Source organism: Terasakiella sp. SH-1, assembly GCF_004564135.1.
Taxonomy (GTDB): Bacteria; Pseudomonadota; Alphaproteobacteria; order Rhodospirillales; family Terasakiellaceae; genus Terasakiella.
In genome coordinates, this window is sequence record NZ_CP038255.1 from 2,306,516 (window position 1) to 2,364,186 (window position 57,671).

Annotated in this window: 54 protein-coding genes, 1 tRNA gene and 2 pseudogenes (2 of these 57 running past the window's edge); 26 read left to right on the plus strand and 31 right to left on the minus strand. The window is 47.5% G+C overall.

The window, feature by feature from the left end:
• A protein-coding gene (locus E4K71_RS10635; RefSeq protein ID WP_135079378.1) for a flagellar biosynthetic protein FliO crosses the window boundary here: on the plus strand, positions 1–314 show its 3' portion. The gene continues 16 nt to the left of window position 1, outside the view; 314 of the gene's 330 nt are visible here — the last part of the coding sequence; its start codon lies beyond the left edge, outside the window; its stop codon occupies positions 312–314.
• Positions 311–1,102, plus strand: coding sequence for a flagellar type III secretion system pore protein FliP (fliP, locus tag E4K71_RS10640; RefSeq protein ID WP_135079380.1), 792 nt, complete (start codon positions 311–313; stop codon positions 1,100–1,102). Before E4K71_RS10635 ends, fliP begins: the two co-directional genes overlap by 4 nt.
• Positions 1,103–1,153: 51 nt before the next feature.
• Here fliP and speE read toward each other — a convergent pair whose 3' ends face one another.
• The 11 genes from speE to E4K71_RS10695 all read right to left on the minus strand — a co-directional run bounded on the left by speE (position 1,154) and on the right by E4K71_RS10695 (position 11,969).
• Entirely contained in the window at positions 1,154–1,999 is an 846-nt protein-coding gene (gene speE, locus E4K71_RS10645; protein ID WP_135079382.1) for a polyamine aminopropyltransferase, read from the minus strand.
• Positions 1,996–2,478 carry an adenosylmethionine decarboxylase gene (speD, locus tag E4K71_RS10650; RefSeq protein ID WP_135082047.1) on the minus strand — a complete coding sequence of 161 codons (483 nt, stop codon included), beginning with the start codon at positions 2,476–2,478 and terminating at the stop codon, positions 1,996–1,998. Before speD ends, speE begins: the two co-directional genes overlap by 4 nt.
• A gap of 227 nt (positions 2,479–2,705) precedes the next feature.
• Positions 2,706–6,071, minus strand: a complete 3,366-nt coding sequence (locus E4K71_RS10655; protein WP_135079384.1) for a hypothetical protein — start codon at positions 6,069–6,071, stop codon at positions 2,706–2,708.
• Between the two features lie 21 nt (positions 6,072–6,092).
• On the minus strand, positions 6,093–6,827 hold the full coding sequence (locus E4K71_RS10660; protein ID WP_135079386.1) for a flagellar motor protein MotB: 735 nt from the start codon (positions 6,825–6,827) through the stop codon (positions 6,093–6,095).
• Positions 6,820–7,659 (minus strand): flagellar motor protein MotB, encoded by an 840-nt coding sequence (locus tag E4K71_RS10665; protein WP_135079388.1) that lies wholly within the window; start codon positions 7,657–7,659, stop codon positions 6,820–6,822. Before E4K71_RS10665 ends, E4K71_RS10660 begins: the two co-directional genes overlap by 8 nt.
• Positions 7,660–7,678: 19 nt before the next feature.
• Positions 7,679–8,338, minus strand: coding sequence for a protein phosphatase CheZ (locus E4K71_RS10670; RefSeq protein ID WP_135079390.1), 660 nt, complete (start codon positions 8,336–8,338; stop codon positions 7,679–7,681).
• A 43-nt stretch (positions 8,339–8,381) separates the two neighbouring features.
• Positions 8,382–8,768: a chemotaxis response regulator CheY gene (locus E4K71_RS10675; RefSeq protein WP_069189891.1), complete on the minus strand. Its 387-nt coding sequence runs from the start codon at positions 8,766–8,768 to the stop codon at positions 8,382–8,384.
• A 191-nt stretch (positions 8,769–8,959) separates the two neighbouring features.
• On the minus strand, positions 8,960–9,712 hold the full coding sequence (locus E4K71_RS10680; protein ID WP_135079392.1) for a hypothetical protein: 753 nt from the start codon (positions 9,710–9,712) through the stop codon (positions 8,960–8,962).
• A 19-nt stretch (positions 9,713–9,731) separates the two neighbouring features.
• On the minus strand, positions 9,732–10,241 hold the full coding sequence (locus E4K71_RS10685) for a DUF6468 domain-containing protein (protein WP_135079394.1): 510 nt from the start codon (positions 10,239–10,241) through the stop codon (positions 9,732–9,734).
• Between the two features lie 4 nt (positions 10,242–10,245).
• On the minus strand, positions 10,246–11,382 hold the full coding sequence (fliM, locus tag E4K71_RS10690; protein WP_135079396.1) for a flagellar motor switch protein FliM: 1,137 nt from the start codon (positions 11,380–11,382) through the stop codon (positions 10,246–10,248).
• Between the two features lie 50 nt (positions 11,383–11,432).
• Positions 11,433–11,969: a flagellar basal body-associated FliL family protein gene (locus E4K71_RS10695; protein WP_135079398.1), complete on the minus strand. Its 537-nt coding sequence runs from the start codon at positions 11,967–11,969 to the stop codon at positions 11,433–11,435.
• Positions 11,970–12,255: 286 nt separating this feature from the next.
• Here E4K71_RS10695 and E4K71_RS10700 point away from each other — a divergent pair, with 286 nt between their 5' ends.
• The 7 genes from E4K71_RS10700 to flgH all read left to right on the plus strand — a co-directional run bounded on the left by E4K71_RS10700 (position 12,256) and on the right by flgH (position 17,732).
• The gene (locus E4K71_RS10700) at positions 12,256–12,642 is read left to right on the plus strand and encodes a hypothetical protein (RefSeq protein WP_135079400.1); all 387 of its coding nucleotides are present in this window, start codon (positions 12,256–12,258) and stop codon (positions 12,640–12,642) included.
• Between the two features lie 44 nt (positions 12,643–12,686).
• Positions 12,687–13,412, plus strand: coding sequence for a HupE/UreJ family protein (locus tag E4K71_RS10705; protein WP_135079402.1), 726 nt, complete (start codon positions 12,687–12,689; stop codon positions 13,410–13,412).
• Positions 13,413–13,427: 15 nt separating this feature from the next.
• On the plus strand, positions 13,428–14,048 hold the full coding sequence (locus tag E4K71_RS10710; protein ID WP_135079404.1) for a transmembrane anchor protein: 621 nt from the start codon (positions 13,428–13,430) through the stop codon (positions 14,046–14,048).
• 278 nt (positions 14,049–14,326) lie between these two features.
• The gene (gene flgF, locus E4K71_RS10715) at positions 14,327–15,058 is read left to right on the plus strand and encodes a flagellar basal-body rod protein FlgF (RefSeq protein ID WP_135079406.1); all 732 of its coding nucleotides are present in this window, start codon (positions 14,327–14,329) and stop codon (positions 15,056–15,058) included.
• Between the two features lie 53 nt (positions 15,059–15,111).
• Positions 15,112–15,897, plus strand: a complete 786-nt coding sequence (gene flgG / locus E4K71_RS10720; RefSeq protein WP_135079408.1) for a flagellar basal-body rod protein FlgG — start codon at positions 15,112–15,114, stop codon at positions 15,895–15,897.
• A 14-nt stretch (positions 15,898–15,911) separates the two neighbouring features.
• Positions 15,912–16,925, plus strand: coding sequence for a flagellar basal body P-ring formation chaperone FlgA (gene flgA / locus E4K71_RS10725; RefSeq protein ID WP_135079410.1), 1,014 nt, complete (start codon positions 15,912–15,914; stop codon positions 16,923–16,925).
• 51 nt (positions 16,926–16,976) lie between these two features.
• Positions 16,977–17,732 carry a flagellar basal body L-ring protein FlgH gene (flgH, locus tag E4K71_RS10730; protein WP_206201898.1) on the plus strand — a complete coding sequence of 252 codons (756 nt, stop codon included), beginning with the start codon at positions 16,977–16,979 and terminating at the stop codon, positions 17,730–17,732.
• 95 nt (positions 17,733–17,827) lie between these two features.
• Here the strand turns inward: flgH and E4K71_RS10735 are convergent, their stop codons facing one another.
• From E4K71_RS10735 to E4K71_RS18455, 6 genes and pseudogenes are all read right to left on the minus strand, one after another.
• A complete protein-coding gene (locus tag E4K71_RS10735; RefSeq protein ID WP_135079414.1) occupies positions 17,828–19,168 on the minus strand; it encodes a TRAP transporter large permease subunit in 1,341 nt (446 codons plus the stop codon).
• Positions 19,169–19,180: 12 nt separating this feature from the next.
• Positions 19,181–19,828 carry a TRAP transporter small permease gene (locus tag E4K71_RS10740; protein ID WP_135079416.1) on the minus strand — a complete coding sequence of 216 codons (648 nt, stop codon included), beginning with the start codon at positions 19,826–19,828 and terminating at the stop codon, positions 19,181–19,183.
• 72 nt (positions 19,829–19,900) lie between these two features.
• Positions 19,901–20,917, minus strand: coding sequence for a TRAP transporter substrate-binding protein (locus tag E4K71_RS10745; protein WP_135079418.1), 1,017 nt, complete (start codon positions 20,915–20,917; stop codon positions 19,901–19,903).
• Positions 20,918–20,982: 65 nt separating this feature from the next.
• A complete protein-coding gene (locus tag E4K71_RS10750; protein ID WP_135079419.1) occupies positions 20,983–22,146 on the minus strand; it encodes a mandelate racemase/muconate lactonizing enzyme family protein in 1,164 nt (387 codons plus the stop codon).
• Between the two features lie 53 nt (positions 22,147–22,199).
• Positions 22,200–22,514, minus strand: a complete 315-nt coding sequence (locus E4K71_RS10755) for an FCD domain-containing protein (RefSeq protein ID WP_346504519.1) — start codon at positions 22,512–22,514, stop codon at positions 22,200–22,202.
• 10 nt (positions 22,515–22,524) lie between these two features.
• A pseudogene (locus tag E4K71_RS18455) lies at positions 22,525–22,626 on the minus strand (IS1595 family transposase); the annotation flags it as partial.
• A 255-nt stretch (positions 22,627–22,881) separates the two neighbouring features.
• Between E4K71_RS18455 and E4K71_RS10765 the strand changes: the two are divergent.
• Complete coding sequence (locus E4K71_RS10765) at positions 22,882–23,727, plus strand: Fic family protein (RefSeq protein WP_135079423.1); 846 nt, start codon at positions 22,882–22,884, stop codon at positions 23,725–23,727.
• 721 nt (positions 23,728–24,448) lie between these two features.
• Here E4K71_RS10765 and E4K71_RS10775 read toward each other — a convergent pair.
• From E4K71_RS10775 to E4K71_RS10790, 5 genes are all read right to left on the minus strand, one after another.
• Complete coding sequence (locus E4K71_RS10775) at positions 24,449–24,868, minus strand: hypothetical protein (protein ID WP_167730454.1); 420 nt, start codon at positions 24,866–24,868, stop codon at positions 24,449–24,451.
• A gap of 75 nt (positions 24,869–24,943) precedes the next feature.
• On the minus strand, positions 24,944–25,120 hold the full coding sequence (locus E4K71_RS18255) for a hypothetical protein (protein WP_167730456.1): 177 nt from the start codon (positions 25,118–25,120) through the stop codon (positions 24,944–24,946).
• Between the two features lie 423 nt (positions 25,121–25,543).
• The gene (locus tag E4K71_RS10780; RefSeq protein WP_135079429.1) at positions 25,544–26,032 is read right to left on the minus strand and encodes a hypothetical protein; all 489 of its coding nucleotides are present in this window, start codon (positions 26,030–26,032) and stop codon (positions 25,544–25,546) included.
• Positions 26,033–26,076: 44 nt separating this feature from the next.
• Complete coding sequence (locus tag E4K71_RS10785) at positions 26,077–26,964, minus strand: DUF6538 domain-containing protein (RefSeq protein WP_135079431.1); 888 nt, start codon at positions 26,962–26,964, stop codon at positions 26,077–26,079.
• Between the two features lie 345 nt (positions 26,965–27,309).
• On the minus strand, positions 27,310–27,702 hold the full coding sequence (locus E4K71_RS10790; RefSeq protein ID WP_135079433.1) for a hypothetical protein: 393 nt from the start codon (positions 27,700–27,702) through the stop codon (positions 27,310–27,312).
• A 323-nt stretch (positions 27,703–28,025) separates the two neighbouring features.
• Here E4K71_RS10790 and tnpA point away from each other — a divergent pair, with 323 nt between their 5' ends.
• The gene (gene tnpA, locus E4K71_RS10795) at positions 28,026–28,463 is read left to right on the plus strand and encodes an IS200/IS605 family transposase (protein ID WP_135079435.1); all 438 of its coding nucleotides are present in this window, start codon (positions 28,026–28,028) and stop codon (positions 28,461–28,463) included.
• A gap of 346 nt (positions 28,464–28,809) precedes the next feature.
• Here the strand turns inward: tnpA and E4K71_RS10800 are convergent, their stop codons facing one another.
• From E4K71_RS10800 to E4K71_RS10820, 5 genes are all read right to left on the minus strand, one after another.
• Positions 28,810–29,127 (minus strand): hypothetical protein, encoded by a 318-nt coding sequence (locus tag E4K71_RS10800; RefSeq protein WP_135079437.1) that lies wholly within the window; start codon positions 29,125–29,127, stop codon positions 28,810–28,812.
• The gene (locus tag E4K71_RS10805) at positions 29,124–37,181 is read right to left on the minus strand and encodes a hemagglutinin repeat-containing protein (protein ID WP_135079439.1); all 8,058 of its coding nucleotides are present in this window, start codon (positions 37,179–37,181) and stop codon (positions 29,124–29,126) included. The genes E4K71_RS10800 and E4K71_RS10805 overlap by 4 nt, the downstream gene beginning before the upstream one ends.
• Complete coding sequence (locus tag E4K71_RS10810; RefSeq protein WP_135079441.1) at positions 37,181–38,923, minus strand: ShlB/FhaC/HecB family hemolysin secretion/activation protein; 1,743 nt, start codon at positions 38,921–38,923, stop codon at positions 37,181–37,183. The genes E4K71_RS10805 and E4K71_RS10810 overlap by 1 nt, the downstream gene beginning before the upstream one ends.
• A 728-nt stretch (positions 38,924–39,651) precedes the next feature.
• Positions 39,652–40,488, minus strand: coding sequence for a hypothetical protein (locus E4K71_RS10815; protein WP_135079443.1), 837 nt, complete (start codon positions 40,486–40,488; stop codon positions 39,652–39,654).
• Positions 40,489–40,490: 2 nt separating this feature from the next.
• Positions 40,491–41,654: a hypothetical protein gene (locus E4K71_RS10820; protein WP_135079445.1), complete on the minus strand. Its 1,164-nt coding sequence runs from the start codon at positions 41,652–41,654 to the stop codon at positions 40,491–40,493.
• 536 nt (positions 41,655–42,190) lie between these two features.
• On the opposite strand from E4K71_RS10820, the gene E4K71_RS10825 reads away from it, so the two are divergent.
• The 10 genes from E4K71_RS10825 to E4K71_RS10870 all read left to right on the plus strand — a co-directional run bounded on the left by E4K71_RS10825 (position 42,191) and on the right by E4K71_RS10870 (position 52,191).
• Positions 42,191–42,541 (plus strand): hypothetical protein, encoded by a 351-nt coding sequence (locus E4K71_RS10825; RefSeq protein ID WP_135079447.1) that lies wholly within the window; start codon positions 42,191–42,193, stop codon positions 42,539–42,541.
• On the plus strand, positions 42,538–43,581 hold the full coding sequence (locus tag E4K71_RS10830) for a hypothetical protein (RefSeq protein WP_135079449.1): 1,044 nt from the start codon (positions 42,538–42,540) through the stop codon (positions 43,579–43,581). Before E4K71_RS10825 ends, E4K71_RS10830 begins: the two co-directional genes overlap by 4 nt.
• A 17-nt stretch (positions 43,582–43,598) precedes the next feature.
• On the plus strand, positions 43,599–44,927 hold the full coding sequence (locus tag E4K71_RS10835; RefSeq protein ID WP_135079451.1) for a type IV secretory system conjugative DNA transfer family protein: 1,329 nt from the start codon (positions 43,599–43,601) through the stop codon (positions 44,925–44,927).
• Between the two features lie 227 nt (positions 44,928–45,154).
• A complete protein-coding gene (locus E4K71_RS10840) occupies positions 45,155–46,078 on the plus strand; it encodes a hypothetical protein (protein ID WP_135079453.1) in 924 nt (307 codons plus the stop codon).
• Positions 46,079–46,212: 134 nt separating this feature from the next.
• Positions 46,213–46,854 (plus strand): ParA family protein, encoded by a 642-nt coding sequence (locus tag E4K71_RS10845; protein WP_135079455.1) that lies wholly within the window; start codon positions 46,213–46,215, stop codon positions 46,852–46,854.
• Positions 46,841–47,200: a hypothetical protein gene (locus E4K71_RS10850; protein ID WP_135079457.1), complete on the plus strand. Its 360-nt coding sequence runs from the start codon at positions 46,841–46,843 to the stop codon at positions 47,198–47,200. Before E4K71_RS10845 ends, E4K71_RS10850 begins: the two co-directional genes overlap by 14 nt.
• A 285-nt stretch (positions 47,201–47,485) precedes the next feature.
• A complete protein-coding gene (locus tag E4K71_RS10855) occupies positions 47,486–48,496 on the plus strand; it encodes a hypothetical protein (RefSeq protein WP_135079459.1) in 1,011 nt (336 codons plus the stop codon).
• A gap of 161 nt (positions 48,497–48,657) precedes the next feature.
• Entirely contained in the window at positions 48,658–50,133 is a 1,476-nt protein-coding gene (locus E4K71_RS10860) for a TraM recognition domain-containing protein (protein ID WP_135079461.1), read from the plus strand.
• A gap of 353 nt (positions 50,134–50,486) precedes the next feature.
• Complete coding sequence (locus E4K71_RS10865) at positions 50,487–50,714, plus strand: hypothetical protein (RefSeq protein WP_135079464.1); 228 nt, start codon at positions 50,487–50,489, stop codon at positions 50,712–50,714.
• Between the two features lie 67 nt (positions 50,715–50,781).
• Positions 50,782–52,191, plus strand: coding sequence for a replication initiation protein (locus tag E4K71_RS10870; protein WP_135079466.1), 1,410 nt, complete (start codon positions 50,782–50,784; stop codon positions 52,189–52,191).
• Positions 52,192–52,221: 30 nt separating this feature from the next.
• On the opposite strand, the gene E4K71_RS10875 is transcribed toward E4K71_RS10870, so the two are convergent.
• Both E4K71_RS10875 and E4K71_RS10880 read right to left on the minus strand, forming a co-directional pair.
• Positions 52,222–53,394, minus strand: a complete 1,173-nt coding sequence (locus E4K71_RS10875) for a phage integrase SAM-like domain-containing protein (protein WP_135079468.1) — start codon at positions 53,392–53,394, stop codon at positions 52,222–52,224.
• Positions 53,395–53,498: 104 nt separating this feature from the next.
• Positions 53,499–53,574 (minus strand) — tRNA-Phe (locus tag E4K71_RS10880).
• 278 nt (positions 53,575–53,852) lie between these two features.
• Here E4K71_RS10880 and E4K71_RS10885 point away from each other — a divergent pair.
• Both E4K71_RS10885 and E4K71_RS10890 read left to right on the plus strand, forming a co-directional pair.
• A complete protein-coding gene (locus tag E4K71_RS10885; RefSeq protein ID WP_135079470.1) occupies positions 53,853–54,035 on the plus strand; it encodes a hypothetical protein in 183 nt (60 codons plus the stop codon).
• A gap of 392 nt (positions 54,036–54,427) precedes the next feature.
• Positions 54,428–54,718, plus strand: coding sequence for a hypothetical protein (locus tag E4K71_RS10890; protein ID WP_135079472.1), 291 nt, complete (start codon positions 54,428–54,430; stop codon positions 54,716–54,718).
• Positions 54,719–55,300: 582 nt separating this feature from the next.
• Here the strand turns inward: E4K71_RS10890 and E4K71_RS10895 are convergent.
• Positions 55,301–55,504, minus strand: a complete 204-nt coding sequence (locus tag E4K71_RS10895) for a hypothetical protein (RefSeq protein WP_135079474.1) — start codon at positions 55,502–55,504, stop codon at positions 55,301–55,303.
• A 363-nt stretch (positions 55,505–55,867) separates the two neighbouring features.
• On the opposite strand from E4K71_RS10895, the gene E4K71_RS10900 reads away from it, so the two are divergent.
• The 3 genes and pseudogenes from E4K71_RS10900 to E4K71_RS10910 form a co-directional block, all read left to right on the plus strand.
• Positions 55,868–56,113, plus strand: coding sequence for a type II toxin-antitoxin system ParD family antitoxin (locus E4K71_RS10900; protein WP_167730458.1), 246 nt, complete (start codon positions 55,868–55,870; stop codon positions 56,111–56,113).
• A gap of 45 nt (positions 56,114–56,158) precedes the next feature.
• Positions 56,159–56,416, plus strand: coding sequence for a type II toxin-antitoxin system RelE/ParE family toxin (locus tag E4K71_RS10905; protein ID WP_167730460.1), 258 nt, complete (start codon positions 56,159–56,161; stop codon positions 56,414–56,416).
• Between the two features lie 718 nt (positions 56,417–57,134).
• Positions 57,135–57,506: pseudogene (locus E4K71_RS10910) on the plus strand (IS1595 family transposase); the annotation flags it as partial.
• Here the strand turns inward: E4K71_RS10910 and E4K71_RS10915 are convergent.
• A protein-coding gene (locus tag E4K71_RS10915; protein WP_135079482.1) for a hypothetical protein crosses the window boundary here: on the minus strand, positions 57,465–57,671 show its 3' portion. Its footprint extends 63 nt past the window's final position; only the last 207 of its 270 coding nucleotides appear in the window; its start codon lies beyond the right edge, outside the window; it ends in the stop codon at positions 57,465–57,467. The pseudogene E4K71_RS10910 and the gene E4K71_RS10915 sit on opposite strands and share 42 nt — an antisense overlap.

Below are 57,671 nucleotides of genomic sequence, written 5' to 3' on the forward strand. Positions count from 1 at the left end.
ACCTTCGGTTCGTGTTTGCACTGGCCTTTGTCGTTGCGTTGATCGGCCTCTTGGCTTTTGTCGCCAAACGCGCAGGTATGGGCTATCGCAATGTGGCCAGAGCTGGTAAAAGACGTCTCAGCATTTCCGAAGTCATGCCGCTGGACGGTAAAAGACGGCTGGTTCTGGTCAAACGGGACGATAAAGAACACCTTCTGGTCATTGGCGGGGAAAACGATCTGGTTGTGGAACAAAATATCAAAACCGTTGATAGTGACATGGATTTTTCAGAACATCTTTCAAACGTCAGTGACAGTGAGGGAAAAACCTCATGACCAAACGGCCGATTTTGAAACTTTCCCTCAGTGGCGGGCTGATTTCCGGTTTAACCTTTTTCGTACTGGCCCTGTTTAATTCCGAAGTTCTGGCCCAAAGCTTCACTCTTGATTTCGGCGACCCAAATGTTGGTGGCCCGGAAAGTACCACGTCTCGCATCATTCAATTGATTGCCCTGACCACAGTGCTTTCCCTGGCCCCCAGTATTCTCGTCATGGTGACCTCCTTTACCCGTTTGGTCATCGTCTTCAGCTTTTTGCGTACCGCCATGGGTACACAACAGGCCCCGCCCAACCAGGTGCTGGTCTCCCTTGCCCTGTTTCTCACCATGTTCATCATGATGCCAACCTTTGATCAAGCCTATCAACAAGGGATCAAACCCTATATGGATGGGGATTTGGCCGAAATTCCGGCATTTGAACAAACGGTACAGCCTTTTCAGCGTTTCATGATGCAACATGTGCGTGACAAGGATCTGGACCTGTTTTTGGGCATTGCCAAGGAAAGCCCCACCTTAAACCCCGATGAGATCCCCTTGCGCGCCCTGATCCCCGCATTCATGATCTCAGAATTGCGCCGGGCCTTTGAAATCGGCTTCCTGCTCTTCATCCCCTTTCTGGTCATTGACATGATCGTGGCCTCCGTCCTGATGGCCATGGGTATGATGATGCTGCCTCCTGTCATTATCGCGCTGCCCTTCAAGATCATTTTCTTCGTGCTTGTGGATGGCTGGTACATGCTCGTCGGCTCCATGGTCAAGAGTTTCGGACAAGGCATATTGGAATGAAAAAAGGCTCCCATCAGCGGGAGCCTTTTTAAATCAATATCACACAACTCATTACTTGATCAGTTTCTCAATATAGCGCGGCAGGGAAAAGGCCCCGACATGTACACCCGGTGTGTAATAGTTGGTATCAAAGCCAGCCGCCTTGAACCGTTCCTCAATCACCTCAATAGGCTGCTTGCGCGCCGCAGGATCATTTGAGGCCCAAGCCAGCGTCATAAATCCACCAACATAGGTAGGTACGGCCACCACATAGAAGTTCATGTCTGCAAAATGCGGGGACATACGTTCTTGTGTGGTTGTGACTTCATCGCCTTGGAAAAAAGGCACACCGTTTTGCGTCACAAGAATCCCTTTTTCCGTCAGACATCGCTGACAGTCTTTATAGAACTCTGAGGTAAAGAGAACTTCGCCCGGCCCGATCGGATCCGTTGAATCCACAATGATCACATCAAAACGGTCTTCAGTTTCTTTCACAAATTTCAAACCATCAGCAATCACCAGATGACAACGCGAGTCGTCAAAAGCCCCGGCACTGTGATCAGGGAAATATTTCTTCGACATTTCCACAACAGACGCATCAATTTCCACCATGGTGCACTGAACATCTTGATGGCGCAGCACTTCACGCAGCACACCGCCATCACCACCGCCGATGATCAACACGTTTTTCGCAGCCCCATGGGCGAGGATCGGCACGTGAGAAATCATCTCGTGATAGACAAACTCGTCACGATCTGTTGTCTGTGTCACCCCATCAAGCATCATGACACGACCGAAAAAGTCATTTTCAAAAATGATCAGGTCCTGATGTTCTGTCTTTTCTTCGAATAACACATCGCCTGCCTTGAAGCCCTGGCGGTAATCTTCATAGAGGCTTTCTGAAATCCAGCGGCTCATACGACGTCCTTCCCCCGAAGTTGCTCATCCACATCCACACGATCGGGGGTGAAGGCTTCTTCCAAAAACGGAACGGCTTTGTGAGGATCACAATCACCACACATAAACACATCCAATGCCGCGTAGGAATTTTCCGGCCATGTATGGATACTGATATGAGATTCGGCCAGAACCAAAACACCGGAGACCCCACCGTTTGGTTCAAAGTGATGCAGATGACAATGCAGGATTGTTGCCCCGGCAGCATCCGCGCCTGCACGCAAGGTGCGTTCAATCAGATCAATATCATCAAGCTTGCTTGCGCCCCACAGGTCAATCAGCAGGTGCGTTCCGGCATAACGAATGCCATTGCGTTCGATAAAATAATCTTTGGTATTTTCAACCACGGCAAAGCCGGATTGAGTCTCTTCATTTTCGCGGATCTGGGTTTCGCTCGGTTTCATGTCCGAGTCCATCCCCAGTTCGGCAAGAGCAGCCATCTTAGCCATTCCCAACCCTTTCCAAACCAGTAGATAGATAGTCCGCAAAACTTCATGCGGATAAGGCGACAGTCTTTGCCTGAGTTTAGAAACAAACACAAGATAATTTTTATGCTCGGTGCCGTTTTTTATCCGCCCTGTGGGCTAAAAACCATACCTGGATAGACATGTCATTTCCAACTTGATTGAAAACCTTCTTCCCAAAGCCCCTGCCCCTGACACAGGCTTTAATTGATTTCACTCAACTTACCATCTTTCAAGCGTTGTTTATATTCACCCATAAAGTTGGTGAAGTTCTCAGCTGGCTTGACCAGTTGGGTGATGGTGCGCGGGTCCAGCATACCTGCATTTTCCCGTGAGGCAATCAGGCGGAAGGCATCGCGCAGGGATGTATTTTCCATTGCCCCGCCATAATCAGCCCGGATACGGGCCACACCGCGTTCATTTGCCCCCAATGTGTAAGATACGGCCAAATTCAAAATCAACTTGGCCTGCTCTTCATTCAACGGCTTATGACGACGCGCCCCTTTTGCCAAGGCAATGCGTTTCAAGGTTGCTGCGGAATTGCGCCAGTCACTGGCATTCCAATGCACCTCAGAACGCAAGATATCTGCATCTACCGTTTCGTCTTCGGCATTTTCCAACATGGTCAAGGCTTTATCCGCCTGCCCCATGTCAATCAATGCACGGGCTTCAAGGTGGCGACGTTGAACAATTTCTTCCGGTGTCATATTACGCTGCGCACTTTTCTTCAAAGCACGAATGGCCTTTTTCGGTGCTCCCGCAGCCAAATAGACGACAGCCAGACGCGTACCGACCTGTGCCTTTTTCGCTCCGGACAGGCGGAACTGGACCTGATTTTCCAGAAGTTCAGCAGCTTCACGCAAGAGATCAACAGCGGCCAGTCGGTCAGCCAGCTTGCGGATCATCTCATCGCCTTTTTCCCCAGCTGGTGTCAGCTCGCGGAACTCATCATAAAGGGCAATGGCGGTTACAGGTGCCAGTTCGTCCGCTTTGCCTTCAAGGTAGAGTTCCTCAAAGATACGGATCATTTCCTGTGTCACCGTTTCAGCTTCCGGATGCTTGCGGAAATAAGTGGCTGCTTGTCGCATTGTACGCAGGCCGTCACGATAATTCGTCGTTTGAACGTACATGTCCCCAAGACGGCGCAACAGATCGAATTCAAAATCATCACCCCGCCATGCAAAACGCAATTTTTCCAAAGCTTCGATTAGCTCTTTATCTTCAAGACGCTTATGCTTGTAAAGAAGCTCATTCTTCGCCAAAGCCGCCTTGGCCCTCGAAGGTCTGTGATCCCCTTCTTCAACTTCTTCATAGATCACAACCGCCCCATCCGGATCACCGCTGATTTCCTTGGTGCGAGCACGCAGGTATTTAATGGCATCTGCCTGACGCGTGCCCAGTCCTTCAGCTTCCAGGACTTCAAGATAGGATTCGGCCTGACGTACATCGCCAGTGGCAAGGGCACCTTCGGTCAACAACAGCCCAAGGGGCAATTTCAAACGCGGTGGATAATTTCGAATAACCCCACCCAAACGTTTCATATCCAAGGCAGCCGTGGAATAATCACCTTTCGCCGCCTTGATCAAAGCCTGCCAGAACTGCCCTTCATCCTTGGCAGAAATTTCCTCACCAGAAAAATCTTCTTCCGCCTCGTCATAGCGCCCCATGATAAAGTTGGCGACGCCGTGCATGGCATTAAAATCCGAATCCAGTGCTTTTTTCGGATCGGTCTTCAACATGGCATTCAACACACCCAGTGCTTCCGGCCCCATGCCGTGTGACAAATAGTATCGTGCCAGCTTTTCACGTGCAATCTCACGACGCGGCCCTTTTAAACCCGCAACCGCCTTTTCAAGGTCTTGGCGGTTTTCACGGTATTTATCCATGTCACCGACTTTCCATTTATCAAAATGGAAAATACGGCTAACCCCACGCAAGCCCCCGATTTTAGCCTGAGCAACAGCCCTTTTTCCGGTATCAGAAAGTTTCAGACTGCTTGATGCCGTCATCTCAATACCGGATTTTAGTGTTCTCACCCGCAAATCATCACTGAAGGGACGGAAAACAGCGCCCTGGGATGAGGGCAAAATCTCAAACTGCGGATACGAGCGTGCCGTATTCACCCCGTGCCCCAACGGGATCACCGGAACCACCATCAGATTATCCCCAATCGTTGGGTCAGCCACAGGCACAGGCAGGCCCCCTTCCTGAACCGACATAAACAGGCGCGCACCCGCAGGTGAATGGGGTTGGGATTGAACGTCGATTTCCTGTGAGGCCAACATCGGTAATTTGCCAAATTCAAACACCCAGGCCAAACCTTCACGTTTTGGACGCGGGTTAAAACCGGGAACAGTTTCCATACGCAAAACCGTCGCACGCGGGATCGAAATTTGTTCGATATCCAAAATCCCGCCATTTGACGATGCCTTCATGGCATTCACATCTTGCTGTGTCTGTTTATCAAAAACCAGCCAGACATTATCACCGCGTCTAAAGGCCGCTGCGGCAACAGGTTCCCCAAATTCAAAACGCAAAGAGAAATTGGCCACCAGACCGGCCGCATTGGGCACTTGGGCAACTTCACGCTTTGGTTCCGGAGCAACCGCTTTGGGGGCCGGGATGTTTCGCGGTTCGGCAACTTTCACCACCGGGGCCGGTTTAGGCTTGGGCGGCTGTACCGACGCAGGCTGGGCCACAGGAGCAGCAGGAACGGGCTGAACCGGGGCAGGCTGTTGAGCCAACTGAGTTGTTGCAGGGGCAGCAGGTTTTTGCGCCAAACGATCGCGATAAACATCCACAACAACTTTGTTGCCCACATAAAAATGCTTAATGCGCGACCCGGATGTCACGCTCAATTCAACCGCTTTTCCATTTTGGCGCAAACCACGTACCTGCCCCGTTAGATTACGTCGGGCCGGGGCAAAATTATATTGGGCAGGTTCAGCAAAATCCACAATGGTCTTGCCCTCATAATCACCAATGCTATAGCCAACTTTGCGCGGCCAATCAAAAACGATCCGGGTAAAATTGCCTTTTTCACCCTTTCTGACCCGCACGTTCGGCCCACTTGCAGGAACAACGGATTGCTGAACCTGTGTAGGGGTAACAGCTTGTACCGGGGCGGGAGTAACAGGTTGTGGGGCCGGTGCGACTTGTTGCTGTGGGCGTGGAGCTGGCTTGGGTTTTGTTGCCTGTTTTTTTTGCGGCTCCCCAATAATATCAATCACCAGATAGCTGCCGCTGTAAAAACTGCGCACGCCATAATCACCCGTCAAATTCATTTTAATGGTGCGCCCGCCATTTGACGGGGCCACACGGGTGACATAGCTTTTCAGGTTACGCCGCACTTCATTATAGGAGGTTTCAGCAGGTTCCCCCAAATTGATCGTCAGGACACCATTTTCAGCATTGGCCTGATAACGCACAGGCACAGACCATTTAAACACCATACGGCCATAACCGGGGTGTGCGCCTGCACGCACGGCAATACGCTCAGCCCATGCAGCCTCAACGGCGAACAGGCCGATCATAAAGATCATCAAGCTTATCACTGCGCGTAACGCCATATGGTCAGCCTTACCCCTCATTTATTTCAACACGCCCGTTTGCAAAACCATAATATCCACACGGCGGGCCAATGCTGCTTTTTGTTCTTCCGGTATAGCAGGTAACTGCTCATAACCGCTATCCCCATATCCATATGCCAAGAAATCTTGTGTGAAGCCAGAGTTTCTTAGCGCATTTCCTACAGCAATAGCCCGAAAAAGCGATAATTCCCAGTTGGATGCATAGTCCTGCCCTTGTGCAGGTTGCGGGTCCGTATGTCCAGTTATAACAATCTGATTACTAACATGTCGTAAAACATCGCCAATTTTTAACATAGTTTCTTGCGCACGCGTGCTTAAGTTTTTACTGCCTTGCGTAAAAAGCAAATCACCGGGCAGGGAAATCACCAGACGATCATCCAGCAACTGGATCATGGAACGCCCAAGAATTTTATCGTTTTCCACCTTTTCCGCCAGAACCGCCTGTAAATATTCCAGATTGATCGCACGTTTTCGAAAAACCGTGGAGATATTGTAATCCGCTGTGGCAGTTGCCACTGTTTCTGTTTTTTGCGGATTAAGCGTTGTGGATAAAGAATCTGTGATGGCTTCCCATTTATCAATCTGCACAGTCGCCATAGAAAACAACATAACAAAAAAGGTCAGCAGCAGGGAAACCAAATCCGTAAAAGTCACCATCCAGGCGCCTTTTTTGGGCTCATCCTGCGTTTTGACAACAAACGACGCCAAGCCGATCTGACGCCTTACCTTATTCATGACCTTCCCCTTCTCGCGCTTCAGGGGCAATGGGAAGATCAAGGCTCACTGCGCCCTCACGTTTTCCACCTACTGGTAACGTGACCGGGGCTGGCATGTCCTTTGTTTCCTCGTCTTCTAACAACGGGTCAGTATTGATCAAAGGGGAATTTTCAAATTTGATCCGGTTTTCTTCCTTGGCCCGAATATGGAACCAAATTTCAATTGTCTTTGCCTTGCTGCCTTTCATGCCAATCGACACAGACCCCGGTGGTGCCCCGCGTTGCAATAAATCCCGTGCAAAGGTCCCGGCACGGCGAATGGCAAGGCTCTGGTCTGTAGGCAAGGTCCGTTTGGATGACCAGCCAGCTGGCACAACAAATTCCATTTCAAAACGCAACCCCGGCGGATTGGCGCTTAAGGCAGCCACCAGTCGATCCATAAAGCCATATTGCCCTTCCCGGATAACATCCTGATCCAGTTCAAACAAACTGTCACCATCCAGTTCAACACGCATCAGGCGACCGGGCTGGATCGCATCAACCTTGACAACCCCGACAACGGTTGAAAACAACCCCGTGACCTGACGCTGAAATTCATCAGCAGCCAAAAAGTCGCCTGTTGTAGCATTGAAAGCGGTCAGGTCCATACGGGGAGGCAGTACAGAGGAAAAGGTCGAAGACAGACTTTCCATCAAGGCTTTGGATTTTACCTCTTCCATAGAAGAGATGCTCACCAGCAAAATAAAAAAGGCGAGAACAAGAAGATAAAGGGAAAGAAAAAGCGTAATCGTCCGTGAGGCATCACTTTTGGGTCTGTCACCCCCCTGAAAGTTTACCTGTAACCGGGTCATAGCCTTCTATAGAAAACAGTTAATCGAAACTGGCAAGAAGCGCGTCAATATCTTCCTGGCTTTTGCCTTGGCCTTCAAGTTGCGGCCCTTCAAGCAGGTCTTCATCCGTCAATTCCTGAGGCTCTTCCTCAGCTTCTGGATTTTCTGCTTTAAATTTCTCGATCTCAGATCCAAACGCTTCAACCAGCGCGTCGATCTTTTCTTCGATATGTTGCAGCGCCGTCACAACTTTTGTAATGCGCTGGCCTGTAATATCCTGAAAGGAACAGGCTTCATAAATTTTGGTCGTTGCATCCATGAGTTTGTCGCTGATTTCTTGCTCAACGTCATTCATCACGTCTTCGACCATCTCGGTTGCGTCCATAATATTGTTGGTCGCATCCGCTGTTGCACCGACAATCGCGTCCAATTCATCACTGGCTGATGACAGGTATTTTTCCTTCACATCATCCGGACGTAACTGGGCAATTTCCGCCTTTGCACTATGAATATAATCCGCAAGGGATTCGAGTTCATTATACAGTTCCATATCAGCAGACGTCACATCCCCCTTCATTGTAGAAAGGAGACTATCAACCACTTCGACCACTTCTTCTACCTTAACGGTATCACCATAAGTATCGCGAAGTTCTTCTAAACGTTTTGCTAAGTCGGCATCGACTTGGGATTTTACTGACATGAAAGACCCATGAACTCGAATCGAATCTTACGAAAGCGGGACTTTAGAAGTCACCAATCACGCTCACCATCTTACCTTTGAGCGTTTCTGCATTGAACGGCTTCACGATGTAGTTGGATACACCTGCCTCTTTCGCAGCAATAACGTTCTCGGACTTACTTTCCGCAGTAACCATGATGAACGGGATGTGCTTCAGTTTCGCGTCGCTACGTACCTCGCGCAGCAATTGCAAACCAGTCATTGGCTCCATATTCCAATCAGAAATGATCAGATCAAAGTTGGCCTGACGAAGTTTTTGCAACGCTTGGCTTCCATCAGTTGCTTCGTCAATATTGGTGAAACCCAACTGACGAAGAAGGTTGCGGATGATACGCAACATTGTTTTATAGTCATCCACAATCAGGATGGGCATATTAGGATCGACAGCCATCTAGCACTCCACTCCCAGATAAAAATCTTTTAAATTTCTCTCAAGTCTTCCCCACGATTACCCCGTAAAAAAGACTGCTTTAGATTTACTACTTGAGCTTAGCGCAGGACGCAACCTTTTTAAAAGGTAAACCAACGCATTAGCTCATTTTTTTTCATTTTGTCATATTTTTGGTGTAATTGCCCACCCGCTTACTCGCCTGGTTTGGGCAAACTGCGCAATCTGAACAATTCTTCTGTCACGTCACGTGCTTTTTTCGGGTCCATTTTTGCCAAAATCGGAGCCAAACGACGTTTATTCATCTTTTCAGCAACTTCCAAAAGCACATCCATCTCAAGTTCTTCAAAGATTCGCCCGGCATCTTTCGGCTTCATATTTTCATAAATCTTGATCAAATTAACCAGTTTCTCTTCCTGCTGGTCATCATATTTGACCATCTGGTCCTCAATCGTTCTTTGTAACGCCTTCAAGGATTGGACTTTTTTGTCGATTCTTGCCTCAGCGGCTTTCAGCAAGTTTTCACGAACATCCAATTCTTTGGCCTGCGCCTCCAGCTCTTCACGACGTTCAGCCAGTTTTTGCAGCAAATCAACTTCTGCCTGAGTATAAAATGTCGGATCATCAATCGCAGAATCGTCTTCTGCCTCTTCTGCGGCATCCTCTTCAGCCAGTGCCGCTTTTTCCTCTTCCGTCAGCTCTTCGGTATCGGCCTGGGCCATTTCCAGAACCTGTTTCGGGGCCTTATGGCGATCTTTCATGATTTCATCAGCCGTTTTAGGGCGGCTTTGCGCCCCTTTTTGCACAGCCTCAGCCGTAGAGACAGAAACACCATTGATCCATTCGTCCATCCCTTCCCAAATAGCATTCACCTTGATGGTCAATAAAAAGAAGGCCACGAAGATCGTGACAGGAAGAACACGGATTTTATTCAACATGGACATCATGATTTATGTCTCCTGATCCTTAGCGGACAGATTCCAATGCTTTAAGCAATTCACGCTCAGCATCTGATTTGGGCTTGAATTCATCATCTTGCACCACATCAACAGGTGCAGTAGAGGCTTGCGCAGCAGCGGGCTTTGGCTCAGAAGGGGTCACGGTATCTTTGACCTTTTTCCCACTATAAGCAGGAGCTTCGGGCCTCTTTTCCGGCCTTTTATTGCGTACTGTTTCTTCCAGCTTATCAGCAGAGCTACCCGCACGATCAATCAGGAAGTTCAGATCATCACGCAGAGATTCGGCTTTACGCAACGTATCTTGCACATCGCGCTTCATCTGATCAGCCGAACCGGTCAGTTTATGAATGCTTTCTTCTGCACGCAACGTCGCATCTTCAAACTGATTGGCGAGCTTTTCAAGTTCCGACTGATCTTTACGCAAATCAGACAGGCGACGGTTCAACATGACCGCATAGGCAATTGTGGCGATCAAAAGCACCGCAATGAGCATATCCAGGATTAATGCAAATGGCATTGCCTTACCCTTTCTTCTTCGCTATTTCGTCATCAATCCGCACAGCAATGTTGTTGCCCTTGCGGCCCATCTTTCCAGTATACATGGAAACACCGCCACAGCGAATCTCAATATCTGAATCCGGGGTCGCATTAAACATAATCTGCGAACCGATCTTCAGGTTAATAATATCGGTCAATTCCATATATTGTTCATCCAAAACGGCTTCCAGATCCACATCGGTCTGCCACAGCTCACGCGCCAGGTGGGTTTCCCAAATACTGTCACGACCAAATTTCTCACCCATGAACATCTGCAAGAGAAGTTCACGAACAGGTTCCAGCGTCGCATAGGGCAAGAGCATCTCAACCCGGCCACCCCGATCTTCCATGTCAATCCGCAGTTTAGCCACAATCGCGGCGTTACTCGGGCGTGAAATGGTGGCAAAGCGCGGGTTGGTTTCCAAACGATCAAAACGGAAAGACACAGGCGACAGCGGATCAAAGGCCGCAGACAAATCATTCAAGACCACATGGACCATTCGTTCAACGAGGTTACGTTCAATGGTCGTATAAGGACGACCTTCAATCCGCATGGCCGCCGTCCCGCGACGACCACCCAGCAAAACGTCCACGATGGAATAGATCATGGAACTGTCAATGGTCAACAAACCATAGTTATCCCACTCTTCCGCCTTAAACACGCCCAGCATGGCTGGCAGCGGGATAGAGTTAAGATAGTCACCAAAACGGATAGATACAATGTTATCCAGCGAAACTTCCACGTTATCGGAGGTAAAGTTACGCATAGAAGTCGACATCATACGCACAAGACGGTCAAAAACGACCTCCAGCATCGGCAGACGTTCGTAAGAAACGAGTGCTGAGTTCAGGATCGCCTGAATACCGCTTTGTCCGGCTTCATCATCATGGTCTTCATCGAAACCGAGAAGACTATCAATTTCATCCTGGTTTAGAACACGCGTCGACTCACGACCACCAACGGCCCCTAAGAGGTCGGCACCAGCACCGCCACCGTCGTCACCGACCATGGACTCCCATTCTGCCGCGAGATCGTCGTCTTCACCACCGTCCTCGTCATCGCCGAGCGCAGCTTCCCATTCCGCAGCCAGGTCATCACCATCATCTTCGGCGACAGTCATACGTCCAGTCCTTCACACTGTTCCATCATCGTCTTACATACCGACCGGTATTATTGTACCAGCATTTCCTTAAAAAGCACGTCATTCACTTTGACCGGCGCCACCGCGGCATTCACACGGGCCAACAGCTCTTCGCGCAAACGATACATGCCGGCTGACCCTTTTAAGTCTTCAACACGCAATTCACGCAAATATACCTGAAACGCATCCACAACACGGTCTTGCACAGCCACAACCTTGTCGACCTCAAGCGCATTGGGTACTTCCAGGCTGACACGAATTTTCAGGAAGCTGGATTTGCGCCCTGTTGTATTGAGGTTGACCAGGATTTCCGGCAAGTCCGTAAAGGCCACAGGACCGAGGTCTTCATCACTTGCGCCCTCGCCGCCTTCACCCTCAGCAGATTCTTCAGCCCCGATCAATGGGTCAAGCAATCCGGTAAAATAAGCACCAGCCGCACCGCCAATAATCAAAATCAAAGGAATAGCAAACAGCAGAATCTTTTTCTTGCCACCGCCGCCGGAGCCGCCTTCCTCATCATCCAGATCATCGTCGTCCATGTCGTCGAGATCGTCATCATCAGCCATGTCTAGTACTCACCAATAAAGTCACACAATTTTACCGTTGCCACATTCATATATATGGCACTCCTTATTTACACCATACTTAGCAACTGATTAACAACAGGTTTCTTTCGAAAGATTTAATTTCAAAAAAGCCAGCCCCCTTTCATTTAGAAAGTAAGCTGACTTCAACAAAAGTTCCATAGTATTCAAACCGCATAAAGCATAAGCTAATCGTTGATTAGGGCTTGTTGATCAGAATTATTCTGATATATCACCTAACGGGTGACTATTTTAGTATGGCGAATAAATGTTCCTGAAAAATAAGATATTGCTATGTGCTGCTATTGCACTCTCAATTATTTTGGGAAATGTCGTCCATTCATTTGTGAAGTTCGAAACCCATTATTCCCTCTCGACAAACATGCAAACAACAGAGATGAATGATAAGAAACATTCACACTCACATTCACATCATGAAGAAAGTGAAGAGACCTCTTCGCTATCCAAGCATGTACACAGCCATAACTCTATAGATCACACCCATGACTTACCTGTCATTTTAACCAAACCATCGTTTTCTCTAGCTAAGCAGATTATTTCGCCCCTACAAAGCAGCAATGACCTTGCCGTTAGCTACAATGTGCATGGCTTAGACCGCCCTCCAAGAGGCCCCTTTTTGGTTGCTCTGTCTTAAACGACAGAGAATATCTGAAATAAAAACCAAATAAGGAAATATAAATGCTTCAATATATGAAGTGTGAAAGTCACCGAAAACTTTTACAATCGGGTTTGACGATCTTACTGGCAATCGCTGCTGTATTTTCGTTTGCCAATATCGCTTTTGCGCATGCCGTTGCCGAAGGCGACAAGGGGTATATCCAAGAAATCTTTGGTGTACAACTGATACCTTTTGCCTATTTAGGGGCAAAACACATGGTCACAGGATATGATCATATCCTGTTTCTCTTTGGGGTAATCTTCTTTCTCTATCGCATAAAACACATCGCGATTTACGTCAGCCTATTCGCCGTTGGCCATTCAACAACCATGATCATTGGTGTCTTGTTTGACTTTGGTATTAACAGCTATCTAATTGATGCCATCATCGGATTTTCCATCGTCTATAAAGCACTGGACAATCTTGGGGCGTACCAACGCTGGTTCGGCGTTCAACCCAACACAAAGATCGCCACGCTCATCTTTGGTTTCTTCCATGGTTTTGGCTTGGCTTCCAAAATCATAGACTATGAAATTGCCCAAGATGGACTTATTCCCAATTTGCTGGCTTTCAATATTGGGGTTGAAATTGGACAAATTTTGGCCTTAAGCGCCATTCTCATTGCGATGGGATGGTGGCGCAGAAGCAGCAGCTTTTTCAAACATGCCTACACAACAAATGTAATTATGATGACCGCTGGTTTTGTGCTGATTGGATATCAGCTTACTGGCTACTTCGTCTCCTAAAACAAAGGGTTCACTATGTATAACGAAAATATTCCGTCTCACGTGGAACTTCCAAGCACGAAGCAGTTAATCAAATCAACAGTGATCTCTTTTGTTTCAGCTGTTGTGATCCTTGTCACCATTGTCCTGCCTTCTGAATATGCCATCGACCCAACGGGTGTTGGGCGCCTATTGGGTTTAACTGAAATGGGCGAGATCAAAGCACAACTGGCAGAAGAAGCCGCCCAAGACCATGGTTCTAACATCACTGACAAATCACCCTGGAATGCTTTTGCTTCCCTCTTTGCAATCAAATCAGCAAATGCCGAAACACCTACAAGCTCATGGACAGATGAAATCAGCTTTGAACTCGTCCCCGGGCAAGGAACCGAATATAAGCTGAAAATGAAAAAAGGGGCCGTTGCCCATTATGATTGGAGCGTTGAAGGCGGTCGTGCCAACTATGACCTACACGGTGATGGGTCAGGTAAATCAACCAGCTATCAAAAAGGGCGTGGTGTTACAGGTGATGTCGGTGGCCTTATTGCCAAATTTGATGGTTATCATGGCTGGTTTTGGCGCAATAGAGACAAGCAACCGATCAAGATCACCCTCCGGGTGAAAGGGGAATATAGCGAACTTAAACATATGAAATAAGAAAACTTAGGGTCAGAACCTAAAAGCGGAGGCGAAAGTCTCCGCTTTTTTTATTTCGATAAAACTATTTTTCCCCTGTAAGTCCCCAAAAGGGAATTTCTTGCCGCCCGGCAAGTAAACCTCCCGGTAACTTTTGAATCCACACACACCACCAACATAACCAACTTATTGATTTTACTTATATTTTAAAACTGGCATGGTCTCTGCATATACAGTCGCAACAACGCGGCGAAAAAGTCGCATCATTGAGCGAACTAAAGTTTAAGAGGCATAGCCAAATGGAAAACTCATTACTCATCGCCCTGTCGCGCCAGTCGACGCTAAAGCGTGAAATGGCTTCCGTGGCGAACAACATCGCCAACATGAACACTCACGCCTACAAACGTGAGTCCATGATGTTTGATGACTACCTGATGCGCAGTAAAGGCGGTGACGCCATCATGGGTGATAAGCTCATGTTTGTACGTGATATTGCCCAATACCGCGACCTGTCAGAAGGCAGCTTTGAAGATACTGGTAATCCACTGGATCTTGCCATTCACGGCGAAGGCTACTTTGTTGTCGAAACCCCGGAAGGCAACCGCTACACCCGTAACGGTCACTTCCAGCTCAACAACGAAGGTGTGGTTGTTACTTCTGACGGCCATCCGGTTCTGACCGCTGACGGTGAGAAAATTGAGACAGACCCAACAAATTCCCGCATCGAAGTCAGCCGCACAGGTCAGATTTTCACAGATGCCGGAGAGCTGGGCCAGATTGGGATCGTAGAATTCGAAAACCCGCAATTCATGGATAAAACATCCAACACCCTGTTCAGTTCCAAAGAAGCGGGTGCACAAATTGAAATGCCACATGTCATGCAGGGCAAGCTGGAACTTTCCAACGTCCAGCCAATCATTGAAATGACCCGCATGATTGATGTTCACCGTTCTTATGAACGGGCAAAATCACTGGTAACCAAAGAAGACGAGCGCATGAAGAAAGCCCTCTCTTTGGTCACTGACAGATAAGTAAGCGCCGATAAAACGGCTAACAAGAGCGAAAAAGTTTAGGAGTATAGACAATGAGATCTTTAAGTATCGGTGCTACTGGGATGATGGCTCAACAACAAAATGTTGAAGTCATCTCAAACAACCTGGCAAACATGAACACCACGGCCTTCCAGCGTCGCCGCACAGAGTTTCATGACCTTCTGTATCAAAACCTGCGCCGTGTAGGTTCCACCTCTGCCGATGATGGTTCTGTTGTTCCATCCGGTGTCCAGTTAGGTCTGGGTGTGAAACTGGCAGCTGTTTATCGTATTCACGAACAAGGCAACCTGACAGCCACAGACAATACATTTGACCTTGCCATCCAGGGCAATGGCTTCTTCCAGATCACCCTGCCCGACGGCCAGACAGGCTATACCCGTGACGGGACATTCCAGCTCAATGGTGATGGCGAACTTGTGACCCACGATGGCTATCTCGTTCAACCGGGCCTGACCATTCCAGCCAACGCCGTTGATGTTACCGTCAACTCTTCCGGTGAAGTTTTGGCAAAAATTGACGGCCAGATCGAATTGCAAAATGTGGGTCAATTGAACCTTGCGACCTTTGCCAACCCGGCGGGCCTGAGCGCACAAGGGTCAAACTATTACCTGCAAACACCGGCATCCGGCCAACCCTCAACCGCTGTACCGGGCTCTACTGGCTACGGTTCCATCCTTCAAGGCTTCCTGGAAACATCCAACGTCAATGCGGTTTCCGAAGTCACCAACCTGATTTCTGCGCAACGTGCCTACGAGATGAACTCCAAAGTCATCTCCACCTCGGATGAGATGATGGGCACCCTGTCGCAAATGCGCTAAGGAGGACATAAGTCATGAAACGCTTTATCTTTATTGCAAGCTTATTTGCCGCCCTGATGATCGCATCGGCAACTTCTGCCTCCCCGGCCCAAAACGACAAATTGGCAACAGGCGATGGCGGCCCAGTTGCCCTTCGCGAAAATATTGTGGTCTCTGGTGCCTACATTCGGCTTGGTGATCTCTTTTCCAATGCCCCTGTCGACAAGGCGGAAACAGCTGTAGCCTATGCCCCAAAGCCTGGTCGTCGTGCCTCTTTCGATGCGCGTTGGCTGTATCGTGTGGCCCGTGCCTACGGCCTGCAATGGCGTCCACTGGCTGCTGATCTGCGTGCAACGGTCACACGTGACAGCGTTGTCATTCAAAAAGATGAAATTCTGGATGCCCTGCTGGCTTCCCTGACCCAATATGACTTGCCCAGCAACCCGCATATTGAACTGAGCAACAAGAACCTGCGTATCCATGTCCCTGCTGAAATCATGGCCGAAGTGGCGGTGGAAGATGTTGTCTATAACCGTCGCACCAACCGATTTGCCGCTATGGTCACTGTGGGTGAAAAAAATATGAATGCCAACCAGCGTGTGCGTGTCACCGGTCAGGTTCATCAAATGATCGAAGTCCCAACACTGACACGTCGTCTACACAAGGGGGAAGTTATTGCCGACAATGACATCACCTGGGTGAAAATGCGCGCTGATCGCACTCAACGTGATGTTATCACCGATGTTGAAGATGTGATTGGCATGACACCGAAACGCGCCTTGCGCCCGGAACAACCCATTCGTACCATGGATATCCAGCGCCCGGTTCTGGTCCCCAAAGGGAGCCTGGTGACGATCATCCTGAAAAAACCGGGCATGACCCTGACTTCACAGGGGCGCGCCATGGAAAACGGGGCTGATGGTGAAACCATCCGCATCAATAATACCAAAACAAAACGCACAATTGACGCCATCGTCATTGGAAGTTCCATGGTCACAGTCTTACCAAGCATCGACCAATCTGCTCAGCTTGCATCAATCGGAAATTAAACAAAACGCAAGTTTGAGTGTGTCTTAGAGCAAATGTTAGGAGAAACGAAAATGTTTCAGATCAAAAATATCTTAAGGGTCACAGCCATCGTTGTCTTGATGTCTTCCCTGTCGGCCTGTGGCCTGTTTACCCGCCTGTCCCATGTTGGGGATGGCCCGAAAACAACCGAAATCGTCAACCCGACCAAACGCCCGGATTATCAGCCCGTCAGCATGCCTATGCCCGCGCCGAAACAGGCCCATATTAACCCAAATTCCCTGTGGCGCAGCGGTGCCCGCGCTTTCTTCAAAGATAACCGAGCCAATGAAGTCGGTGACATCCTGACAGTCAGTATCGCCATTTCTGATAAAGCCAGCATTAACAATAAAACTGAACGCACACGTGACGACACAGAAGACGCAAACCTGACCAACCTGTTTGGCTTTGAAGCCGGTCTGGCAAAAGTTGTCTCTTCCAACGTAAGCAATGCTTCTACCGTCAGCCTGGATACGGATCACACGACCAAAGGTGAAGGCAAAATTGCCCGTGATGAAAGTATCACCATGACTGTGGCTGCTGTTATCACCCAAATCCTGCCCAATGGTAATCTGGTGATCAATGGCCGTCAGGAAACACTGGTAAACTACGAACTACGTGAATTGAACATCACAGGTATTATCCGTCGTGAAGATATCACATCCGCCAATACCATCGACCATACGAAAATCGCTGAAATGCGCGTAACATATGGTGGTCGCGGCAATGTCTCTGAACTGCAACAACCGCGTTGGGGTATGCAAGTTCTCGATATCCTCGCACCTTTCTAAGTTTCTATGCCCTAGCACTTATCGCTCTAAGACTAGGAAAACTAAAGGCCGAAGCAATTGCTTCGGCCTTCTTTTTTTTAAAGCGAAAAGAGCCCTCAATTCAACAGGATTGAAGTTATTTCTGGAAAGAGCAACATAATTGCCAGCACCATCAACTGAATACAGATAAAGGGCATAAAACCTTTAAAGATATCCGTCAGTGAAATATGGGACGGTGCAACAGACTTCAAATAGAAAGCGGCACCACCAAAAGGTGGGCTCAAAAACGCCACCTGCATATTGATACAGAACAAAATACCAAACCAGACGGAGACATGTTTGGGGTCAAGCCCACCCAAAAGCCCCATATCAGCCGGATTAAACTTGGCAATAATGGGCAAAAATACCGGCATCGTCAGCAGGACAATACCCACCCAGTCCAAAATAGCGCCAAGGAAAAGGAACACCACCATCATCATCAGAATAATACCCATCGGGGGTAAGTCAAACCCAAGGATCGCATTGGCGACAAAGGCCGGACCACCGATCAGGGAATAGGCACCCGCCAGTGTGGTTGCCCCTAATGTCACCCAAATGATTGTCCCTGTTGAACGCATGGTACGCTGCAGTGCTTCCAAAAACAGGGAAATCGAAAATTCACCACGATATTTAATCAAGAGCAATGTGCCCACACAACCAATAGCAGCTGCTTCTGTAATCCCTGTAATCCCACCATAGATGGAACCCAGAATACAGGTGATCAACATGACCGGCGGCAACAACCCTTTGAGAGCGATAAGCTTGTCCTTAAAGGTAATCTCTTCGTCAATTTCCGGTAAGGGAGCCAGATCCGGGTTCAAACGTGTGCGGATCAAAATATAAACGATATAAGCACCGCCCAGCATCAGACCGGGAATAATCGCAGCTTGAAACAGGGCATGAATAGAGGTTTCAGTCACCACACCATACATAATCAAAACGATGGATGGCGGGATCATAGTCCCCAGTGAACCGGAGGCACAGATGGTGCCACATGCCAATTTTTGGTCATATCCCAAACGCAGCATTTGCGGCAAGGCAATCAGACCAAGCAGAACAATTTCACCACCAATAATGCCGGACATGGCGGCCATAATGATCGCCATGACAGCTGTAATCACCGCAATACCGCCGCGTGTCTTATTGAACCAGACATTAAGCGAGTCATACATATCCTGCGCGATATTACTGCGCTCCAGCAACATCGCCATAAAAATGAACAACGGTACAGCAAGCAACGCATGTTCGATAGTCAGGTCATACATGCGTTGGCCCAAAATATAGAAGCCACGTTCACCAAATTTCCAATAGGCAATCGCTGTTCCTAGAAAACCGGACGCAAGGGCAAGCGGGACACCCAAGGCCAGTAAAATAATAATACCGATAAACAGTAAGAGCGATATTTCAGCTACACCCATAATACACCTCCCTTACACATCATCTGCAATATCATGGACTTCTTTGTCTTTTGACCAGTCCATGAAAATGTTATTGATTGCCTGCACAGCCATCCAGGCCATGGTCAGAACAATAAGCGGTTTCATAATTGCCGGAATAGGCGGGTTCCAGGCAGACCCATAGAGTTCCCATGTTTCCAATTTAGTCATGGCATTTTTCCAATATCCCGTGGTCACGGCATAACAGAAGATCAAAATGCAAATCAGGGAAATCGCATCAAAGATGCGCTGCACGGGGCGAGAAACCAGATCGTAAAGGATCACCACACGGATGTGGCTGCGTTGCTGCATGGCATATAATCCACCCAGCAGGAACACCATCCCTCCCAACCAACGTGAGAGTTCTTCCACCCAGATTGTCGGTGAATTGAAGACATAACGCAAAATGACTTCAAGAAACATAATCGCAACAATGAAGGCGACTTTGAACATGAGGATAGAACTCATGTAAAGCGTGATTTTATCAATAATAGAAAGTTCTGGTTCTTCATCATCACTACTGTGATGAATACCTTTTGCCAGCATCGGCACCAGACGTGGAGAAACAAAGATCATCCAAAGGATCGCGGCCAAAGACAGCCCCCCAATCCAGATCAGTGTTGACGTTTCCAACTGTGGCATGAGATCCTCCCTGTGATCTTCTCTAAAAAAAGAGGGAGATCATCATCTCCCTCCTAAGCTCAGTCGTGTTGGTTATTTGATCAGGCCAATACGCTTCATGAAAGCAACATGACTATCAACCAGCTCGCGGGCCTCCGGGCTCTTATCACCCCATTCCTGCCACTTCTTCTGGGCAGCTGCGCGGAACGTCGCACGGTCTTCAGCTGACCAGTTATGAAGGGTCACACCTTCAGAACCGATTGTGCTGGCCGTTTCACTTACCGCAACCTGTGTCCCCATTGCATGCTGGAAAGCGAGCTTTTGCATGGCAACATTGAGGATGGATTTCAGATCATTTGGCAACGCATCATAAACGTCTTTATTGATCGCCAGATGATCAGATGGCATGGAGTGAAAACCCGGATATGTGGCGTGTTTCACAACATCATAAAGCCCCAGAGACTTGTTTACCGCCAGGTTGGCAGCATCGGCTCCTTCGATTACTTTTGTTTCAAGGGCGGTGAAAACTTCACCAAAACCCATCACAATCGGCTTGGCACCCAGCTCGGCAAAAATTTCCGTTTCCATGCCCGGTGGGGAACGGAACTTCCAGTCTTTTAGATCAGCAGGACTTGCCAGTGGTACGGAAGAAGACATGGTTTCTTGGCCTGAGACCCACCAACCGATCAGTTGCAAACCATATTTATTGTAAAGCTTTTGGGCCTTTTCCATGCCACCACCGTAATACAGCCAGGACAATTGTTCCCAAGGGGTATTGTAACCACCCATAATATCGCCTAAGAATTGGAAGGCAGGGTTTTTACCCGTTTGATAGCCCGCAGTCGTCATGTCACCGTCCAAAATGCCATTGGCGACTGCGTCAAACGTTTCTGTGCCTTTGACGATAGAACCGGAATAATACATTTCCAGTTTCAAACGGCCGCTGGACATGCTTTCAACATCTTTGGCAAATTGTGCCGCATTTTTACCATTTGGTGATTCAGCACTCAGATGTGTCTGAATTTTCAGTGTGTAATCCTTGGCCAAAGCAACGGCAGATGTTGCCATAGACAGAGCAGCTGCACAGACAGCGACTTTCAAGAGTTTCATTTATTCCTCCCTGTAGAAGAGTAAAAGTTTTAAACAAAATAATTCGCACCCTTCGGTGCCAATAGTCAGGCATCCACGCGATAGTGATCTACAAAATCCCAATCGAGGTCGATCCCCAGGCCAGGTCCTTTAGGCAAAGAAATCCAGCCACCGTTTTCCTTCACCTGATCAAGAACCCCAAGGGATTCAGCAAGCAAATTCTCACGGAATAAGTTTGGTGTGGTGTCATATTCAAGCATGGGCTCGGTTGGGTGAGCCCCGCCGGGCAGGTTCGGCATCGCTGCCAGCAAGTGGATGTTCATGGCAACACAAACAGCAGAACCCCAGACATGGTTCACCACCGGAATAAAGTGGGCATGGGCCATATCACGGATTTTCAGATATTCCGAAATACCCCCCAATGCACAGGTTTCAGGCTGCAACACATCAACACAGCGTTTTTCGATCAGATCACGAAAACCCCAGCGCGTGAATTCGGCTTCACCGCCTGCGATATTCAGGTCCAGTGCTTCACACATATCGCGATAGCCCTGATAATCTTCTGGGGCGACAGGTTCTTCAAACCAGTCAACGCCAAGCTTTTCAAATTCACGTCCCAGCGGAATGGCTTCACGTGCCGTATAGGCGTGGTTCGCATCCACCATCAAGCCGGTGTCATCACCAATGGCATCACGAACAGCTGACACAAGACGGATATCTTCTTTAACGCCTTTGCCGATCTTCATCTTCATGGCGTTAAAGCCCATGTCCTTAATTTGTGCGGCTTCATTATGGAAGCGCTCTTCAAGGTCAGGTACTTGTTGCAACATCATGCCATAACCATAGACGTCGATTTTGTCACGGAACGCACCGCCAACCATCTTGTATAAGGGGAGACCAGCGATTTTTCCGGCAATATCCCACAAGGCAATATCCACACCGGATAAAGCCTGCATCGGCATGCCTTTTTGACCATGATCACGAATATCATTGTAGATGGTATTCCAGATGACTTCACGGTCACGCGGGTCCATCCCGACGATCAAAGGCTGAATCACTTTTTCAACGATTGTCTTGTTGGTCAGCGCAACACCGCCGGGGCCAAAACATTCACCGATCCCGGTAATCCCCTCATCCGTTGTAACTTCAACGATATGGGCTGTGCGCTTGGTATAGTATTTCTGAGAATACCCAAGCGGTTCATCCAATTCATAGGAGAGAACGTGGCTTTTAATCCCTGTTATCTTCATAATTGTCCCAATTGTTAGTGTTTAAAGTAACGGATGAAGGGGCGCGATCAGGTTCAGCTCCCCGCCATCCGCAGTTTCTTTCCGGCATCCTCAAGCAATGTATCCATTGCAAGCTTCGCCTTTGCCGGATCATGTTCAGAAATGGCAGTTACAACGGCTTCATGGAATTTCAATGAAGCCACATTCTTCTCATAATCCGGGTTTGTCACCTTGATGCTGGAGAGCAAATCAGCAGAAATCAGCCCCCCCAATGCATTAAGGTAGTCGTTGTGAGTTGCTGCCAGGATCGCAATATGGAAATCCGCATCCGCCTGGGCATAACCTTCGGCATTGCGAACGTTTGCTTCCATACGTTTAAAGGCATCCATAATGTCAGTGATGGACACCTACAATTTCAGCAGTCGCACGAGCCGTGCTGCCTGCGACAAAATGCTCAATCAACTTGCTTTGCTGACGTAAAGTCAGACGACTTTTTCGGATGTACATCGTAGCCATTATAGAACCTCTTTCAGTCCTTAGCTACTTCAGCCCCAAAGCAAATTTGTTTGCAGCTCAGATGAGCGTTATAATTCAAGAGCTTCGAGAAGATGGATTTAAAACTCAATTGGCAATTTGTAACGAATTGAATAGTCGAAACATTCTATCTGCCCGCGGCGGAAAGTGGTATCCTGCGACCATTAATAGGTTATTCAAAAGGATAAATAGCTTCTAAAAATAGCAATTAATAAATTGATTATGTCTGAGAAAGAGCCGATTAATGGTAAAAAACCAAAAAAGCAAACTGAGAACGATCAAACAATTTTAAAACAGAGCCAAGATATTCAGAGCGATATTGAGAATTTAACGGATAGACTTATGAACTTCACATTTGATCAAAAACGAATAGAAGAACTTCTCTCAGAAGTGTCTATCCAGCCGAATATAGAGAAAGCTTTGTTCCTCGCAAAAAAGCAGAGGGTTGATGTTGTTTATCATGCGGCTGCACTTGAAGATAACCCTTTTACCTTACCTGAAGTTCAAACCTTGCTTGAGGGTATAACTGTCGGAGGCCATAAGCTTTCTGATGAAAGCCAAGTTCTAAATCTAGATAAAGCTTGGAAACATACGCTTGATCTTATTCGAGACCAGAGGTTCGAATTAGAGAAGCAAACAATATGTGAAATTCACAAACTGGTTGCCAAAGAAGAAGCTTTGGAATGGGGGCAGTTTAGGAGTGGGGGAGTAACGATTTCCGGTACTCAATATAGGCCTCCTGAAGCTAGCAAACTTGATCAAATATTTGAGAAAGGTTGTGAAAATTTACAACAAATAGAAAACCCTATTTTAAAAGCTATGTGCTATTTCCTCATGGGAGCATTGAACCAATTCTTCTATGATGGAAACAAGAGGACTTCACGAATTACAGCAAATGCAATGCTAATTTCTAAAGGTTATCCTGTATTTAATATCTTGGCCAAAGACAAGTTGGCATTTAACAAGACAATGATTGAGTTCTACGATACTCAAGAAGGTACAAAAGCCTTAGAGTTCTTTATTCCGTATTATTTGGAAATGAATAAAGGGCTTGGCTTCGGTTATTAAAAAGGGATGATCAAGTGTGCACCTCAATCATCCCTCGCCCCTCAGAAGGAAGCGTTCAAGTCATTGGACGCATCACGAGCGTTGAGGCGTTGCATAATCCATTCATCAATCTCAGCAAGCACCCACGCAACCCGATTTGCGCCTAGCCGAACCCTCTTGGGAAAATGGCCTGCTGCTTCGAGCCGCGCTATGTGCTGAGGTGTGTATGGAATAGAGGTGAACACTCGCGTGTCTTACTCGACTGCCGCTGAGTACATGCGGGTCGCAAAGCATTCGAAAGATATGGACCTCCATAACTTTGAAGGCGGCATCCGTGCTTTTCTTGACGCTAACGCGAAGAAGAAAGCAACCCCATCCCACATCCTGTAGCTCAGCAGGCGGTCACGCTTTGACCTGCTTACTCCTCATATCCCGGACCCCGAAGGGTCACCGCGACGGGAGCCGGTGAAGACTCTGACAGTCGTAATAATCACCGGCCTGCTGGTTGAGTTTTTCACGATCCAGCATCTTTTTGTCCCTAAATATATGTTCGAATATAAAAAGCCTGAGACTCTATATTTATACTGGCTTTTACCGGCACTCCCGCCGATTTCCAGTCGCCCATGGAGGTTTTCAGGGCAATACACCGCCGGTCTTTGTCCCGGTATCGGTGGTTCTAGTCGATTATGTCCTCTTACAGCAGTATTTATCAAAGTCGGTCACTTTCGTGTCCCCACCATGATTAAACGGCTAATTGCTCTGCATTTGCGAGCTTGCGGAATAAGGTCACTTCGCAGTTATCTGGGTCATCATCCGGGATGATTTCGACATTCACATCTGCCAGCGAGATGGTCCCACCATGGCCTTCGACCTCAACGAAATAGGATTTGGTGAGGAAGTCGACAGCTTCATCATACCGTCTTGCATAGATCGATACGTCGCAATCCAAGCAAATACACATGCCGGTTTCATCAATGTGTTTGATGACAATATTGCGTACGTTGTCGGTAATGGCATCTAGGGCTAAAAATCTCACGTTCAATTGGTTATCCTTGAACGTAGAAATCCGGCTTTTTGACGTGCCGCTGATATGGATGACAAAGCTAAATAACTTAGCTGGTTGGGTGTAGTCGATGTCAGAAACTTCTATCAATTTCATCATTCTATCCTTTCATAAGGGGCGGCCCGTATGCAGGAGGCAGTTGGAGGGGAGCATACGGGCCTTGGGGGCAATCGGTTACTTGTCTAGCTGTTCTTTTTCTCGTTTGGCTCGCATGCGTTCTTCATGCTGTTTTCTAAATCGAGCCGTCAGCTTTTCAGGTTCTGTGCGGAGATTGACCATCTCCCAGTCCGGTTCAAACCCAACCATGACGCAATCTTCCGGCAGGTCGGGCATTGGTTTTTTACGTTTCATATTTCTTACTCCTCGTTATGGAGAGGACCAATTCCTCGTCCGTCAGGAGTATTTATCCTTGGAAGCTATTTCCGTGTCCCGGCGATTGGTTGCCACGGATAAATACCTGTAACCACTTACGAAACAGGAGTTGCTACAATGATGATGACAGAAGAATTATATGAGGTTTTAACTGAGGCAGATGTGATCCGAACTCAGGGTCAGTTTAGCCAACTGTGCGGACGCAAGTTCAGTTGGACAAGTAGTGCAATTAGCACTGGGAGGGAGATGTCTCTGGAAGCGACCTTGGCCTGTTACTGTAATCTATTGGCGATTAGAGATGCTGCTGCTAGAGAGCAGGACTTCGCAAGTTACGAAGATTTGAATCGCATATGCCAATGGTTATGGAATGACATGTGTAGCGGCGTAGAGAGCTTGTGCCAGTCACTGGCTGCCTGACCAGCTTTCTCCCCAAGTATTGTGTTCAGGGACATAGATCGCACCGAATTTGGTCATGAGGTCTATAACATCATTGATCGCCTGCTGATGATTTCGGCGACAACGGTCCAACGCACCGGGAACGGCTGCCCCATGGCGTTCCCACCGGTTTTCTTCTTGTAGCCAGCCATGGATGCGGAGGATGTGTTTTTCTGTAGTGACATGAGTTGGGCGATCAATAAAGGCGTTGTTACCACCATATGGCACCGCAAACCTATATAACCACCCGGCAGCCCGTTCTGCCATGACGCTGTGATGTTGGGTTAATTCTTGGCATTTATCAGCAATTCGCTTGATCTTGCCACCTTCCATCATTTGACGACGTTGTTCCCAATAGGCAGGGTCTTGAGTTACTCGAAGACGGGTTTGGTCATTTGGATTGAAAGCATGGGCTGGTAACGCTGATAATAAGAAAAACAGTAGAAAAAGACGCATCTTATATACAGTGGGGCAATGCCCCACTGCCTTTGCGTATGAGGTTACTTTATGCAGCGGGACACATAGTGAACGTTGGCAGAGCCATCGTTTGCAACAGAAAACTTCTGGATTTCACAAGTGAATGATGTGTTGTGTGAATTTCCGTTGTAAACACCTGAAACTACCACATCAAACCAGCATTGATTGTTTTTTCTGACGCTCGGTCCACCAATTTGCCAATTTCCATTAGAAATTAAAGCTTTTAGGGCTTTGTGGTTTCTGAAAGAACTTGAAGGTGTTGAACCAAGCATACCCGTAGGTTCTAATTCCGTCTTTACAGATGCTGTCCCCAGAGACGTTATACCAGCCAAACTTGAGCATAGTTTTTCGATTTCTGATTGGCTCATATTCTTAGCCTCTCTTTGTTCTGCTGAATAAGCAGAAGAACTTACAGCAATGACGTTGAAGGCACGGTGAATGGTGGCCTTGCTCAAGTTCTTTTTAGCGTAGGCATCTCTCAGCTTATTTGCATCGTGGCGAGAATACATATCGATAGGTTTATCACCGACAATAGTGATGAGATTCTTGTGGGCACGATTGATAGCTGTCGAAAACGTGCGTGGTCGTCCAACTTCTTTAACCTTCAAATATATGTCTTTGGCTTCTGAGAACGTGGGTGCATTGGATTTGGCTATTTCGATGGCTTCCTTGACGTGCATAAAACGTTCAAACGGGTCGCTATACATACGCCGTCTGAGAAGTAGCCAGTGGTCATCAAGCTTTGCCGCAAGATTGGTTGCTTCTATCCGTGCCACTGTTATGGAACGAGTGCGAAGGGATAAGACTATACGGTCAGTGGTGTAGTGACTTCTAACGTCTTTTGGAACTCTACGTGTGAAGTAGAAGATTCGACGTTTTTTGAAAATGTATTTGGGAAGATGGTCTACCATTTGGTCACACGATAAGCAGCAAGCATCAAAAGAGTGCTTTGTTTTCAATCGTTTAACCAAATTTTTAGAGAAGAAATGGTGCCCGGGGGCGGACTTGAACCACCGACACGCGGATTTTCAATCTGCGCAGTAAATGTATAATATATTGATTAATATGATAAAAAATTACATTTGTCAATTTATGTGTAAGAAAATGTGTAAGTTTTGCGTGTGTATGAAACTTAAACCCTAATCAAGTTTTATCTGATTTGTGGAGGGAGACTGAACCGGCGCTTTTCCTTATGCAAAAGCGCATCAGAGAGCATCAGTCAGAAGTTATGTGTAGTCCCCCGACGAACTGATCCCCTAACGCACACCAAATTCTGGCTCACAGTATTTCAATGTGCCTAAATCTAATTTAATTCTAAAGTCTTGTGGGTTAGAACAATAGATGGCAAAAGACACAACGTTTTTATCAACTCCCGTTACCCAACCAATTTGACTTCTGTATTTTTCAATATAATCTTTGAAATGAGGATGCTTGAATGGGGGGATGTAATCTTTTATATGACCTTCTGCTGTGAGGATTTCTCCCAGAGGTTCATTGGCTCCACATTGATGTGAATATAACCTCAAAATAATGTTGGTTCTGGGGACATGATAGTAATAATCTTTTGTATCCAATGGGATAAAACTTATCTCAGGTCGAGAACCATCCAAATCTATCCAGTTTCCATCTTTATATGCAATTCTAGTCATTCTATTGGCTTTGCTGGTCCAATCGGAATTAATACATCAGTGTTTGATTGTCCGCTTTGTGGTAGGATTTGAGTCTGACTTTTTAGGAGTTTTTGCATTCTTTTCAAGCAGCTGCGCTTGCTCTAATTGCTCATAGAGTAGTTTTTCATTCAGGGAATTATCCAAAGTCTCTTTGTTTAGCTTGGAAAAATTAGGATTTTCAAGGTCAATTTTTAACTCTTTTCCATCTGGAGTGTATGCCGTTACATTCCAGTTTGTTTGATTTCCACCCCCTGGGTCCTAAACCCCGCGGCTTTAGCCCGATTGTGGCAGACTAGAACCCCATGCCACAATACAGAAAAGCATCCCACGTCACCTACGACTGCAGATATCACATCATCTGGATCACCAAATACAGACGAAAAATCCTCACCCCACAAATTCACCAACGCCTCAAAACCATCATCCAAGGCATCACCAAAGAACTCTACATCAACACCATCTCCCTCGGCATGGAAGACGACCACATCCACCTCTACGCCTCCATCCCCATCACCCAGCCCATCCCCTACGTAGTCCAAAAACTCAAAGGCAGAACCTCCCACATCATCCGCCAAGAATTCAAAACATACCTCAAGCCCTACTACTGGAAACCAGTCCTCTGGGCCACCGGATACTTCGTAGCAACCGTAGGCGAAGTCTCCCACGATATCATCAAAAACTACGTAGACAACCAAGGCAAACAAGACGTCCTCGGCAACGACGAAACAATCGAACTCTAAACATCACAAACCCCCATCCCTTTAGGGTGGGGTGGGTTTAGTTGAGGTCGGAGCGTCAAGTTGAGTATTAATTGGACTTGAATTTTTACTAGCCTTTGCTACATCTGAAGACAACTGCATAGCATCGGCTCCAATCGGGCAGTTCTTGCCATGTCATAACCTCCTTTGAAACTTCAATCGAGGTTATGAAAAGATCAGCGAGATAATCGGTACCTATGACCGATTATCGAGGTCGGTAGCCCTAGTTTCGGTTTGATGATTTTTTCGTCGTAAGTCATCTGACGTCTCCTTCGCCCTGTTGGGCTGATTATGAACGAAGTGTCAGATCAAGTCCTGCCTTTTGTATTTAACTCCTTTGGAATTGTTCTTTAACAACTCTATCATTGTCAGGCAGTTTTAAAGGCTTGGGCTCATTCCGTATAGCTTCCTCAATAAAATTCCCCAACGAACAACCCAGTTCATACCAATCATCTTCAGGATAACAAAATTCAATACTTTCTAGCCAAGCATCAAGTTGATCATACCAGTCACCTGAATACTCTAACTGGTAGCCAATATTAGTCGCTGAACCCATCAGTCTTTGTTTGTATTCTTTAAACGGCATTTCTTTTGAACGAAATTTTGAGATTACATTTAGAAGGCTTTCGTAACCAGACAACATCATTTTCCTCCAATCGGTTTAATGGTTACAACTCTTCCTTCAGAGCTAGTGATCACATCAATACTGCCAGAAGAGTATCGAAGATTCCCATTAGCTTGTTTTACTGGTGTTGTATTTTGAATAATATCTTCTACATGATTTGGTGATATTGAGCGACCTCTTATGTTATCAGTACCATCGAAATAATTGATCCCCGGCTGGTTAATATATGGTAGGCGATCACCTGTTACTGGTTGTGGCTGCCCTTCGGCAGGGGCACCTGAAGAATACCTTTGGCCGCTTGGTTGCATACGCGCAACGGCGTGTTGAGAATACAGTCTATCACCTATTTTAGCATATTCCTGGGGGCCGTTAGGCCCTGTTTTCGTTATTTTCGGATAATCGTTCCAGTTTCCCCATAATAAGCGTTCATTCTTCCTAATTTTCCCAATCGCACCAGCAACCTCAGTTGTCAGTTTCAGGCCGCCTAAAGCGGTGCTTCCAAGCGCGGCAGTCAGTTCCCCATAAATTTCCATACCACCGACATGGTCGCCTGCGTCCAGTTTCTCCTTGGCGTCTGCCATGGTGGTTTTAAAGTCGTTGGCAATTTGTTCAGGCAGTTCGTCTAAATGGGTGATTAGATAGGTGATGCCCTCAACGCGTTCCTGATTGCGTGTAGCAGAATCTACATCCAGAAGCATAGCGGGTGTAGAAACGTCATAGAGTAGCAGCCCCAACGCTTCTGCATTTTCCACAACAAACTTGGCAGCGCCTTTGTTAAAGCCTGTCTGCATCGTTTGAGTGATGCCGCCCATAACTTTCGTTTTGGTAAGCTCCAATCCATCATTCAACAAAAACAGCTCAGATTTTTGATCTGATGTTAGTGTTTTTTGTTTAGCGTTCTTTAGCTCTTGCTTAACCAGATAAATCTGTTTGCTGGTTTCAACCAATTCGAATGTGCGATTGATTTTTTCCTGATCTGTCAGATTAAGCTCAGTCCCACCCCCAACAACGTTGGAACTTTTGTGGATTTCCTGCAAAGCATTTGCCATGCCCAGTGTGGAGCCCGGCAAAACACCTTTGAGGTTTTCAAAACCAGTTGGCGCGAAGTCTTTCAGGACTACATCATAGAAACTTTTGTTTGCCATAACAGTGCTGGCAAAGAGACTGGGGTTGTTAAATTGATTATCCTCACTGAGGAACTTGAGCTGGTTGCCGAGGTTGTCTGTAAAGCCTTTGCCGTAATTGTCCATGGTTTTCAGGATGGCAAGGGCTTCACTGTCCTGAGCAATTTCTCGGGACATTTCAGCGTCGACCTGACGCAAGGCTTCATTACCCAAACGAGTGACCCATTCCTCTTTTGTACCGCCTTTGGTTTTTGCCATTTGCTCCGCAGTTTTTTCAACCGCCAGAATTTCTGTGGTATGGAGCATGCGGTTATTCTTCACCGCATTACTGGCGGCTTGCATGGCTATATCGCTATCCTGTCCTAGAAGGTTGGCTGCAATCAGGGCTGCTGTTGTGGCGGCGTAGGTGATTTTCTGGTTTCTGTCTTCGTCGTCTTTGGAAATCAAATCCCCGGCTACTTCAGCCGTGACTTCCCCAACCACAGCACCGATAGCGCCTGCCCCCGCCGCATCCAGATCACCACCGCTTCGTATGAAACCCTCTATGGCTCCATTTGCGGCATGGAGGATTTTATGTGTCCCCTCATCAATTCCTTCTTCCTGGGTGCCATCTTCGTTCTTCTCACCCGCTTTCATATCCCCGATCTTGTTGGCCCCTATTTCACCTACGGCATTAGCAACGCTGTCGAGGACGAACTGTTTGAGGTCAGGACCGGATAAGGAGCTGGAGCTGCTGGAGCTTGACGTGCTGGTGGTCACCGTCTTGACTGTATTGGTGAGGGTAGTTTCCGTTACCGTGTCGCCCGCTGTGAGTGTGTCGCCATCCTGTAGAACCTGTCCGGTGGTTTCGGTGTTTTCTACAGTGGCATCATTGGCAGCTGTCACCGTTGTGCCGTCACCTGAGCGGATGGTCGTGCCCTGATGGACGGTCTGGGTTGTGGTGGTTGAGGTTGTGCTGCTCTTGGACTTGGTCTGGGTCACCCCGACGCCCAAAGTGCCGGTGGTAAATTTTCCATCCTTACTGCCGAACGTGCTATCTGGCCCACCATTGTCATAATTCAGGCTCGCCCCGACGTTGACACCGACAGACGAGGTCTTGGTGGTGGAGGTGGAATTAGTGGTGGCGTGCGTATCAGCTGCCGCCAGCAGATTGACATCGCCGCCTGCCTCAATGGTGGTGCTGTCGCCTGCTGTCAGCTCCGCATTGACCAGCGTGGTATCCTTGCCGGAGGTGATGTTGATGTCATTACCAGCGGTGATTTCTGTGCCCTGTTGCAGGGTATCCGTTTGGGTCGTGGTGTTCGTGGTGAACTTGCCTTTGGAGGCCGTCATACCCACGCTGTAATTGGTGTCACCGCCTTCGGTTTGTCCGCCATAGCTCACCCCGACGGACGTGGTCTTGCCCGTGAGGGTGGAGCTGGAGGTCTGGTGGATGTCTTGCGCGGTGGTCATCGCAATGTCATTGGTGGCACTTAACGTGGTGTCTGTGCCGCTTGAAAGCTCACCAGAGACAATAGAGATATTATCCGCACTGACGTTCAGGTTCTGGTCGGCCTTAAGAACAGTGCCTTCATTGATGACATCAAGGGCGGATTGCTCGCTGCCTTTTATCTTGGTCTGGGCGACATTAACGCCAACGTTCGCGAAAGACACCCCGATGTTGAAACCCTTGGAGCTTGTCTGGCTGTGGGTTTCTTGATGGACGTTCTGGGCAGTGGCGAGGTTAAGGTCGCCGCCCACCGTCATGTTTAGATCACCGCCTGCTTCCAGCTCAGAGCCAGTGATGGCCGCATCAGCCCCGACATTGACATTTAGGTCATTGCCGGACTTAAGCGTAGCGGCCACAACGGTTTGGTCATAGACGCTGTCGGTTTGGGTTTGGGCGGAATTATAACCGATGCTCAGACCGGGGATAGTCACGCTCATGCTCTTGCTTTTAAAGCTGGAGCTGCTGCTTTCCTTAGTGTTGCTGGCATGTTCTATATTGAGCTTGCCGCCAGCATTGAGGCTGGCGTCTGTCTCTGCCTCAATTTGAGAACCTTTGATATTGAGGTCTGCGCCAGAGGAAATACTGACATTATCGCCACTAAGAGTGGAGGTAACAGTCGTGGTTTCGCCGTTGGAGCTGGCTGTGCCCTTCATGGAATTATAGCTGGCAACGCCGAGGTTGATGCCAAAGGACTTGGTCGTCACGCTTGAGGAATGACTTTTGTCTTCAGCAGAGGTAATGGTGAGGCTTTGCTCAGCACTCAGGCTTAAATTATCACGGGCGCGAACGTTTGTGGCCTGCAAGGTTGTATCATTGGCGGCGCGAATGGTGACATTTTCACCCGCTGTAATGGAAGAGGAGACCGTATTTTCATTGTAACTTGTGTTGGTGGTGGAAGACGACGACAACATGCCGCTTTTGGAGGTGCGTTCCATGCGGTATTTCATATCTTGCATACCCGCAATCGCGATATTGTTATCGGCTTCAAGTGTGGCGGATTTTCCCGCGCTCAGCGTGCTGCCTGCAACTGTGATGTCTTCCCCGCTTTTGATAGACAGGTCACTACCTGCTATTGCACGGGCGCTCACGGTAGTGCGGTTGTCGATATGAAGCTCATACTTTTCACCGACGATATCCTGCTTATAGGTGTCTTGCACTCCAGTGAGGGTGGTGGTGGCACCGCTGTCGATGCTGAGGTCATTGCCTGCAACAAGGGTGGTGCCTTTGGCGGTTGTATTTTCACCGCTGGTGATGGTCAGATCGTTTCCGGCCTTGAGGCTGGCAAGGTCGTTGTTTACCTGAGTGGACCAACGGCCCAGCTGTCCATTCATACCAATAGATGCACTATCGACGGCTTTGGTGTTTTGAACGGCGGTCATGACCGTATCAGTGCCGCTGGTAATGGTGAGGTCTGTGCCTGCTTGCAGTGTTGAACCCTGCATCACGGTTTGCTGGGCGCTGTTCAGGTTAAGGGCACCGCCTGCGTGAATCTCGCTGGTTTGATAGGCTTCCTGCGTGGTGGAGACACCTGCATACCGGCCATGGCGATCACGGTCATAGCTTTTGTTGACAGTCTTGAGCGCTTTCAGTGTGATATCGCCCCCTGCTTTGAGGGTGGCATCCCCGGTGGAGGTAAGTTTTCCGCCTGTGTCGGTGATATCTTGGCCGGAGGTGATGGTGAGATTGCCGCCTGTTGCCTGAACACGGGCCTGAGACCCGCTGACAATGGATCGACCAATATTTACGTCACGACGACGGTCATAGTTATCGTGAAGGGTGGCACTTGATTGCTGCCATGTCTCTGTCGTGTTGGTGAAGTTGCCGTTGGTGGCGCTAAGGGTGACGTTCTCCCCTGTGAGGAGCCCGCCTGTGTTGGTGATGTCTTGATCGGTACTTACATTGAGGTTGCCATTGGCCGCTTCCAGCTTGCCGTAAGTGTTGGTGAGGGAGCCTGCGCTTGAAGCAATGGTGGTATTGGCCCCCGACAGGGTGCCGGAGTTGGTGATGTCGCCCCCGGCAGTCAGGTTAAGATCGCCCTCGGCATGGATGATGGCCCCGGAAGAGTCGATTTTCATACGGGTGGCTTCTGCCAAATAGACCACGGGCTTAAGCGCCTTGCGACCGTCTTCCAGTTCAACTTCCACCATCCAGACCATGTCTTGAGTAAGAGAGGCAATTTGTTTGGAACTGAGCGCGACACCATAAGAGAGTTGCAGGTCTTCTTGCTGGGCAAGCGCTGCATCCATCAGGGCGAGATACTGGTCGTTATCATTGGTGATGGTGGGAGAGAGGAAACGATTATGGGTGACGGCCATGATCTGGTCACGTACCTGTCGGGTCTCCCAATCATTATTGCCCAGTCGTTTGACTTCCCCTGCCAGATTGAAGCCCATTTTCTGGGTGAAATAATCCGAGCCATAAAGTGCGCCCAAGGTGGCAACCGCCGGGTTGACCTCAATGATATAGTTGGCGGTGGGGTTGGTCGTTTGAACAAACAGCCCACCGGGGCCGGAGGGGAGACTGATGTTGGCATTGATGCTGGCGGTGGTGGGCAGGCCGATATCAGCCGATGTGGCATGAACGTTGGCAGAGCCTGCGGTGATAGACACCGGGTCGGCCCCGCCGAACATGGAGATATTGTCGATGGAGCCTGTAAAGGGACCTGTAATATTTCCTCCGGCGGTGATGAAGGTATCGCCTGCTTCGATAACAGTGGAGGAGGTGGAGGAAGAAGAGGAGGTTGATTTACTACTTGGCATAGAACCGGTCTCAGCATCAACATATGCTATTATTTTTACTGTTTTCGAGCTGCTACTTGTCGTTCTAATGGTTGCTTGGCCTTCGTTCGTGAGAGTATTTCCCTTTAGTGTCAGGTCATTGTTGGTTGCAATATAGCCACCTTTGTTGGTCAAATTTGTTGCATCCAATGTCATGGCCAAAGAACTGATGAGTTTGGCAGGGTCTCCTGTATAGCTGGTTGTTTTCTCAATAACGGAAGACGAACTCGTTGTTCTCGTTAAGGAACAAGTGCCAACAACTCCACAACTAGGATGGCTGTCTGACCCCCGATAATAATTAGTCTTAGTTGTTTTAGTGCTAGATGACGACGATATCGTTTTAGGTGTTGGGCTGCTTGCCCCTTTCCTCTCATTGGTGAGATTATTTGTATAAATGGATATCCCGCCATTGAGGCTCTCAATATTGCCTGACAGGTTATAGACCTTGGTGTTTTTGCCGCCAGACCCATTACTGTCGATCTGGATGTTGCCATTGGCGAGGATATTGCCTTCCTCATTGGTCAATGTGCCCGGTGTCGCCAAGGTGAGGGAGCCCGAAGAATAGAGCAGCCCTGTGTTGGTCAAATCCCCTGTAATATTCAGCTCAAACCCGTCTGAGCTGCCATCAGAGATGGTGCCGGAGTTAATTAGATGCAGGGCTGTCAGTGTCAGGTCATTTGTGGCGGTCATCAACCCGCCGTTGGTGAGGGTCGTCCCCGCAGTGATCGTTGTGTCATCAGCACTCTGGGTCTGGGAATTCGCCGTGGTGGTGAGGGCCTGATTAGCAGTTAGCGTGGTGCCCGTCTGTGAACTGATGGTGCCATCGCTTGTGATGTTGCCACCGCTTGAAGTGACGCTGACCGAGCCGCTGGAGGTGAGGCTGCCCCCTGTGTTGAGGGTGGTATCCCCTGTGGTGGTCACGGTGATGTTGCCTGTGGCCTCCAAGGCATTGCTGCCGCTATAGCTCGCCCCATTGATGGTCGCCGTACCCGTGATATCGCCTGTACCGGACCCTGTGGTGAGGGCTCCGCCTGTGAGCGAGAAGGTACCCCCTGCGGTGATGTTGCCGGAGGTCGTGGCACGGGTGCTGCCCTCTAAGGTGAGATTACCCACCGCCTCCAGCTCTGCTGTGCTTAAGGTCGGGGCCGTGAGGTTCAGGGCCGCGTTGGACTGGGTTTTGCCAGATAAGGTCGCTTGGGTGGTTGCTGTCAGGGTAATATCACCGCCTGTGGTGATCTGGTTTGTGCTGATCGTCTGGCCTGTCAGGCTTGCTGTACTTGTGGATTGCAGATGGCCGGACAGGTTGGCGGTGTTGGTGGCATTGATCGTTGCCGTACCGCCAGCGGTGATATTCTTGGCCGTAATCGCCGCCCCGGACAGGCTGACGTTAGAGTTGGATTGGACATTCCCTGTCAGGGTGGTACTGGTGGTGCCCGTGATACTGATAGCCCCGGTGGCTGTGATCCCGCCGGATGCACTGCCATCACTGATTTGATCGGCAGACAGGGTTGCAGTTTCCACAGCTTGTAAGGTGCTGCCTTCAAAGCTCAGGCTGTTGGTGGCCGTGAGGGATAAGTCCCCGGTCGTCGCATTGGACCCGTCACTGTTGCGCCCGGCAGTGATCGTGGCATTACTTGCGGTAATAGTTGCTGCGGAAACAGTCACATCGTCTTTGGTAGAAAGCGTGGCCGAACTGAGCGTAGCTGTCCCGCCTGCGCTGATGGCTAGGTCATCCCCTGCATAGAGAGTGCTGGATGCGGTCACATCATTGCTGTTTTGCGCCGTAATCGTGAGACCGGTGGCGGCAGAGGCTTTTTTGAGCTCAATCTTGCCATCGGCGGTGATGGTCAGCTCCGACGTTGACGCTGCCATCTCCCCTTGCATATTGACGCCCACGCCTGTTTCATTGGCGATCAGGGCAATGCGCCCGGCATACATGCCGCCCAGAGCAGAACTGTCAATCGCCAGTGTGGGCTTGGTGGAGCCATCATCTGTTTTCTTGGTGACACTGCGATCTGAATATTGAACATCATTGCGCCCGGCGATGATGTTCAGTTCTTTTGCATTAATGGCTCCGCTGATCTCCGCTGCGCGGGTGATGATGTCGAAGGCATCCGCATCGTTGGCGTTCAGCCCCAAAGAGTTCACAACCACATCGCCGCCATTGACTGACAGGCTATCCAAGGATGTGCCACTAAAAACAGGGGTGCCTGTGGTGAGCGTACTTCTGGATGTGTTGATAAAGCCGCAGCCGTTACAGGTGATACCGTTGGGGTTGGCGAGGATATAATCGGCCTTTTGCCCGGCAATTTCGGTAAAGCCTGTCAGGCTGGAACGATTGGCGCTTGTGACTTCATTGATGATCAGACTGGCCGCTGTGCCACTGAAGTTCGGGTTGGCAAAGATTGCTCCGCCCGTTTTGGTCAGGGTATCAATGGTGGAGTTGTTCACCACCAGCCCGGATTTACCTACATTAAAATCAGTGAATTTGTTGTGGGAGACACCAGAACCATTGGGCGCGACGATATCCAACAAAGGGGTGTCGTTAATGGTGGTGCTTACACTGGCTGTGGGCATGCTTGGGTCCACTGTGATGGTCGCGCTTTGGGCCTGAACCATATTGGGCTGGAGCGCAATGGTGAGGCTCAGCGTCCAGCAGAGCGTTTTTTTAAGCAGCTGTTTCATTAAAAACCAAGCTCCGCCTTAAGGTAAACTTCATGATGGCGCTCATCCAAATGAGCAGGGGACCGGATCGGTCGGGCATAGGTGCCAGACAGATTAAACATGCCACCCGATGTTTTGAGCCCAATGGCATAACCGGACAGCACGCCGCGCTCGGTGCTGTCTTTGGCATCATTTTCCAACGCACCCATATCAAAGCCAATGAAGGGGGCAAAGGTACCGAACAATTTATCGGGGATGTCATAGCCCGTTTTCGGCAAGGCCCAGCTCAGGGTGTTTTGCAGATAAAGACCTTGATCCCCGCCCAGAGTGCTTTCCTTAAAACCGCGCACGGAACTTTCCCCGCCAATGGAGATTTGATCGGCCCCATAAAGGGTCATGGGGCTCCATTGCGCATGGGCATTCCCTGTGTAAGTGAGCTTTTGCCCAAACACATCAAAGGGCTTGTAATAGCTCAGGTCCAGTTCACTTTTTAAAAACTGGGCACGGGGTGTGGCCGGATTGGTGATGCCTTCATCTTCTGCCGCCCATAAGGCGCGGATGCCTTTTTCCATGGTCAGCTTGGCAGAGGCGATCCCGCCCCAGAGCTTATCTTCATGACCCAAAGTCCAGCCGATGGAGGTCAGGCGGTAAGAGGAACTATCGAGCTTGTCTTCACCAATAAAGCTGGCAGCAGTATGTTGGCGTAGGAAGAGAGAGCTGTTGGTTTTACTTTCTTTATTGCGGTGAACCACCACATCCACTTCGCCTTTGTGGGTGCGCGAATAGCCGGAACTGATATAGCTTGCCGCTGTGCCATTGATCTTGCTGGCATGATCATAAAAACTGTGGGAACTCGACAGGGTCCAATAGCCAAGGGGCACGGACCAGAAGCCGGAAAGGGATCGACTATGTTGCGGATCGCCCGCCTTGGTGTCTTTGGACCAGCTGAAAGACAGGTAATCATTGATCCCGAGCAGATCATCAATGCCAAGACTGCCTGTGGCCTGTTGCACGCCCGTGGCGATCTTGCCGGAATTATCAAATCCCATAGTCACATGCCAAGGCTTGGACGACTGGTTTTCAATCTTAACCATGGTCGCGCCTTGGCGGCTCCCCGGTTCCAGCTTCATTTTGGCATTATTGGATTTAAGGCGATTGATCTGGTCCAGCCCTTGCTCGATATCGCGCAAGTTCAGCGGGCGATCTAAGGTGCCGGGAAAGGCGGTTTTTAGACGCCAATTCTTGCGTGATTTGTCATCATGGAGCTCATAACCTTCCACAAACCCTTCAACGATAGTGAGCTCTAGTGACCCATCGGCAATATCTTGTGGCGGGACAAAGCCGCGCGTGGTGACATAGCCTTTATCCGTATAAAGATTGGTGATGGAACGCAGCAGTTCATCAACTTGGGCAAGGGTAATACAGCGTGATAAATACGGCGCAAGCAGGCGGGCCTTTTCAATATTGCTCAGCAGGGTTGAACCCTTAAGCTCAATTGACTCGCTTTGAAAACAGGTTTGACCATCGGGCAGCTCAGGAAGCTCCGGTTCAGGTGTAACCACAGGTTTCTTCTTGCCGAGCGATTTGTTCTTCATCTCGATCAAACGACGCAGGGTCTCATTGCGCCGCTGGATTTCATTTTGCTGCTGCTCAATCTTGTTGAGATCGTTCTGTGGAATAGCCTGAGCATGGGTCTCTTGTGTCAGACACAGTCCCCCAATCCCGAGGCCCAATAGCCCCAGCTTCTTCCCTATTCCCCTCATCTACGATCTCATGTTTTAGTTGATTTATTGATCAGAAGCCGAACATAAGGGAAGGGCGATACTCCTTAGAAGGGAAATCGCAAAAAATGCGACAAAATCCTGTAAAAACCGCAAAAAGGGCAAAAGTCATTCTAAACAGACTCACCCAGAGTAAGTCCGATACACAAAAAATTATGCAATCTCAAATTTAATTAAAATACAATCTAAGGGAATCGGACAGGATTGAGGGATTCATGGAAATGCGTAAGGAACTTACACATAAAGGGGAGGAGAATAGTAATTTGAAGGTCTGAAAGGCCGTAAGTTTTAATATGTGTAAGAGCCTAAAAATCAGCGAGCCTGTGAAAAAAGTACAGAAGGTTTGTGCAATAAGAGAAAGTCTGCGCGGCGAAGGATGATGTTCTCTAAGTTATTGAATTAATTGAAAAATACATATGGCGTTTATCCATATTTTCAAGCCGCACAGCCATTAGCTAAGTTATTGAAAATAAAAGGCTATTTAATTTCAATTGTGTAAATGTGTAAGAAAATGTGTAAGTTTCACACATTTTCCAAGCGTCGTGCTTTGTACCATGATTTTTCCATACCATCGACCCGCTAATTTCATTTTTTCGTGTGGGTTCTATTTCCCAGCAGAATTTTTTCCTTCCAAGCTATGTGTAAGGATTTTCAAAAATACTTTTAAAAATCAAGTTGTTATCTATGCTATTGTTACGAGTGTTATGGCATTAGCGGACGACAAATAGTGAAATCATTACGAAAGAAATGATGTAAAGCAGGTTTGAAATCACCATAGCTTGGGCGACTTCTTCTTTTATTTCCTCTTTGGAAAGCACCATAGAAAATGAGGAGGTGGGGAGGATGAAAAAGACAAGCACAGAGAGCCAGATTTCAGAATGGAGCCAATAGAGCAGGGCAATTGGAAGAAATATCGGAAATCTGACGAATAGCATTTTCCCGAGGTGCTGGAAAACCGTTTTTGAAAAGTTAGTAAATGACAGAGCAGAGCCCAATTGAAAACTAATCCCGATTTTCACGACCAAGCCAATTCCGGCAATGATGAGCTCGTCAATATACGCGCCAGCTTCAAAATAATTTAGAGTGAAAGCCGTTGAGATGAGGGCAACTAAAACTCCTATTCTCGTGAGGTTTTCTCGGTTGATTTGGTGGTGCTGGCAGGCGGGATAGACGATAGCAAGGCTTAGAAAATTAAAAAGATCAGCGATTAAAAATCCGGGCAATAAGTGCGGGGAAGTCGTTGAAAGTAAAAGCACCCCGCGGTTGCCGCCACCGTATGTGCCATATGAGAAATATGCGCTTGAAAGTTTTTTATATCTTGCCCCAAGCAAGGTTGGGAGGCATTGGATTAAAAATCCCGCTATAGCCAGCCAGAGCCAACCGGATAGGCCATAATCAAAACTGACCGTGGTGATAGAAACGAAAATAAAAGCGTAGAGAAGGTAAACGTTTAAGCGACTGACTACACTGACGATTTCTTTTCTTTTGCGGAGAAAATAACCCAAAGCAAAAAAACAGCCCACTAACAGAAGATTTGTGGTTTCCATATTTATTTCTCTTCTGTTGGGAAGCTGGGAAATGTTCTCATTACATGTGGGTGGTCACTATTTTCAAGTGGGGCACTTAGGAATTGGCTTATTTGTTCTCGTTTTTCAGCTTCTGAAATACCATATTCCTGCAATTTTCGATCTAAGTTGCTAAATGGTTCTTTCGATTTGTTTTGAAGGGCATGAGGTCTTGACTTCATAAGAATTGTCCGTCGGCTTACCAGAATATATTCCCCTTCATCAATATCGTGAAGGGTTGGGGTTGCCATATGATGACCATGCAAGGGGCCATCATCAAAGAATTTTACATGGAATGACGAAAAGTTATATTCTCCAGTAAGGTTATTGTCATGCCAAATTATATGCAGGATATTTGCTTTCTTATGTAAAAAAACATATCCAATTAAGTATGTCGTGTCGCCGGGGCGACGGGCTATAATATAGTCGCTTTTAGGGTCTTTTGAGAATGTGACGATAGTTGTTTTTACAACAGGTCCGGACTCTCGAATAGTGCCTTTGTTAGCCCAAACGTTAATCATATACCACGGGCTACTACAGAGCCACTTGCTAATGTAATCAGTTGCTTCAATATCGTCATTTGCGGGACGAAAATTTAAACTTGAGGAGGACGGTGTCTCAAGGCTTCCTTTAAATTGTGGAAACTGAAGAGTTAGCTGCTGTTTAGTGAGTTTGTATTTTTCTGCAATTATATTAAGGTCAGGTTCACAGGTACCACCAAGCCATCCTTGCACGACATCAAGCTTATCAGTCATGTCTAAGGTTTTTGCAAAGTCCGCAACATCATGATCATGTATCTCTAAAAGATAGTGAATGTTTTGCCTTATGTAATCTTGCCGGAAATTTATAAATCTTTTCTCGAGCATTTCTTTAAAAGATTGGTCTTCTAAAATTAGATCGCTGATCGTTATGGGGTTGTGAGTTAAGTAAGTGTGATTATAGATTTTTAGATATTCTTCAATTTTTGATTTTGGAATTTTTGCATCGCCACTAATCCATCGAGAAACGCTGCTACTCGTGCGTTTAAAGGCTGTTGAGATGTCTTTATGTGTCATCCCATGTTTTAAAACACCCTGTAACAAAAGAGGCCATCGCGATTTAATTTTTTCGATTTGCTTTGGGTTGAGGGCTTTTAGAGTCTTTTGCATTTTTTTATCACCTTTTCAGGTTTCATCTTTGAAAGAATCTGAGTTGCGATTTAATTCCGAAGATCGAAAACGGAATTGCATAATTGGGTTGTTTTTTCAAAAATGCAACGAGTTTTTATGATTTTTCTAGATTTTTTGCGTAATTTTCTTTTCTATTTTTGAAAAAGTTTTGCGCATTAAATTAATATGTGAAATCTAGCAAAGGGTGTTGACAGTGAATTTCTTTGATGACACGCTGCATGTGTGTTCAGGGAAACTTGTACAATCGGAATTAGCCTAGGGGCTCGTTTCTTTATCTGTATAGAGAAATAGAGCCCCTGACATTTCCTGGATGTCAGGGGCGAAACCGATAGTAGTAGAAACCATAGGTGGTCATTCCATCGGCTCCAGCGGGGTAAACCCGCCAGAGATATTATAATGAAAGCGCCTCGCCAAAGGCAAATTCACTGTCTTCTTTCTTACGGAAGAAATCCTGCTTTGTCAAAACAAAGTGGGGCCGATGGTTTGACCTCCTTCAAAGCCAAGGAGGTAATTCTATGGCTAATGATGTTAGATCAAGCTCAGAGCTCGATAGTTTTAGAGCGTCTGTGGCCTCAGAAAACCCACTCATTTCTAAAGCAAAAGCTGCTCTGCCTGTGAGCAAAGCGGATATGGTGATGATTGCGGCTGAGTATTTGCCCGTTCTTTCGGAAGAAGAGGCCGAACTCAATAGGTCTTGTGACGCAATTTTAGCTGAAATTGAATTGCTTGAAAATGAACTCCTGCAAGTCGGCATAGGTCTAGGTTGTTTTACGGAGGAGGAGCTTAATCCTTCTCCTGCGCCAAAGCCTGATTTGCCCCGAGCGACTTTTAGTGTCGTTGAGATGATCAAGGAGGCGGCGCAATGACACCAGTTTCAAAAGAAGCGGCTATCGGGAAGGTTCTTCAACTTGCCAAAAAGAACATCACAAGTCTTTCAGATCAAGCTTGGGTTTTGAGCATCTCGGTAGTGTTTTTTGTGATTGCCTTTCTTGGCGAGTTCATTTTACCTTTCAAGTTTTTTCTTGAGCAAGCAAAGGATGCTCACGGGCAATATACACTTGTTGATCTTCTTGAAGTGATCGTAAAAACATTCACACTGTATTCGCCTGCTTTTCTGACGAAAATATCAATCGATTTGATAATCGAATCTTTTAAATCAAAGCCCACAAATCAGAGTGTTTTTCGGGCTAAGCAACCAGTGCGCCTTATAACTGGTGTCGTTCTGCTCGTTTTCTCTATCCATGTTTCAATTGCAATCGGTCATGCGATTGTGACGCCAACGGTTTATTCAATGGTTGAGGAGCATGTGGAAAAGCTTGAGGACGGGCCAATTGCCGATCAGTCAGTAGAAATCTCGAATATTCCAGCATTCAGTATTTGGGGAATGCAATATTCTTTCCCCCGAACGGCAGGGGAATTTTTAAATCCAGACACTCTAACAAGCCAAGCTATGTGGTTGGCATACCTTCCCTTAACTTGCGCCTTTGTAATGACGTTTGTGTATTACCGCATTTCAAAGGCACTAAGGCGCCGCCGCGAATATCAAGACTGGCTAATCGCAAAGCAAAAAATTGAAAAACTTGGCGCTTTACGCATCAAGTTGGCGGAGAAAAAAGCAACGTTACAAAAACTTCAAGAAAACCGTTTAGCAAGGTTGCAAGCTCATTGTGCCAAAGTCTTGTCAGGTTATGACGAAGCTTTGAATGCAATGCTGGCACTTGATAGCCAACGAGCGGCATTTTTGGACCCCAATTATCAGGAAAGCATCAAGGATGGACAATCTCTTCATTGTCAGGTGCCATTTATTAACCTTGATGAAGGCCTTCGAGAGAGGCTTTTAGAAGCAAAAAAATCAGTGGAAACAATTGAGCTTCCTTCATCTCTAAGCCTGCAGTCCGCCCTTTAGAATAAGGAAAATTTGAAATGCAAAAAATTGTTTACATGAGCCTTGTTATTCTGTGCGCAATCTATACGGGTTCTTCTGAGGCATATGAAATTAAAAAGAACCTTGTCGTAGGGGTGGATATTAGTGATGACAGCGCGATCTTTACCAATCCTCAATTTATTCAGAAAGCCAGCAAGTATATTCGGAGTAAGGTAGAGAAATTACCGACGATCTCGAAAGTTCATGCCGTAACCTTTGGTGCCTGCGCGGGGTATTTGGAGAGTAGGGGCTATGACGTCAAAAGGGTCGCCCCTTTGGACCCGCAATCACCTTATAGGTTTAATCCGCTTCATAGAGCTAGGACTTATGAGGAACTTATGTCTTTGGGACAAACTTTGATTAAAGTGCCAGATGGGAATAACCGTGTGTTTTCTCTAGCAGCAATCAATACTCTGGCTTGTTTTTCTCGTGCACTCCATTCATTTAGTCCTGAGCACGCTGGCTTAGATGAAATTTTACACTTGGCACGTCGGGCTCAATTTTCCGAAAAAGAAGTTACTGATTTGATTTTACAAGTTGATGATCAAGCCGTCCAAGACAGCTGGTTATCAATCGTTAAAGATGCAAGTAAAGGTGGAGTGTTAAATGGCTCAATGAGTGAGTTGCAGCTTGCCTTAACCCTTTTTAACGACCCGGTGATTTGTCAAAATACAACAAATGACAATTTGGGTGAATTTCCGACTTTGCGCAAAAAGAAAACTGCAATTTTCCTTGAATTGAATGAAAAATCAGCAGAGACGCATGGTATGACATATCTTGCCCCCTTCTTCTCTCAGGTGTTCGACAGTTTACTGTCTGACAAAAATTCAGAATTGGGGCTGAATGTGAAATTGTATTTAGACGAAGCCGCACATTTTTTACCACACATTTCATCTGCTGCAATGGCGTACGCAACGTTACGTAGAAGGAATGTTTCGATCATGACTTGTCTGCAATCCTTGGCGCAGGCAGAAGATATTCCAAAGTATCAAACAATTCTTGATAACTGTTGGGTGAAAAATTTTCTAAACATTAATAATCCCAAGTCTCTTTCTCAAATTTCTCAATTGATGGGGCTTACTGAAAAAGAAGAAGGTGGGAGGATTATTCAGCGTGAACTTATGTCGGCGGCTGAAATAGCAAAGATGAAAAACGGGAGTGCTATTTGTTTGATCAATGGTCTAAATCCAATCTTTATTGATGGTTTGAATGGTTTTTTCGATGATGAAACACTGTCTAAAAGAGCGCATTTGCCCGTCTATTCCAACAACAGCTCTCAGATTGTAACAATGTCGCCACGTTTATTAAGCCCAAAAATGGAGACATGATGTGTTGAGAAGTTTTTTACGACTTGGGGTAACGATTGAGGACGTGCAAGGGACCGTCAAGCACGCCAGTCTCCAAACAACCCGAATGTATGATAAACGGCGGTTTTCCCATGATCGTAGTGCTTGTTTACGAGTATGCTATTAATCAAAAAAATAGTATTCCTTACCTGTTTAATGTATCTTTATTTTTTAGATATTAGGATTTCTCGTAAAAAACGGGCAAGCGAATGAAAAGATATTTCACTATATTCTTTCTAGTTTTCTTTATCAGCGTGAAAGCCAGTGCCCACGACTGTACTTATGAAGATGAGAAATATGCTAAATCTCGATATTATTCCCTTCAAGAATCTCTAGATTTTGCCGAAAAAATCAAAATAATGGTGAGAGGGAAAGACCTTAGAGGCATATTTAACCTTGCGGACGGAGAACTTTATTGGGGACCTAGACGCGCCTTCGCTCTTTCAAAAAAGTTTGAAGAAATTTTTAGTGATAAGTGGGTTGAAGAAGTATTAGAGGCCCCCCTGCCATGTAGTAGTTATCCCAAATATGAAGCGTTTCCATTAGGAGGTATTTGGTACAAAAGACATTATGAGAGTAACAAATGGTATATTTGGGTTATCTCAGGAGCCTTAGAAGAAGAACTTGGAGCCCCGATTGGCTGGAAGGTTGACGGTAGTTTAATCAGTCGAAATTGCTTTGCCACAGAATGGTTGTCAGGAGATAATTTCGAATTGATTGCAGAAGAGCTAGGTCTTTCAAAGAATGTAAACTTTTCTGAGAACGTTGGTTTCTATTTAGGCAGGACACCAAGCTCATTTGAGAAAATGGCAAGCCTAATTATTCCTGTAAAGGAATGCCAAATGCAAGGTGAATACGAGGTGCGCGATGGTGCAATTTTTGTGGAGAACACTGTATATAAAGTGCTTGTAGAACTCTCAAAAGAGAGGTGTCAGAAACTGGTTCCCCATCTATGGGCTTCGTGTGAAAAAGCATATCTAGTTCAAGTTGCAGATGCTGGAGGCTCCTGGGGATATTGGTATGATCATGGAATATACGGATTATTTGATATTCGAAATCAAGGAAAGAGTATTATTCCTTTGAAGTTTTTCAATTCTCAAAATGAAGGGCTGAATTTTGTTTTTGAAAATTGATGTATTAGGAAGCGGAAGAAATCTATAATTATTGATTTTCTATATCAACCTCAAAACCATAACTACCGAAAAACCGTAATTATCAGTCTACTATAAATATGGAAAATCCATATTCGCTATAATTACCGACAATCATGGTAAACTACATCATCGGTATTGTCGGCCAAAAAGGAGGCGCGGGCAAATCAACGCTTGCCCGTGGCATTGCCACCGAAGCGGCCCGCCAAGGTTATGCGGTGAAGATCGCGGATTTTGACCTTAAGCAAAGCTCGTGCATGAACTGGCGCAAGCTGCGCCTTGAAAACGGGCTTACGCCGGACGTTCCGGTGGAAAGTTATAACAGCGTTGAAAAGGCACTTGCCGCCAATGAGGGCGCAGACCTTTTGATTATTGACCAAGCGGGCCGGGGGACCACCCTCACGCTGGATATTGCCAAGGTCGCGGATGTGATCATTCAGCCAACGCGGGCCAGCATTGATGACCTTGACCCGGCGGTAAAGGTCTTTCACGAGCTCAAGCGGGCTGGCATTCCAAAAGACCGCCTGAAAATGGCCTTTAGCCACATCGGCACGGATGCGGAGCTTTTGGACGTGCGGGCCTATGTGGAGGAAGCGGGCTATTCCTACCTCGACGGATGTCTTTTTGAGCGTCCAGCCTATCGCAAGGCGCTCAACCGTGGGGCCGCACCAACGGAAACGCCTTTCCTTAGCCTGAACAAAAAAGCCCGCGCCTTCTTCATTTCCGCTGTTAATGCCTGCGTCGATGCCAGCAAATAAACTCCCCAACCTGAAAAAGAAAAACACCCGCCGCCGGGGGCTCGGCATTGCGCCGCCAACAGAGCTTGAGGCGGGGAACAACCTGAACGACCCGGAAATCGGCATGGAAGCCCCGGCACGGCCTGCGCGGGTGGAAATGGTCAAAGACAGCTACTCCATGCCCAAAGCGGACTATGAGATTATCGACGAGCTCACCTTTCGCATGGCGGCGCAAAAGCGCCGGGTCTATAAGGCAGAAATCTTGCGGGCCGGGCTTCACGCGCTCAAAGCTTTACCGGACGACAAAATGCTCTCGGTGCTGGATGGCTTGGTGAAGCTGAAGAAGGGGCCGGACAAGTCGGTCTAGTTTTTCAATAAATATAGATTTTCTATAGCTATTGGCCTTCGCTGCTTGGCGGGGCCATTTTTTTATAGGGAAAGGGGAGTAAAAATTCGCCTCAAACAGGCCCTGATAGCAACGCAATCCGGCACAAGGCGTTTTCTTGGTTTCACCCTGTTTTTAGAGGGAAAGGCAAGCTTGTGTTATAATCCAGTGCGACCTCTTTTGCGGGTACTTCTAAAGGTACTTCTGCAACCTGAATTTCCCGTTCAGGTCCGAGGGCATTTTTAACGTTTTCTCGCGCATCTTTTCATGGCTCCCAAAGCTTCCCCGGAAACGACTTTGAAGTCTATCGACGTGAAGCTTTTGTATTTTTTACAGCGGTTTCGTTTTCTCACTGCCGAGCAAGCCGTGCGGCTGGTGGGGGAGCGCCAGCACTCAGAAAAGCCGACCACCCGGTTTCGGGCTCTCCAAGAAGCGGGCTATATCGCGGGCTTTGGTGGTTCAAACTTGCACGGGGAAGACCGGGAAATCGCCGAAGATGTGCTCGGGCAAGGCTCGTCCTGCAAAGTGTGGTATTTGCTGCAAAAGGGCTATGACTACCTGTGTCACGAAACGGATATCGCCATGGAGCTTTTAGGCTTGTTTCATGGACGGGGAAATCCGCGTTGGTCGTCTCACACGCCCCATCGCATTAAAATGATTGACGTGGCAATTGCCTTTGATCGTGCCATCCATGCGCGTGGGCAAAATATCGTGTTGGAGCAGATTTATTTTGATTTTGATATTCACCGCGCAGCATCCGGTAAGATCGGACGCGAAACCGATATGGAGGGACTACGCGGACCCGCCGGGCCGCGTGTCAGGCCGGATTTAACGCTTTTGCTTGCCAAGGTGGATTATGAAACAATCGAAGCCGAATTTGGGCGGAAACGCCGCCGGGAAGTCCGAACGCGCCGCCGCATTCCCATTGAGATTGATTGCCGCACCGACACGGTACTTTCTGCCATCACTAACGACCCGGCGCACCGGGACTTGGCAACGCGTTATTTACTCTATGACCAGATTTTGAATGAAAGTGGGATTAGTGATCTTGCAAGCACCCAAGGCGCAGAAGACAATTTCGTCTTGCTCACCGTCTCGCCCGATGAGCGACGCAATCAGGATATTCGGAATAAAATTTCCTTGCAGGATGTGGATGTAGCCAATGACCGAAATTTTCGTTTCGCTACGTTCGCGCAAGTTGAAGCAGACCCGCTCGGGGCGATTTGGCTGACCCGTAAGCCTGAAAAACACGACTTCATAACCGCCCTTGAACCGTGAAGGTAAAGTCGTTTCATGAATTTGGCCTTGTAGCGCTGTTTCCGCTGCGTCTTGTTGGTTGGAGTGTCAGGGTAAGCCTAAAGGCGCTCCCGTGGCTCCTGCGGCCTTGGAGGGCGGTTTTTGCTGCCTTTCTGCTCTGGTGGCGGGGCTGGCGCAAAATAATGGGGTTTCGGCTGTTTGATTACTTCTATCGCCGCATCATCCATAAAACCAATATTTTTGCCCGCTCTTTGCGCGCTAACCCGACGGGCCATGTTGAATTCTTGGCTGGAACGGAAAGCGGAAAAAGTCAGGGGATGGGCTTGGGGCTGGATGTGGACTTGCTTCGCGCTCAAGAGGGGAAAGGCGGCTTTGGCATCGTGGACCCGCATGGCGACCTTTTCAACACACTGGCGCGGCTGCGCGACTTTGCGCCCGCTGATGTGTTTGACCACACGGGGCGCTGGCTTTTGCAATCTCTCGGGTTTCCCGTTCCCAAACATGCGGACCTGTCCAAACATTTGACCTTGTTTGATGTGGAAGACCCGCTGCATTTGCCCGGTTGTAATCCGTTTGATATTGGGTTGGAAGAATTGGCTAAAAAAGACGCCCATATCGCCCTTGGGGCGGTGAATTCATCGCTTTCCTTGACGGCCTATATTTTCTCGGAAGGTCAGGCACTGACGACGCTGCAAAAGAACATTTTCACCTATGTCGCCCGCGTCATTCAGATGGTGCCGGAGCGAAATATCTTCACCTTTCTGGACTGCCTCGCCTCACCAAACCCCATGGAAGACAGACGCTTTCAAGGCGCGATTGCAGCGATTGATGACCCGGCGGTGAAACGTTTTTTCGCCGAGGAATATTTGTCGCGCAGTGCGATTGAACGGCGTGCTGAAATCCGTAATCGCGTTTCCACCCTGCTTTCTAACCCGGTATTCCTGCGCATGTTTATGAGCCAGAAAAACACCATCGACTTTGGCAAGATCATGAATAACGGCGGGATACTGCTTGCCAATACTTCCAAGTCGGTGCTGCATGATGCCTCAGGGGCCGTGTCGCGCTATTTCGTGGCCTCTGTCCTGCAAGCAGCTTACAGGCGTGGTGCCATGGCCCCGGAACATCGTTTGCCGTGGCGTTTGTTTGTGGATGAGGTGCAAAACGCGCGCGGACAGAAGCTGGAAGAATTGCTTTCGGAGGCGCGTAAATACGGCATTTCCATTTGCATGGCCCACCAGCACCTAGACCAGCTTAAAACCCGCGACGGAGCGGAAATGAAAACGTCGGTGGCGTCCAATGTGAAAATCAAGATGGTGGGGCGTTCGGGCCTTGAACTCGCCGAAGGGGTTTCAAAGCTTGTGGGTGTGAAGCCGGAGCAAATGAAAGACCTGCGTATCACGCCCAGACTAAAGGCCGATTTTTACTGCTACACATCAGGGGTCATGCATCAGGGCAAGAAAATTTCAATCCCGTTGGGTTACCTGAATAATCGCCCTAAAATGAGCCCAAAACAGTTCGAAAAAATCCGTACCGAACAACGGGAAAGATATGCCGCCAAGATTGACGGTTTTTCTCTACTGGCGGACCCTAAAGGCGAAAAACGAAAGAAGGCCCAACCCGTGACGGACTTCAGTGGTTTGATTGGCGAAGGCGATTGAAGAAAGTCAAGTTTCGCGGACCTTTGAAAGATTAAACGGAAGTCTTTTTGAGTTTTATAAAAATCAGCATCCCTTGTTATTGTCTTTTTGTTTCTATTGTCTTTATTGTCGGCTCAGCGAAAACCTTACCTGCCAACGACTTTCACGCTGCATCGACTACACTTTAGGGGTGCTTTAACTACAAAAAAGGGGATTTCGAACTACAAGATAGGGGCTGAAAAGCTACAAATCAGGGGGAAAGAACTACAGATAAGGGGTAATTGAGAAACTAATCCTGAGTTGAAATAATTGAATGGAGATTTTGTGCATACTTGGCTATGGTCGCTGCCAGCACTAAAACAAAAGGATGAGAAATGTTAAAAATCCACGTAATCAATACAAAAACAGTAGGCGGCCTAGACGCAAAAATTAATGCACTGGACCCTTCTTCTACAGGGGACAAAATTATTGGTGAGATTAACACACCCGCTGGCTGGCGTTATGCGCAATGGGACGAAGCGGGAACATGTCGAGATGCGACAGATAGCGCGAATTTAGATAAAACTGACCCCAAATTAGCTGATGTTTTTATTATGATTTAGCTTTGTTTTTAAAGGAACCGGACTACAGTTTGAAGCCGTGTAGTCCGGTTCTCTATAGTTCCCCTATATGTCCGCTCCAAAGGCCTCAGTAACATCTCCTAAAGACAAGAGCTATCAAGGCATTGTCGCCATGGCAAATCGCTTGGTCAGTGCACGATATGCTATGACGGCGATTGAAAATCATATCGTCAACGCGGTAATCGGGAAAATCAACGCAGATGACGAAGATTTCAAGGATATTGAGATCACCGTGGTTGAAGTCGCCAAAAGCGGCAAAATGTCGGAGAAATCCAAGAATACTTATGAGTACGTCAAAGAAGCCGCCAGCCGCGTGAGGCAACGCACTTTGAGGATTCAGGAAGAAGACGGCTTGCTGGAAACAAGTTGGTTTTCCTCGGTGAAATATTATGAAGGCAAAGGCAAAATGCGTTTTCGCTTTGACCCGGCTCTCAAGCCCTATTTACTCGGTCTCAAACAGCAATTCACCACGTATTTTGACCGCGACTTGAAAGGGGCGAAATGTTCGGCATCTTTTCGATTTTATGGCCTCATTATGGAATTTTCTGGCTCTGGGCGGATGACGAAAAAATATTATGATCTTCCCGAATTAATCGCCACGATCACCGAAGGTGGTTACGAGCGTTTTTACAATTTCCAAAAACGCGTCTTAGACCCGGCGCAAAAGGAATTGAAAGTTCTGCCGCACACACGCAAATATTTTGATTATGAAATTGTGCGAGAGGGGAGAAAGGCCGTTGGACTTTGGATTTATGCGCGGGAAAAAGAGCCGGAAAATTTGCAAATGCGATTGTCTGCGGGGGAAATTTCAGAAGCCGAAATCGTCGGCAAAATTAGTCCAAAAACCCGCGAGCTTTTGGCGTACTATGGTGTGCGCCTAAAAGATAGAGATTTGGCAGGTTTGAGCGAAGACGATGTGCTCAAAAGCCTGAATGAGGGCCTTGAATGGGTCAAGCGCCGAGAAAAATTTGGCGACCCTGTGCGCAATGTCCCCGCAGCCCTTGCCACGGCCATCCGAAAAGGCTTTGGCAAACAAACGGAATTTGAAAAAGAAGCCAAAGGCAGGGCTGAGGAAAAGCACGCCCGTCAGGCAGCACTCTCAAAGAAACGCAAAGATGTGGAAACGCTTGTCCAACGGGTGAAAGATGATCACTGGAAATTCCTAAACGCAACCATCCAAGCTACTTTTAAGGGGCTGTCAAAAAAAGAAAAAACTGCGATCTTGGAGAAAACCCAAACACGCGGGGCAAAGTTCGGACCGAAAGTCCAAAAGGCGATTGGGGCACAGGATTGGGAAAACTCTCTCGCACTTTCATCTCGCAACTTGGTGATGCTGGAAGGTCCGCTCAAAGATGAAACGGAGCTCACCGATATCAGCGCCTTTTGCGAGGCGCGAAAAGTGGAATACGGGCAGGAAAAGGAGATTTTTCAAAGCGTGCTGGATGCGCTCAAAAATTAAGCCCGCTCCGGTGAGGAAGCGGGCTTGAAATCAAGATCGTGCGCGTGGTCGTTTCTTTGGCTTTACAACTTTCTTGCGCTTGCGCTTCACATTGATGGCGGAAGCGTTGATGCTGTTTTTGATATGGGCGGCGTAGTGCTTTTCAATCATCTCCACTGAGGTGCGACAGTTCTTTGCTATTTGGTAGACGTCGGCCCCATCCATAAGGCGAAAGCAAATGTAAGAATGGCGTAGGCTGTAGGCCGTGCGGCGGCTTCCGTCGCGATCAAACTTGAGGCCCTCTTTCTCAAGGATATTATTGAATTGCTTTTTGTGGTCGGCAGGAAAGACCAAATCATCGCCGCGCGGGTTGTTGCGCTCAATCAGCCGTTCAAAGGGGCGCACGGCCCCGACCATGCTTTTGCAGTAGCCTACGCCGCGTTTGCCGCGCACCTCAATCAGCAAAATGGTTTCATCGGTGTCTTCATCGTCAATGATTTCCACGTCGCGATATTGAATACGTTTGATTTCATCCGGGCGTAAGCCCGTATTTGCCATGAACAAGATGTAGTCATGAAGCTGTTCAGCGGCCCATTGCCAAGGCTTCCCTTGGCCTTTTTTCGCGTGTTCACGCGTGGCCTCATAGAGGCGTTTATATTCTTCAGGTGAAAACCACGCCCGGTGGGTGACTTTGCCCGAGGCTTTGTAGGGCATGGATAAATCGGGCAGGTTTTGAAGCCAATCATGCCGGATTGCTGTTTTTAGGACTTGACGAAGCGTGACGATCTCATGATGCATGGTGCTTCGCGATGGAGGTCGTTCTGGATTTTCCATGCGAAAAATCCGGTAGTCTTGAACAGCCCCAGCGGTAACTTCTGAGAGTCCGTAATTGCCAAAGAAGGGGATCAGGTGATTGCGCAAGCGCGCTTGATGATCCTGCACATATTTGGCGTTTCTCTCGCCGTTGGTCAGGACTTCATACTCGCGGGTGAATTGTTCAGCGGCTTGTTTGAAAAGCTTCTCATTCTTGAGGTTTCCAGTTTTTGCCTTTCCTCTTAAGCCCAAGTACCAGTCTTCGGCAAAGTCCTTGGCTTGGGCAAGACTTTCTTCCTTGGTGCTTGTCCTGTGGTTTTTACCCAGAAGATAGGTCGAGCATTGCCAATATTTTGAATTATCGCGTTTATAAACGTGGACTTTTCCGCCCATGATTTCGTGTTTTGCCATCTAATCCTCCACTATGTGAAAAGTGTGTAAGGACTGTGCAAGTGTAAACCAGTATCGGCGTTTCCGCAAATATCTGAGCAACCATTTGATTTTTAAGGAGAAAATGGTGCCCGGGGGCGGACTTGAACCACCGACACGCGGATTTTCAATCCGCTGCTCTACCGACTGAGCTACCCGGGCAAACCTTTAATATGCAACATATATTTGCTTTATCCAACTTACCCAGCAGAGTGCAATATTGGGCAAAATGTTGGGCAACGCACGACTTTCAACGTAGGTTCTGACCGCTAAAAATCTGTTATTGGACAACCGCGTTAGGTTGTTGAGGCGGTTTATAAAGATATGACCCGATAGTGTCAAACCCTAAAATTTAAAAAAATGAAAAAAAAATGATGTTTGGTAAATTGCTCATTAAATAACACGAATAATCTTGTTAAATAATTGCTTCAAGCGCAAGCATGAAACGCTTGGATGATGCTTGTGCCCATAGCTTTGAGGATGAAACCATTACATTAAACAAAGATGACTTGGAAAACCTTTTAGAAGGCACAGAAGAAGGCTTTAGCACCATTTTGTTTAAGTGTGAAAATGGACAAATCAAATTATGGCGCACAGAACCCGATGAAAGCTTTGTGTGGTGATGCTGGAGGCATCATAAGCAAATCTTGACGCCTTGACGGGCGAACATAAGGCTACCCTTTGGGTCAAGGTCTCAAGGGCAACTGTCGCGTCAACACGTTTATTGTGTAGTTTTAGAACCAACTAATGTGTAGCCTGAAATCCCCTGTCTTGTAGCATGAAAACCCTCTAAGTGTAGTCATACGCGCTCAAACCTATTGGTACATATAGTTTTTGGCAGGCCGACAATAAAGACAATAGAAACAAAAATACAATAACAGGGAGTGGTCTTTTTATAAAACTCAAAAAACTCTCCGTTTGATCTTTCAAGAGCCCGCGAAACTTGCCCTTCTTCAATCAACTTCGCTAATCAAGCCACTGAAATCCGTCACAGGTTGGGCGCTCAGGGCTTGAGTTGGCAGACAGTGTTTCAAAACTTGTGGGCGTGAAGCCGGAGCAAATGAAAGACCTTCGGGTTACACCCAGATTGAAGGCAGGGTTTTATTGCTATACATCAGGAGCGATGCATCAGGGCAAGAAAATTTCAATTCCATTGGGCTACCTGAATAATCGCCCCAAAATGAGTGCCAAACAGTTTGGAAAAATCAGGGCTGAGCAACGCGAAAAATACGCCGCCAAGATTGATGGGTTTTCTCTCATAGAAGGGCCAAGCCCTGGAAAACGAAAGAAGGCCCAACCATCTTGATTTTGACGTTTGAGGCCACTGACGTTTTCATTTCTGCGCCGTCGTTGGTTTTAAGCTGGTCAAGGTGTTGGTGAACGGGCTGTTTGATTTTGAAGCAGGTGGAAATATGATTTTTTCGTTCTGCCTCAGAAAAGCAATGCTTTACCTATGCAGGATCAATGGGTTACAAGCACCCTGTTTTACATGACTGCTAGGTTTACAGCAGACTTGACAAGGAATGGCGACTGCCGGGCTCCTTGTTAAGTTGGAAGTTCAGTATCACAGCTTATTTAACAGCTGACTGAAACGCTTATGAGAGAAGAAATCTAGCTATCAATCTTTAGTCTGAACACCTGCTTTTTTTACAGCAGTACTTCGAACTGTTTACATGTGACAAATTGAAAACTCGGACAGTTTTGTTCGAAAAAAAAGAGCTCACCCTCGGGTGAGCAAACGAAGACCAAAACGTTCAGCATGACCGCTTTGTTACAGTGGACTAAGGTTATAGTCAAGGCGATCTTGAAGCCGGGCCAGGCTGGTACAGTTTTTGACGGTTTCTAAATATTGGTCGTAGGTCAGGAAATTTTCATTTTCAATCAAGACTCAGGCTTCATCAGCTAAAGGACGTGCCATGAGACCTAACATGTGCAGCCGACTGAGGCGACGTTCCACCACCGCATCGACGGCTTCGGGGCTATCGGCGACTTCCCAATCGCCAACATAATGATAATCAGCATCATTGCTTCGAGCGGGATCAGGCAACCCTAAAACTTCGAAAACCCGTGTCTCATACCCTTGTGAAGACATGCAAAATGCCCCTCCTTTTCCTCTAAAAATAGCATACACTATAGGGCAACACCGAGGATTAAATTATTCCCTGTAACTACAGTTACTTACTTCTTGTTTTTAATTAAAAAGCCCCATCAGTTTCCTGTGGTGCTTATATTCTCATCACTCGTTCGCATTGCCTCGCCTTCAGCTCTTCAATGCTCACTCCCTCTTGCGAGACGTGCTCCTCGTCAACATGAGAGGGGCGCGGCGCAGCGCGAACGCATTTTTCAGCGAAAATCAACCGGGGGAGGGGGTGAGCTCCCCTACTTCGAGTTTGATTGATTTTAATATCTGAATTTTGTTACAATGACTGCACCAATTGAGATGAAAGAATTTCCAATGCCCATCACGTTGCCACAAAAACTGGAAGATCAAATTCAGGAAAAAGTTTCTTCCGGGGCTTATGCCTCTGTCGAAGAAGTTGTAGAGAAAGGACTGGTTTTGCTCCAGGAACAAGAGGAGTTGCTGGATAGTGTACGGGCAAAAATTCAGGTTGGTGCTGACCAGCTCAAACGGGGTGAAGGCATTGATGGCAAAGAAGTGTTCGCAAAGTTACGTGATAAATACAACTTTTCTGCACAGTAGCTTATGATGCCTCAGTACACGTTTGCCCCAGAGGCAGAAGCGGATTTGGATGAAATTCTTGAATATGTTTTTCAGGAAAACCCTACTGCTGTAGAAAATTTGCTAAATTCATTTGATGAAAAACTCAGTTTGTTAGCTCACAATCCAATGATGGGGGTTCAGCGTGATCGCTTAATGTTGGGATTGCGCGTTTTTAGCGTTGGTAATTTCCTCTTGTGTTATTTCCCTGTTGAAAACGGCGTTGAAGTTGCCCGTATTCTTCACGGCGCACGAGATGTTCACGCTGCTTTTAAGTCAAACTGATAGCTCCCCTAAAAAAAACTTTCTCCCTTTACCTCCTAAAACTTTTCTGTCGAGGCGTTTTGTCTCGCCTTTTTTGCATTTCCGGTAGAATAAACAGGCACCCATTGGCTTTTCGACCTGATGGACCATAGGCTTCTCTAAAAAGCCTTACCCAACACCCATTGACATGGTTACTGTCGAGAGCCTGGAGATGCCAGACACCCGAAAGGCAAAAGTATTGGTCATTGGAACCCCGACTTTCCAATAGGGAAAGTAAAGACACTCCCTCGTGAATGCAAAAAACCAGCTCCAGAAGTAATTGATCTTATATGCTCTGAGCAAAACCTAGATAAGCGGTATTATGTAGCAAACACACCTAAGGTTTTTCTTTTTTATTTCAATGTGTTATGAGTGAGTTCTTTCTCCGAAGAGTGCCTACGTCAATAAACCATTCGGTTTGCCATCGCTTTATATTCAACCAGCTATAAAAACCCAAGGCGGCGTATGTGTAAAAACCGAACATTGAAGCCAGCATTCGGAAGTATGATGGTTTTCTTGCTGAAAACCCCGCTTTCATCATTCTTTCAGGTTTTGCCAATGGTGAGAGGATAATAACTTGGCACTGGTCACTAATTGCTTGATTCTGAGTTATAGCGGTAAAGAGAGCGTCTAGTTCCAATTTTATTTGGGGCTGAAGTAGCTAAGGACTGAAAGAGGTTCTATAATGGCTACGATGTACATCCGAAAAAGTCGTCTGACTTTACGTCAGCAAAGCAAGTTGATTGAGCATTTTGTCGCAGGCAGCACGGCTCGTGCGACTGCTGAAATTGTAGGTATCCAAGCGAACACATCGATCCGCTTCTTCATGCGGCTTCGCCAATTGATTGCCAGCAAGTTGCCGAGCTATCGTTTGCAAGGCGAGATTGAAGCTGATGAAAGTTATTTTGGCGGTGTCCGTAAAGGAAAACGAGGTCGTGGTGCTGGCGGCAAAGTGGCTGTGTTTGGCCTTTTAAAGCGGAGTGGCAAGGTCTATACGGCAATCATTCCCAATGCAAAGACAGAGACGCTGTTACCGATTATTCAGGAGAAGGTCGAGCCTGACAGTATCGTCTAAAGGCTCAATCGGGTAGTTTTCTTCCTCGTATGCGACAATTAGATTTACAAGAGCATTTAACTTGCGCCCTTCTGGTGTATCCTTTTGTGCTCCCCATACTTTTTTAAGTTCGGCAAGAGCGTGTATATATTCATCCGCAGACGAGATTGACAGATCATCAAA

Excerpts from the sequence above, each read along its gene's own strand:
- fliP (WP_135079380.1), top strand. The coding sequence starts at position 311 with ATGACCAAACGGCCGATTTTGAAACTTTCCCTCAGTGGCGGGCTGATT.
- speE (WP_135079382.1), bottom strand. The coding sequence starts at position 1,999 with ATGAGCCGCTGGATTTCAGAAAGCCTCTATGAAGATTACCGCCAGGGC.
- speD (WP_135082047.1), bottom strand. The coding sequence starts at position 2,478 with ATGGCTGCTCTTGCCGAACTGGGGATGGACTCGGACATGAAACCGAGC.
- E4K71_RS10655 (WP_135079384.1), bottom strand. The coding sequence starts at position 6,071 with ATGGCGTTACGCGCAGTGATAAGCTTGATGATCTTTATGATCGGCCTG.
- E4K71_RS10660 (WP_135079386.1), bottom strand. The coding sequence starts at position 6,827 with ATGAATAAGGTAAGGCGTCAGATCGGCTTGGCGTCGTTTGTTGTCAAA.
- E4K71_RS10665 (WP_135079388.1), bottom strand. The coding sequence starts at position 7,659 with ATGACCCGGTTACAGGTAAACTTTCAGGGGGGTGACAGACCCAAAAGT.
- E4K71_RS10670 (WP_135079390.1), bottom strand. The coding sequence starts at position 8,338 with ATGTCAGTAAAATCCCAAGTCGATGCCGACTTAGCAAAACGTTTAGAA.
- E4K71_RS10675 (WP_069189891.1), bottom strand. The coding sequence starts at position 8,768 with ATGGCTGTCGATCCTAATATGCCCATCCTGATTGTGGATGACTATAAA.
- E4K71_RS10680 (WP_135079392.1), bottom strand. The coding sequence starts at position 9,712 with ATGATGTCCATGTTGAATAAAATCCGTGTTCTTCCTGTCACGATCTTC.
- E4K71_RS10685 (WP_135079394.1), bottom strand. The coding sequence starts at position 10,241 with ATGCCATTTGCATTAATCCTGGATATGCTCATTGCGGTGCTTTTGATC.
- fliM (WP_135079396.1), bottom strand. The coding sequence starts at position 11,382 with ATGACTGTCGCCGAAGATGATGGTGATGACCTGGCTGCGGAATGGGAA.
- E4K71_RS10695 (WP_135079398.1), bottom strand. The coding sequence starts at position 11,969 with ATGGCTGATGATGACGATCTCGACGACATGGACGACGATGATCTGGAT.
- E4K71_RS10700 (WP_135079400.1), top strand. The coding sequence starts at position 12,256 with ATGTTCCTGAAAAATAAGATATTGCTATGTGCTGCTATTGCACTCTCA.
- E4K71_RS10705 (WP_135079402.1), top strand. The coding sequence starts at position 12,687 with ATGCTTCAATATATGAAGTGTGAAAGTCACCGAAAACTTTTACAATCG.
- E4K71_RS10710 (WP_135079404.1), top strand. The coding sequence starts at position 13,428 with ATGTATAACGAAAATATTCCGTCTCACGTGGAACTTCCAAGCACGAAG.
- flgF (WP_135079406.1), top strand. The coding sequence starts at position 14,327 with ATGGAAAACTCATTACTCATCGCCCTGTCGCGCCAGTCGACGCTAAAG.
- flgG (WP_135079408.1), top strand. The coding sequence starts at position 15,112 with ATGAGATCTTTAAGTATCGGTGCTACTGGGATGATGGCTCAACAACAA.
- flgA (WP_135079410.1), top strand. The coding sequence starts at position 15,912 with ATGAAACGCTTTATCTTTATTGCAAGCTTATTTGCCGCCCTGATGATC.
- flgH (WP_206201898.1), top strand. The coding sequence starts at position 16,977 with ATGTTTCAGATCAAAAATATCTTAAGGGTCACAGCCATCGTTGTCTTG.
- E4K71_RS10735 (WP_135079414.1), bottom strand. The coding sequence starts at position 19,168 with ATGGGTGTAGCTGAAATATCGCTCTTACTGTTTATCGGTATTATTATT.
- E4K71_RS10740 (WP_135079416.1), bottom strand. The coding sequence starts at position 19,828 with ATGCCACAGTTGGAAACGTCAACACTGATCTGGATTGGGGGGCTGTCT.
- E4K71_RS10745 (WP_135079418.1), bottom strand. The coding sequence starts at position 20,917 with ATGAAACTCTTGAAAGTCGCTGTCTGTGCAGCTGCTCTGTCTATGGCA.
- E4K71_RS10750 (WP_135079419.1), bottom strand. The coding sequence starts at position 22,146 with ATGAAGATAACAGGGATTAAAAGCCACGTTCTCTCCTATGAATTGGAT.
- E4K71_RS10755 (WP_346504519.1), bottom strand. The coding sequence starts at position 22,514 with ATGGATGCCTTTAAACGTATGGAAGCAAACGTTCGCAATGCCGAAGGT.
- E4K71_RS10765 (WP_135079423.1), top strand. The coding sequence starts at position 22,882 with ATGTCTGAGAAAGAGCCGATTAATGGTAAAAAACCAAAAAAGCAAACT.
- E4K71_RS10775 (WP_167730454.1), bottom strand. The coding sequence starts at position 24,868 with ATGATGAAATTGATAGAAGTTTCTGACATCGACTACACCCAACCAGCT.
- E4K71_RS18255 (WP_167730456.1), bottom strand. The coding sequence starts at position 25,120 with ATGAAACGTAAAAAACCAATGCCCGACCTGCCGGAAGATTGCGTCATG.
- E4K71_RS10780 (WP_135079429.1), bottom strand. The coding sequence starts at position 26,032 with ATGCGTCTTTTTCTACTGTTTTTCTTATTATCAGCGTTACCAGCCCAT.
- E4K71_RS10785 (WP_135079431.1), bottom strand. The coding sequence starts at position 26,964 with ATGGTAGACCATCTTCCCAAATACATTTTCAAAAAACGTCGAATCTTC.
- E4K71_RS10790 (WP_135079433.1), bottom strand. The coding sequence starts at position 27,702 with ATGACTAGAATTGCATATAAAGATGGAAACTGGATAGATTTGGATGGT.
- tnpA (WP_135079435.1), top strand. The coding sequence starts at position 28,026 with ATGCCACAATACAGAAAAGCATCCCACGTCACCTACGACTGCAGATAT.
- E4K71_RS10800 (WP_135079437.1), bottom strand. The coding sequence starts at position 29,127 with ATGATGTTGTCTGGTTACGAAAGCCTTCTAAATGTAATCTCAAAATTT.
- E4K71_RS10805 (WP_135079439.1), bottom strand. The coding sequence starts at position 37,181 with ATGAAACAGCTGCTTAAAAAAACGCTCTGCTGGACGCTGAGCCTCACC.
- E4K71_RS10810 (WP_135079441.1), bottom strand. The coding sequence starts at position 38,923 with ATGAGGGGAATAGGGAAGAAGCTGGGGCTATTGGGCCTCGGGATTGGG.
- E4K71_RS10815 (WP_135079443.1), bottom strand. The coding sequence starts at position 40,488 with ATGGAAACCACAAATCTTCTGTTAGTGGGCTGTTTTTTTGCTTTGGGT.
- E4K71_RS10820 (WP_135079445.1), bottom strand. The coding sequence starts at position 41,654 with ATGCAAAAGACTCTAAAAGCCCTCAACCCAAAGCAAATCGAAAAAATT.
- E4K71_RS10825 (WP_135079447.1), top strand. The coding sequence starts at position 42,191 with ATGGCTAATGATGTTAGATCAAGCTCAGAGCTCGATAGTTTTAGAGCG.
- E4K71_RS10830 (WP_135079449.1), top strand. The coding sequence starts at position 42,538 with ATGACACCAGTTTCAAAAGAAGCGGCTATCGGGAAGGTTCTTCAACTT.
- E4K71_RS10835 (WP_135079451.1), top strand. The coding sequence starts at position 43,599 with ATGCAAAAAATTGTTTACATGAGCCTTGTTATTCTGTGCGCAATCTAT.
- E4K71_RS10840 (WP_135079453.1), top strand. The coding sequence starts at position 45,155 with ATGAAAAGATATTTCACTATATTCTTTCTAGTTTTCTTTATCAGCGTG.
- E4K71_RS10845 (WP_135079455.1), top strand. The coding sequence starts at position 46,213 with ATGGTAAACTACATCATCGGTATTGTCGGCCAAAAAGGAGGCGCGGGC.
- E4K71_RS10850 (WP_135079457.1), top strand. The coding sequence starts at position 46,841 with ATGCCAGCAAATAAACTCCCCAACCTGAAAAAGAAAAACACCCGCCGC.
- E4K71_RS10855 (WP_135079459.1), top strand. The coding sequence starts at position 47,486 with ATGGCTCCCAAAGCTTCCCCGGAAACGACTTTGAAGTCTATCGACGTG.
- E4K71_RS10860 (WP_135079461.1), top strand. The coding sequence starts at position 48,658 with ATGGGGTTTCGGCTGTTTGATTACTTCTATCGCCGCATCATCCATAAA.
- E4K71_RS10865 (WP_135079464.1), top strand. The coding sequence starts at position 50,487 with ATGTTAAAAATCCACGTAATCAATACAAAAACAGTAGGCGGCCTAGAC.
- E4K71_RS10870 (WP_135079466.1), top strand. The coding sequence starts at position 50,782 with ATGTCCGCTCCAAAGGCCTCAGTAACATCTCCTAAAGACAAGAGCTAT.
- E4K71_RS10875 (WP_135079468.1), bottom strand. The coding sequence starts at position 53,394 with ATGGCAAAACACGAAATCATGGGCGGAAAAGTCCACGTTTATAAACGC.
- E4K71_RS10885 (WP_135079470.1), top strand. The coding sequence starts at position 53,853 with ATGAAACGCTTGGATGATGCTTGTGCCCATAGCTTTGAGGATGAAACC.
- E4K71_RS10895 (WP_135079474.1), bottom strand. The coding sequence starts at position 55,504 with ATGTCTTCACAAGGGTATGAGACACGGGTTTTCGAAGTTTTAGGGTTG.
- E4K71_RS10900 (WP_167730458.1), top strand. The coding sequence starts at position 55,868 with ATGCCCATCACGTTGCCACAAAAACTGGAAGATCAAATTCAGGAAAAA.